The sequence below is a fragment of the Solibacillus isronensis genome (assembly GCF_023715405.1).
Taxonomy (GTDB): domain Bacteria; phylum Bacillota; class Bacilli; order Bacillales_A; family Planococcaceae; genus Solibacillus; species Solibacillus isronensis_B.
The window spans coordinates 115,344-170,617 of record NZ_JAMBOC010000005.1 but is presented as its reverse complement, the minus strand read 5'-3'; the positions used below and the strand labels follow the sequence as shown (position 1 = coordinate 170,617).

The window sequence follows — 55,274 nt, the reverse complement described above, 5'->3', positions numbered from 1 at the left end:
TAAAAGTAGTTTGAAAGCTCATTTGCTTTGCTAGCGATCCAACTTCGTTAGAAGTTGGAATCTATTGTTTGCTTCATTTAAGAAGCTTGTTTCATTAACGTTGCTTGTTCAGTTTTCAAGGTTCATTGCGTTGTCATTGTGACAACTTTTATATCTTAACATTATTTCATGTTGTTTGTCAACACTTTTTAATGAAAAGTTTTTTGCTGTTGAAGCATTTCTTTTTTATGCGACAACTTTTATTATATTACAGCATCCTTAGGCTTAAGTCAACACTTTTTATTATTTATCTTTCAAAAGATGTTATCTTGTAAGGACTTTATATATAATAACATTTGATTTTCTAATCGTCAATAGTTTATTCATTGTTTTTCTGTTTTTATTTTGAGTTTGTTTATCCAGGCAAAACTAATATAAAAAGGGGGGTATTTCTTCTTTTAAAGAAACACCCTTTAACGATTAATTAGTTCAATTTATATCCTTGAGTAATGACACGCGAAATATAGAAACTTCTATTAGAAGAAAGATCCACAATTTCTCCTGTACGTGTTAATTTTACAAGTGGACGTGTAGGTGAATATTTATTGATGAACATTACTTCGCCCAGCTCTAAATTAGATAATTCAATTTTTGTTCCTATTGGTAGATCAACGACAATATTCATTAAAGCTTGAACAACTTTAATATCAAATTTTCCAAACTCCTCTTCCTTAATCATTTCGATTACTTTGAAAGGAGATTGCTTTGAACGATACATACGTTCACTAGTCATCGCATGGAATACATCCGCTACCGCAATTATTTGGGCAAATATTGAAATAGACCCAATACGATCACCTTTTGGATAGCCACTGCCATCCAAACGTTCATGGTGCTGATAAACAGCTACTTTCATAATATCCTTTATAGCCGTTACGTTTTTAATTAGTAAGTAACTATAGTAAGGATGTTTTCTTACTTCTCCAAATTCGGATTCTGTTAAAACGCTTTTCTTATCCCGTATACGTGAAGGAATTCTCGACATTCCACTATCTGCTAACATTCCGGCGATGGCAAGCTGAATTGTATCCCCTCGCTCATATCCCATTTTCTTTGCAATGACTGCTGCAATTAAACCTGTAGCAATACAATGATGGTATAAATAGTCCTTTGCATTTGAATAACTGTTCAGATCAAATATATAAGAGCGATTTTCTAAAACCATATCCATTAACGGAATCATTATGTTTCTTACTTTTGGCAGATCTACTCTTCCGCCAGCTTCCCAATTTAAAAATTCCTTTTTTAATTGTCCGATTCCATCAAGATAGGACTTTTCGAAACTTGTGGGTTGCTGTAACGGTAATGCTACTGAAGTATTATCTAACTTTTCTTCAATTATCTCTGGTTCTTCAACTTCGATTTCATTATGTACTAATACTGTTTTTAAATTAAATAATTCAAACACACGTAAATGCTCTGGTTTTACTTTTGTATTTTTGTAGATAATCGGATATTGTGTATTGGCAAAAATATCTTCAGCAATTACCTTACCTAATCGCAATTCCTCAACTCTTATCAATATTGCTTCCAATTTCACAACCCCTTAAGCTTGTTATCGGTTATTAAGTAAGGATAAATTCTCACCCAATGATTTACTCTTTCTAAATAACTACTAATTTTTTCATATTAACGTTAATTATAACGAATGGAAAATAAATTACAACCAAAAAAAGTAATCTAGATAGTCTAAACTAACTAGATTACTTTTCGAATTACTCTTCTATAGCTGAATTTGACTCTTCTTCAGTTTCAGAATCGATTTCTTCTTCATCCGGAGCGTCATCTTCTTTTTTCACCCGTGCCACAGTTGCTACATATTCGTCATCAGCAAGTCTGATTAAGCGAACACCCTGTGTACTACGGCCGATAACAGATATATCGTTTACGTCCATTCGAATTAACATCCCATTAATCGTAATCAACATAATGTCTTCTGATCCATCTACAGCCTTTACCGCGCACATTTTACCGTTCTTATCAGTAATTTGCATCGTTTTCAGACCTAACCCGCCACGGCTTTGTAAACGGTATTCGGATTCAGATGTACGCTTACCGTAACCATTTTCAGTGACAACTAAAATTTCCTGACCTGGCTCAAGAATTTCCATTCCTACTACAAAGTCACCTTCACGAAGTTTAATACCGCGTACCCCGGCAGCCGAACGACCCATCGAACGAATATCGTCCTCTTTAAATCGTACTAACATACCATCGCTTGTACCGATAATAATTTCCTTTGTGCCATCCGTTAAGTGAACAGAAATTAAATCATCATCTTCACGTAATGTAATGGCGATTAAACCATTCGTACGGATATTTGCAAACTGATCAACAGGTGTACGCTTTGTTACCCCAGTTTTTGTAGTAAAGATAAAGTAAGCATCTTCTTTAAATTCTGTTACGCGAATCATTGCTGTAACATGCTCACCTTTATCAATATTAAGTAAGTTTACAATTGGCAGCCCTTTCGCTTGGCGACCGAACTCCGGAATTTCATATCCTTTTGCACGGAATACTTTCCCTTTTGAAGTGAAGAAAAGAATTGTATCGTGTGTAGACGTGAATAATAAATGTTCTACGAAGTCATCTTCATTCGTTCCCATACCTTGTACACCACGGCCACCGCGTTTTTGCGAGCGGTACGTGTTTGCAGCTAAACGTTTAATATAACCGTTATGTGTTAATGTAAGTACCGAGTTTTCACGAGGAATTAAATCTTCGTCTTCAATCATTTCTAAGCCGCCAGCTGTAATTTCTGTACGGCGGTCATCACTGTAACGCTCTTTAATATCCGTCATTTCTGTGCGGATAATCTCGACTACTTTCGCTTCATCAGCTAAAATCGCTTTTAATTCATCGATTAACTTTAAAAGTTCCTGATACTCAGCCTCAATTTTTTCGCGTTCCAATCCGCTTAAACGCACAAGACGCATGTCTAAAATTGCTTGTGCCTGGCGTTCAGATAAATTAAAGCGCTCCATTAATTGAGGTCTTGCTTCTTCACCGCTGCGAGAAGCTCGGATAATAGAAATAATTTCATCAATATGATCAAGCGCAATACGTAAACCTTCTAAAATATGTGCACGTTCCTCTGCTTTTCGAAGTTCGAATGCAGTACGACGTTTAATAACTACTTTCTGGTGTTCTAAGTAATGATAAAGCACTTCTTTTAGACTTAATACTTTTGGCTGCCCGTCAACTAGCGCAAGCATATTTACACCAAAGCTTGATTGCATCGCTGTTTGCTTGAATAAATTGTTCAATACGACATTTGCATTGGCATCACGGCGTACTTCAATCACTATACGCATACCATTACGGTCTGATTCATCACGTAAATTAGTAATGCCATCGATTTTTTTGTCGCGAACTAACTCAGCAATTTTTTCAATTAGTTTTGCTTTGTTAACCTGATATGGCAATTCGTGTACTAAAATTGTCTCTTTGCCGTTTGAAGCTTGTTCAATTTCTACTTTAGCCCGAATTGTCAGTGAACCACGGCCCGATTCATATGCACGGCGAATACCGCTGCGCCCTAGAATAATTCCCCCTGTAGGGAAGTCAGGACCTGGAATGATTTCCATTAGCTCTTCTGTCGAAATACCTGGATTATCAGCTACTGCCAATACACCGTCAATTACTTCTCCAAGATGATGGGGCGGTATATTTGTAGCCATACCTACTGCGATACCAGAAGCACCATTCACCAATAGATTCGGATAGCGTGCCGGCAATACTAAAGGTTCATTTTCACTGCCATCATAGTTCGGTCCATAATCAATCGTATCTTTGTTAATATCGCGCAACATTTCCATCGCGATTTTAGACATACGTGATTCTGTATAACGCATTGCTGCTGCACCGTCACCATCAACAGAACCAAAGTTACCATGGCCATCGACTAGCATATAACGGTAGCTGAAGTCTTGCGCCATACGCACCATTGCATCATAAATTGATGAGTCACCGTGAGGGTGGAATTTACCCATTACGTCCCCTACAATACGGGCACTCTTTTTATATGGTTTATCTGAAGTATTTCCTAGCTCCTGCATACCATAGAGGATACGACGATGTACTGGTTTAAGCCCATCACGTACGTCTGGTAAGGCACGCGAAACGATAACGCTCATCGCATAGCTTAAGAAAGATGATTTAATTTCTGTTGTAATATTTCTAGATTCAATATGTCCATGCTGAATGTCAGACAAAATAAGGACCTCCTTCCAATTGCACTAACTAATCAATTATGTCCAAGCATAATTGCATCCTTCAGCGGGTGTTTGAAAACCCGCTGAAGGATGTTAAATATCCAAGTCTTGCACGTATACTGCATTTTCTTCGATAAAATCACGACGAGGTGCAACTTCATCACCCATTAAGTGATCGAAAATTTTATCCGCTTCAATTGCATCATCCAATTCTACTCGAATTAAAGTACGGTGCTCTGGATCCATTGTTGTATCCCATAATTGCGTTGCATTCATTTCCCCTAAACCTTTATAACGCTGTACATTAGGCTTCGGTAACTTCGGAAGACGGTTTAAAATATCTTCTAACTCCTGATCCGAGTAGCAGTATTCAACATGCTTCCCTTGTTTCACCTGATAAAGCGGTGGTTTTGCGGCATATACATAGCCTGCTTCGATTAACGGACGCATGAAACGGAAGAAGAATGTCAGCAATAGCACACGAATATGTGCCCCATCGACATCGGCATCCGTCATAATGACGATTTTGTGATAACGTGCTTTCTCTAAATTAAACTCTTCCCCAATACCAGTACCGAATGCTGTAATCATTGCACGGATTTCAGCATTAGATAAAATACGGTCCAAGCGTGCTTTCTCAACGTTAAGGATTTTCCCGCGCAGTGGTAAGATCGCCTGGAAATGACGGTCACGGCCTGATTTAGCAGATCCACCGGCAGAGTCACCCTCTACAATATAAATCTCAGATTCAGCAGGGTTTGTCGAAGAACAGTCTGCTAATTTACCTGGTAAGCTTGAAACTTCCAATGCAGATTTACGACGTGTAAATTCACGAGCCTTTTTCGCTGCTACACGCGCACGTGCCGCCATTGTACCTTTTTCGATAACTTGGCGCGCAACCGTTGGATTTTCAAGTAGGAAACGTTCAAATCCGTCTGAGAATAAAGCATTTGTAATCTGACTTACTTCAGAGTTTCCAAGTTTTGTTTTAGTTTGGCCCTCAAATTGAGGTTCCGGGTGCTTTATTGATACGATTGCGGTTAAACCTTCACGAACATCTTCGCCTGTAAGGTTGGCATCCGATTCTTTAATCAAGTTTGATTTGCGGGCATAGTCGTTAATAACACGTGTTAAGGCCGTTTTAAAGCCTGATTCGTGCGTACCACCTTCATACGTGTTGATGTTGTTGGCAAAGGACATAATATTAGAGCTGAAGCCTGCATTATACTGCATGGCAATTTCAACCGTAATGCCTTCTTTTTCGCCTAACACATCAATCGGTACATGGATAGGGTCTTTATTTTCGTTTATATGCTCAACATATTCACGAATACCACCCTCAAAGTGGAATGTTTCAGAACGTTCCTGTCCTATGCGCTCATCTGCAATCGTAAGGCTGATGCCACGATTTAAGTAAGCTAATTCACGGATACGTGTCGCTAAAATATCGTATTCATAAACTGTTGTTTCTTTAAATATTTCGCTGTCAGCTTTAAATCGAGTTGTTGTACCTGTATGGTCTGTTTCACCAACCACTGTTAACTTTTGAACCGTTTGACCGCGCTCAAAAATAATTTCATGGATTTTACCATCGCGGTGTACTTGAACAATTGTCTGACTTGATAATGCGTTTACTACAGAAGCACCAACACCGTGAAGACCACCTGATACTTTATAGCCTCCGCCGCCAAATTTACCGCCGGCGTGCAGTACTGTCATAATTACTTCAACAGCAGGCATACCCATTTTTTCTTGAATATCTACGGGAATACCACGACCGTTATCTTCTACGCGAATCCAATTGTCTTGTTCAATTGTTACTGTGATTCCTGTACAATAACCTGCTAAAGCTTCATCAATACTATTATCAACAATTTCCCAAACTAAATGGTGCAATCCTTTTGAACTTGTTGAACCAATATACATACCCGGACGTTTTCGAACAGCCTCTAATCCTTCTAATACTTGTATTTGATCCGCATCATAAGATTGCTGGACTTTATTATCTTCTAAAGCCACTATTGTTCACCTACTCTTTCATAACTATCAGTATGCTTCTTTATTACGTATTTCAATGCACTTATGGTTGTTCAATTGTTCCTTGTGTGACGTGGAACAATTTTGCGTGCTGTATTGTGTCATGGTGAATACCTTCTACACTCGTTGTTGTAACGAATGTCTGGACCTCACCTTGAATTGTATTTAATAAATGTGATTGGCGGTAATCATCCAATTCAGATAAAACATCATCCAATAAAAGAATCGGAGTCTCCTTCGTTTCCTGTTTGATAAGTTCAATTTCGGCAAGTTTTAAAGATAATGCCGTTGTGCGTTGCTGCCCTTGTGAGCCGTATACTTGAACATCATAATCATTGACAAAAAACTGCAGATCGTCCCGATGAGGACCTATAAGTGTTACGCCTCTTTCAATTTCACGCTGCTTCACTTCTTCTAGTTTCTTTGTTAAGTAATCCGCCATTTCTTCAGTAGTCCAGCTTGCTTCCATCCCTGTTACAGGACGGTATTTTATGACAAGCTTTTCTAATCCCCGCGAAATGCCAAAGTGAATCGGTTCAGCCCAATCTTGTAAAAGCTCGATAAACTGAAATCTTTTACGGATAATTTGAATTGCCGCCTGCACATATTGTTCTGTATAAATTTCAAACATCACATCAGATGCGAGTGATTGTTTTCCCGCATTCTTTTTTAGTAAATGATTACGTTGTTTCAAAATCTTTTGGAATGTTAGTAAATCATGTAAGTAAACTGGGGAAATTTGTCCGATTTCCATATCGATGAATCTTCGGCGAATTTGGGGGCTGCCCTTTACGATATTCAAATCTTCCGGTGCAAACATTACTACATTCATCTGTCCGATATAATTGCTTAGTTTCATTTGTTCAAGATGATTGATTTTGCCCTTTTTGCCTTTTTTTGAAATCGTCAATTCGATAGGAACGCCACCGTAACGCTTATTTACCACACCTTCTATTTTACCATAATCCGCATCCCAACGTATTAATTCTTTATCGTTCGCGGTACGATGAGATTTGGCCATCGCTAGTACATAGATTGATTCCATTACATTTGTTTTTCCTTGAGCATTTTCCCCAATAAAAACATTAATCTTATCTGAAAAATCCAGTGTTAACGATTCATAGTTACGATAATTTGTTAGCTGCAAGCGCTCGATGTTCATTAATTAATTTTCTCCGTTTTCAATAAATGCATCGACAATTTTGTAACGTCCTACACCAGGAATATTAATTACATCCCCATGACGCAATTTTTTTCCGCGGCGATCTTCCACTTCTCCATTTACGTATACTTCATGTTCACTTAAAAACCACTTTGCCATACCGCCGGAGCTAATTGTATCTGTCATTTTCAGCGCTTGACCAAGCGTAATAAATTCTGTATCAATTACTAATTCATTCAACGTAATTCATCCTCCACTTAAATAAAGTCTTATCATTCTATCATACCTAAAAATCGTACATAAGTAAAAAAGGAAAGGTCTCAATAACAAGTTAAGACCATTCCTTTTAGAATTTTTATTGAATTTTAGTAAGTACGTACCGGTAAAATCAATTGCAGTATTGCATCATCTGCAACAGAACGTAAGATGAACGGGCGCATTGCACCTGTAAATTCAATTACTACATCTTGTCCATCAATCGCTTTTAAGGCTTCCATCATATATTTTGCACTAAATGAAATCTTCAATGTTTCACCTTCCAGACTTTCCACTTGGATCTGCTCTTCGACTTTACCAATCTCAGGTGAATTTGATGAAATTTCGACTGTTTGATTTTCCAGTGTTTCAAAACGAACGACATTATTACGATCTTCACGAGCTAAAAGTGAAGCACGGTCAATTGCCTGCAATAAAGATTTTCCGTTAATCGTAATCATTGTTTTAAACTCTTCCGGAATTAAACGTGATGTATCCGGATAGTTGCCTTCTAAAAGACGAGAGAAGAACAGGACATCATCTGTTTTAAATAATACATGCTGGTTTGTCAGTACGATTTGAACAGGATTATTTGTGTCTTCTAAAATCTTGTTTAATTCATTTAAGCTTTTACCTGGAATTACGACTGAAGTAATATCATTTGGTAAATTTTCAAGATTTACTTTACGACGTGCTAAACGGTGACTATCCGTTGCAACGCATATTAATGCATCGCCTTCAACTTTCCAGTTTACACCTGTCAACACCGGACGGCTTTCCGATGTCGCTACAGCAAATACAGTTTCTCTAATAACTGATTTTAATAAATCTGTTGGAATCGTAAATTGGCGGTCAGCAGCAATTTCAGGTAACTGTGGATATTCCGTTGCATCTAGGCCGATAAGGTGGAACTCTGATTTACCTGAACGGATAATAGTTGCATAGCCGTTTGTAATTTCGATTTCCACTTCATTAGTAGGCAATTTACGGATAATTTCATTGTACATACGAGCTTGTAGCACAATAGAGCCTGTTTGTGTAATATCCATAATCTGTTCGCCATTTTCTTCTACAGGAATGAAAGTCTGGATTGTAATGTCTGCATCACTACCAGTTAACGTCATACCTTCGTTTGTAACATCGATTTTAATCCCCGTTAAAATAGGGATCGTCGTTTTGGAACTTACGGCTTTCATTACATCGTTTAATCCTGCTAAAAGACGATCACGTAAAATAGTAAATTTCATTAGTTTACCTCTCTTATATAATTAATTATTTATTTAAAGATATTAATAGATATAGTAATAGGGCCTGTGAATTTGTGGATAACCCCTAATTTAAACAGGCAGAGCACGCTATCCACATGTTGATAAGCTGTGAATAGGTATGTGTGAAAAACATAAAGTTATACACAGAGATTATTTACCTAACATACTACGTATTTGTTTAATATCCTGCTGAAGCTGCTGATCTGTTTTAAGTAAGGAAGAAATCTTTTCATGGGCATGGATTACTGTTGTATGATCACGGCCTCCAAACTCCTCACCAATTTTAGGTAATGAGTAATCTGTTAGCTCACGCGATAAATACATCGCCACTTGACGAGGATAAGCAATCGATTTTGTCCGGCGCTTAGCCTTAAAATCTTCCAGACGTATACTGTAATGTTCACCAGTTGCAGTTTGAATATCTAAAATCGAAATCATGCGCGGTTTTGAATTTGGCATAATATCTTTTAAAGCTTCTGCAGCAAGTTCAGGCGAAACATCCATATTTACTAAAGATGAATAGGCCACAACCCGTATTAATGCCCCTTCAAGTTCACGAATATTTGTATCAACCTGATTGGCAATATAAAGCATGACTTCATTTGGAATATCGAGTCCATCAGCTTTGGCCTTCTTACGTAAAATAGCAATACGTGTTTCCAAATCTGGTGGTGCAATATCTGTAATTAGTCCCCATTCAAAGCGTGAACGCAAACGGTCCTCTAAAGTAGGGATTTCCTTTGGAGGGCGGTCACTTGAGATGACAATCTGCTTTGATTCTTCATGCAGTGTGTTGAATGTATGGAAGAATTCCTCTTGTGTAGATTCCTTACCAGCCAAAAATTGAATATCGTCAATTAGCAGTACATCAACATTGCGGTATTTATTTCGAAAATCGATTGTTTTATTATCACGGATGGAGTTTATGAACTCATTTGTGAACTTTTCAGATGATAAATAGACGACATTTGCTGTCGGATTATGTTCTTTTACATAATGGCCAATTGCATGCATTAAGTGAGTTTTTCCTAAACCTACCCCCCCATAAATAAAGAACGGGTTGTAAGCTTTTGCGGGTGCTTCTGCTACAGCTAAGCTCGCTGCATGGGCAAAGCGGTTACCGGAACCAATAACGAATGTATCAAATGTGTACTTTGGATTGAGCATACCCGGGGTAATGTCATGGTGTTCACTTGATTTTGCTTGAGTAATTGGGGGCGGTAGTTCAAAGTCGTCTGCCGTCTGATCTTTCTGGACAACAAAATTAATGACTAGATCCTCTCCAGTTAACTCGTTTAATATTCCTGTAATCATATGGATGTAATATTGTTCAAGCCAATCGCGGGCAAAAGAGTTAGGCGCGGAAATCGTCACTTTTGTGCCACTATGCGCAAGAAGTTTTGTTGATTTCAGCCAAGTATCAAAGCTCGGTTTCGAGATTTTCTGTTCAGCTTGGGCAAGGACGGCATTCCATAGGTTTTCTAAATGTTCCAAGCTCTTTCTTCCTTTCATTAATTCATTTCACATTCGATTCGTATATTTAAATGACAAGGCTCATACTAACCAAAATTAGATGAGAGTCTTTTTTATGTGAATTTCCTTACAATGCAAACTTTCTTGCTTACGAAAAAAGAAAGGCTCTGTTAAATGATTAATAGTAAACAGAGCTATAAAATATATATTTTATAATTAAAAAGGAGTTCATACACATAACCACAAGTTGTGGATAAAGGTTGTTCTAGAGTATGGGAAATCTTTGTCCACAGATTATCAACAATTGTGGATAATATATTTCCCAGAAAAGAATTCCACAAAGTAAAACACAGTTATCGTATCAAATAAAGTTAGGTATTTCAATACTTAAACGATCTTATCCACATAATCATATGTTATATACATAACAGTTGTCCACAGGTTTGTTATATGTGAGAAACCTGTAGATAAGCGCTGTGGATAATTTTTAAGAGCAAAAATACTATTCACAGCATAAACGTAAATTAATTTTATAAATTGTGGATAACTGAGAGTGTGGATCAGGAAAGGGATTTATATGAGGTTTATAGAGAAAAAGAGAAAAATTATAATGAGGCATTGACAAACAGGTTTTATTCTTTATATAATATCATGGTCTGTATGTAGAGATAGATATAGTAACGCTCGAATTCAGGAGGTGTATATAAATGAAACGCACGTACCAACCTAAAAAACGTAAGCACTCTAAAGTTCACGGTTTCCGCGCTCGTATGAGCACTAAAAACGGCCGTAACGTATTAGCTCGCCGTCGTAAAAAAGGAAGAAAAGTATTATCAGCATAAGTCCACTGAGCCACATCAGTGGTCTTTTTTTTCTTTTATCGTTGTTGAATGAGCAAAAAAAGTACCAATGATTAGATGGAGCAGGTGAATGGATCATGAATAAACGCCAACGTATAAAGAAAAATGAAGATTTTCAAAAGGTGTTTAAAAAAGGTAAGTCGTTTGCGAATCGCCAATTTGTTGTATATTGCTTGAAAAAGGAAGAACAACAGGCGTTTCGTATTGGCTTATCAGTGAGCAAAAAAGTAGGAAATGCGGTCACTCGGGTTCAAGTGAAACGCTATATTCGCCAAGCTTTTCTGGAATTAAAAGATGAAGTAAAACAAGATATGGACTATGTTATTATCGCCAGAACGCAGGCGGCCACACTGGATTTTCACGAAACCAAAAAAAGCTTGCAGCATGTTTTAAAGGTTGCAAGAGTATATAAAGGATAGTTCCACAATTAATTGTTTATCATTCATTGCTCTATTCTTTGAATTTACAGAACAATTAGTAGTGTACGAACGTCCATAATGGTAAAATATTGTCATAAAAATTGAATAGGTTTGCTTTAGGAGGAAGAAGGTTGAAGAAAAATCTATGGATAATGCTGTCACTTGTTTCAGTAGTATTACTGCTATCAGGCTGTACAGAATTTGACCAACCAATTTCATCTGAAAGTGATGGCTTTTGGAATGAATATATTGTTTGGCCATTAGTATCATTTATCAAGCTTTTTGCTGATATGTTTGAAGGTAATGCGGCGAATTATGCATTTGCAATTATTATCGTAACTGTTATTATTCGTCTAATCATTCTGCCTTTAACTATCAAACAAGTAAAAAGTTCTAAGAAAATGCAGGAAATGCAACCGAAATTAAAAGAGCTGCAAGCAAAATACAGCTCAAAAGACGCGGCAACTCAGCAAAAATACCAGCAGGAAATGATGCAGTTAATGCAGACTTCAGGTGTTAACCCATTAGCTGGATGTTTACCGATTCTTATCCAAATGCCGATCTTAATCGGTTTCTATCATGCGATTAGCCGTATGAATGCAACACCGGATGCATTTGAATTAGGGACATTTTTAGCGGTTCCATTAGCAGAGCCTAGTATTGTATTTGCTGTTATCGCAGGTCTTATCCAGTACGTTGTATTAATGACTGGACCAGCAGTAGATAACCCACAAATGAAAATTATGATGTACATCATGCCATTAATGATCGTTGGTTTCGGTATTATTTTACCTGCCGCGTTATCATTATATTGGGTAGTCGGGAACTTTGTATCTGTATTACAAAACCTTGTTATTTACAAACCTTGGAATAAAAATAAACCGGATGCTACCGATGCTAAAGGAGCGAAATAAGTGAAACAAACTACGCAAATAGGCGCAACAGTAGAAGAAGCGATCTCATTAGCGTTACAAAAGCTTGGCCATACTCGTGAACAAGTTGATGTGGAAGTTTTACAAGAGGGTAAAAAAGGATTTTTAGGTTTTGGGGCACGAAATGCTGAAGTTCGTGTCACTGTAAAGGAAATTGTTCAGCAGCAAGTGGATCAAGAGACGACTTCAGATTCTGCATCTGATGTGGAAGAACTGACAATTGTCGAGGAAACAATCGAGAATGAGCCGGTTTCATCTAATGAAGATCAATCAATTCACCATGAACAACAACAAGTGGATCCTATTGAAGAGGCAAAAGGGTATTTAACGAATATTGCTTTAGGAATGGGAATTACAGATTTAACAATTGACCATGAAACAGATGGCAAACATGTTTCATTTAAGTTATCGAGCGAGAAAGCAGCGTTATTAATTGGAAAGCGTGGCCTTACATTAAATGCGCTTCAACATTTAACTCAGCTCATTCTTAATAAAACAGCCAAATCGTTTATGATTTTACAAATGGATGTGGAAGATTATCGTGAGCGACGTCAAGTAGCGCTTGAACAGCTGGCATTACGCATGGCGGACAAGGCTATTCGAACACGAAAACCCGTATCATTTGAACCGATGGCATCTTATGAACGAAAAATTATTCATAATGCCCTGGCAAATCGTATAGATATCGAAACGCACTCAGAAGGTGTCGAACCAAATCGATATTTAGTCATAGAGCCAGTAAAATAATATACAGACAGTTTTCGACCTATTCTTTTGGATAGGTCGTTTTTTTAATGAAAGATCGAACCAAATCTACATTACTTTAGATTTTAATTAAAATATGTTAGTCTAAATTGTTAGTTAGTATAGCACGGATGTGATTTATCCACATGTGGATAACACTGAAATAGGAGGATATAAATGGAATTCGATACGATTGCTGCGATTTCCACTCCAATGGGAGAAGGAGCTATTGCGATTGTTCGTCTGAGCGGCGATGAGGCGGTAGCGATTGCAGATAAAATATTTAAATCACCAAATCATAAGCGTTTGACGGAAGTTGCGACACATACGATCCATTACGGACATCTGATCGACCCGAAAACGGATGAAGTGGTAGAGGAAGTTATGTTGAGCTTAATGCGCGGACCGAAAACATTTACGCGAGAAGATGTTGTCGAAATCAATTGTCATGGCGGTATTGTGTCTGTTAACCGAGTATTACAGCTTGTCTTACGTTACGGTGCACGTTTAGCAGAGCCTGGGGAATTTACGAAACGTGCATTTTTAAATGGCCGTATCGACTTATCACAGGCAGAAGCGGTAATGGATTTAATACGTGCAAAAACTGACCGCGCGATGAATGTTGCGCTTGGCCAGATGGATGGGAAGCTTTCTCGTCTTATTACTTCTTTACGCCAGGCATTATTAGAGACGTTGGCACAAGTGGAAGTAAACATTGATTATCCGGAATATGACGATGTAGAAGAAATGACGATTCCTGTACTTCTTGAAAAGTGCGGTTGGGTACGAGAGGAAATAATTAAATTACTTCAAACATCATCTCAAGGTAAAATTTTACGTGAAGGTTTATCTACCGTTATTTTAGGACGTCCAAACGTAGGTAAATCATCTCTTTTAAATAGTTTGGTTCAAGAAAATAAAGCGATTGTAACCGACATTGCAGGCACAACTCGTGATATTATTGAAGAATACGTAAATGTACGTGGAGTTCCTTTACGTTTAGTTGATACAGCAGGTATTCGGGAAACAGAAGATATTGTTGAACGAATCGGAGTTGAACGTTCGAGAGAGGCATTAAAAGATGCCGATTTAATATTGCTTGTATTAAATTACGGAGAAGAGCTTACAGAAGAAGATGAACGCCTTTTTGAAACGATTCAGGCGATGGATTATATTGTCGTTGTCAACAAGACAGATATCGAACGCAAAATCGATTTAAACCGTGTTCATGAATTGGCTGGAAAACATCGTGTCGTAACGACTTCGTTATTGAAAGAAGAAGGTGTAATCGAGCTGGAAGAAGCGATTGCAGCATTGTTCTTTGAAGGGCAAGTAGAAGCGAATGATTTAACATATGTATCAAATGCGCGACATATTGCGCTATTGCATCAAGCTCAACAGGTGATTGAGGATGCGCTTGCTGCAGCAGAATCAGGTGTACCTGTCGATATGATTCAAATCGATGTGACACGTACATGGGAAATTCTTGGTGAAATTATTGGAGATACTGTACAGGAAAGCTTAATTAATCAGCTATTCTCGCAGTTCTGTTTAGGGAAATAAATCGGAATAAAAGAGAGGAAGAACAACATGTCAATACAATACGAAGCAGGTAATTTTGACGTAATCGTTGTTGGTGCAGGACATGCAGGTGTGGAATCTGCCTATGCAGCTGCGAAAATGGGTGCTAAAACACTCATGCTTACAATTAACTTAGATATGATTGCGTTTATGCCTTGTAATCCATCAGTCGGCGGACCTGCGAAAGGAATCGTTGTTCGCGAAATTGATGCACTTGGCGGTTTAATGGGACGCATTATCGATAAAACACATATTCAAATGCGCATGTTAAATACCGGGAAAGGTCCAGCAGTACGTGCTTTACGTGCACAAGCGGATAAATTCCAGTATCAGCATGAAATGAAACGGGTTTTGGAAGAAGAAGAAAACCTTCAAATTCATCAGGCAATGGTCGATGAACTAATTGTAGAGGATGGCGAAGTAAAAGGTGTTATTACACAAGTTGGAGCAATTTACCGTGCACCGGCTGTCATCATTACTACAGGTACGTTTTTACGTGGGGAAATTATTTTAGGAAATCTGAAATATTCTTCAGGTCCAAACAACCAGCAGCCATCGATTAAATTAGCGGATAACTTAAAAGAATTAGGGTTTGACTTAATTCGTTTTAAAACAGGAACACCACCACGTGTAAACAACCGTACAATTGATTATTCAAAAACGGAAATTCAACCTGGTGATGATGTACCCCGTGCATTCAGTTTTGAAACAACAGAATATATTATGGATCAGCTTCCTTGCTGGTTAACTTATACAACAGAAGAAACACATCGTACAATTGAGGAAAACCTGCACTTGTCTCCAATGTTTTCAGGGATGATTAAAGGGACAGGTCCACGTTACTGCCCATCAATTGAAGATAAAGTAACGCGCTTTAACGATAAGCCGCGTCACCAGATTTTCCTTGAGCCTGAAGGACGCAATACACGTGAAGTATATGTCCAAGGTTTATCGACAAGCTTACCAGAGCATGTTCAAAAGAAATTAATCGCATCGATTCCTGGTTTAGAGAATGCCGAAATGATGCGTGCAGGCTATGCGATTGAGTACGATTCAGTTATTCCTACACAATTATGGCCAACATTAGAAACGAAAAAAATCCAAGGTCTTTATACAGCAGGTCAAATTAACGGTACTTCAGGCTATGAAGAAGCAGCAGGGCAAGGGTTAATGGCCGGAATGAATGCCGCAGCAAAAGTATTAGGCCGTGAAGAAATTATTTTAGACCGTTCAGATGCCTATATCGGTGTATTAATTGACGACCTAGTTACAAAAGGTACGAATGAACCTTACCGTCTATTAACTTCACGTGCAGAGTACCGTCTTCTATTACGTCATGACAATGCAGATTTACGTTTAACTGAAATCGGTTATAAAGCAGGGATGATTACAGAAGATCGTTACGCGAAGTTCCAAGTGAAAAAAGCACAGATTGAACAGGAAATTGCACGTCTGCGTGAAATTATCATTAAGCCGAATGAGACGACACAAGAAGTCATCCGCAATGCTGGCGGCGCGGAGCTAAAAGATGGTATCCGCGGAGCAGACCTTTTAAAACGTACTGAAATGACGTATGATTTAGTTGCTTCCCTAACTCCATCAGAAGTGGAACTTTCAGGTGATGTAAAAGAGCAGATTGAAATTCAATTAAAATATGAAGGGTATATTCAAAAAGCACTTCAGCAAGTAGAAAAAATGAAGAAGCTTGAGGATAAGAAAATCCCTGAAAATATCGATTATGATGCTATTCCAAGCTTGGCGACAGAAGCACGCATGAAGCTTAAAAGTGTTCAGCCGCTTTCAATTGCTCAAGCATCACGTATTTCAGGTGTAAACCCTGCAGATGTTTCAATTTTACTTGTCTATATTGAGCAAGGTAAAATTGCAAAAGTAACTACGAATTGAATGATGTGAGCGTCTTTATCCAAAAAAGGCGCTCATTCTTTAATATGGAGGAGTCATTTTATGAACGAAAAGCAATTTATCGAAGCATTGAAGGAAAAGGGTATTGAGCTTTCAGAACACCAGATTGCGCAGTTTAAAAAATATTTTGAGCTTTTAGTTGAGTGGAATGAAAAAATGAACTTAACGGCAATTACGGATTTGGAAGGCGTTTATTTAAAGCACTTCTATGATTCAATCAGTGCGTCATTTTATTTTGATTTTACAAAAGTGACAACAGTATGCGATGTTGGTGCAGGTGCAGGATTCCCAAGTATCCCTATTAAAATTTGCTTCCCGCATTTACAAATTACGATTGTCGATTCACTTAATAAACGAATTACATTTTTAAATCATTTAACAAATGAGTTAAACTTGGATCATATGATATTTGTCCATGCCCGTGCTGAAGAGTTTGGTCAAAATACAGCATACCGTGAAAAATTTGATGTTGTCACAGCCCGCGCGGTAGCACGTCTTTCTGTATTATCAGAGCTATGTATTCCATTAGCAAAAGAAGGCGGTTATTTTGTTGCATTAAAAGCTGCAGCAGGTGCAGAAGAATTAAAAGATGCGACGAAAGCCATCTCAACATTAGGCGGAAAATTAATAGAGGAGTTTGCATTCCATTTACCGGTAGAGGAAAGCGAACGTTCACTTTATGTATTTGATAAAGTAAAATCAACACCAAAAAAATACCCGCGTAAACCAGGTGTTCCTAATAAAACACCAATTAAATAAAAAAGTTAACCAAATTTGAATATATCCGTCTTTTGCTGCATATATATTTATATTTATGTTTTTTTAGTGGATAGAAAAATATAAGTTTATTTTGAAATACAAATGGGTAAAGACATTATTTTGTCCTATTTTAGGCGAAATCTGTCTTTCTCGTAAATTACTATTCATTGAACACTGTACATTTTTGAATGAATCAGAAATAATATTGTATATGAGGTAGACAGTTTCCTAAAGGTGGTGCCACACGGATGAAAAGTACTTTTTCACGTTTTTTCGGAGGCGGGAGCAAAGAGCCTGAAGTAGAAAGTGAAGTAGAAGTAATAGAGAATATCTCGATGGCTTCAGAAGAAGTAGTTAAAATTCCAATAGACAAAATCATTCCGAACCGTTATCAGCCACGTACAGTTTTTGATGATGAGAAGATTGAAGAATTAGCAAGAACTATTCATACACATGGCGTCATTCAACCAATTGTGATTCGTCCAATTAATAATGACGCAGATAAATATGAAATAATTGCCGGTGAGCGACGTTATCGAGCGATGAAATCCCTACAATGGACAGAAGTGCCTGCTATTGTACGCAATTTAAATGATCGAGAAACGGCGTCTATTGCCCTGATTGAAAACCTTCAACGTGAGGAATTAACAGCAATTGAAGAAGCGCTTGCTTATCAACAATTATTAGGGTTGCATCAGCTTACACAAGAAGCGCTTGCACAACGTCTTGGTAAAGGCCAATCAACAGTTGCTAATAAATTGCGTTTATTAAAGTTGCCTCAATTTGTTCAGGATGCTATTTTAAATCGTGAAATTTCGGAACGTCATGCCCGGGCTTTAATTGTAATCAAAGATGAGCAATTACAAATGCAGCTCATTGCAGCGACGAAAGAGTTTGATTGGAATGTTAGACAGCTTGAAGAGCAAATTCAAAAAATTCTAAATCCCGATGAGCCAGAGATAAAAAAACGTAAACCAAGCAGAAAAGCGATTAGCAAAGATGTGCGTATTGCCCTTAATACGATTAAGCAGTCGTTATCGATGGTGACGAAAAGTGGAATTAATGTAAAAACGGAGGAAGAGGATACAGACGATTACTACCAAATCACTGTAAAAATTCCGAAGAAAAAATAAATTATTGAACTGCCCGAAAGATAACGACTTTCTAGGCAGTTTTTTTAGTAGATTAGTAGGTTTGGCAAGTTTTTTGAAATATTTTTATCGTTTTCTAACATTTTTTGTTAAGATAAGAGAAACAGTATTATAAAAGGAAGATTTAGTCATCCGGGATTTTTAGACTTTAAAAATATACCTAAATTGAAGTGATGAAAGCAGGTGCGGATATTGGGACGTATTATTGCGATAGCCAATCAAAAAGGTGGCGTTGGAAAAACGACAACCTCTGTTAACTTAAGTGCATGTTTAGCTTTTTTAGGAAAGAAAGTATTAATAATCGATATCGACCCACAAGGTAACGCTTCAAGCGGATTAGGTGTTCGAAAAGGTGATTTAGAAAGCTGTGTATACGACGTACTGATCAATGATGAAGATATTAAAGGTGTCATCCAACAAACGGATGTAGAAAATTTATATATTGTCCCTGCTACAATATCATTGGCAGGTGCTGAAATTGAGCTTGTGTCCACAATTTCCCGTGAAGTTCGACTGAAAAAATCATTGCAGGAGATTAAAAATAATTTTGATTTCATTATTATTGATTGTCCGCCATCACTTGGCTTATTAACAATTAATGCGCTGACTGCCTCCGATGCGCTGATTATCCCGGTCCAATGTGAATATTACGCATTAGAGGGGTTGAGCCAGTTGCTTTCAACAGTCCGCCTTGTCCAAAAACATTTGAACAAGGAGTTAATGATTGATGGCGTGTTGCTAACAATGCTGGATGCCCGTACGAATTTAGGACTTCAAGTGATTGATGAAGTAAAACGCTATTTCCAGGATAAAGTATATCGTTCGATCATTCCGCGTAATGTGCGGTTAAGTGAGGCACCGAGCCATGGTAAACCGGTAATTTTATATGATTCAAAATCACGCGGAGCAGAAATTTACTTAGAGTTTGCAAGGGAAGTGATTAAAAATGGTTAAAGGTTTAGGTAAAGGAATTGATGCGCTTTTTCGTGAAGAGGCCGTACATAAAGAAGACCAGGTACAGCAAATTGCAGTAGGGAAAATTTTAGCAAATCCATTTCAGCCACGTAAAATCTTTGATGAGACTGCAATTGAAGAATTAGCAAGCTCTATTATTGAACATGGTATTATTCAACCGATTGTTGTCCGTAAAAATGCTAGGAAATATGAAATTGTAGCAGGTGAACGCCGTTATCGTGCGGCTGTCAGTGCAGGTTTAACAGAAGTACCTGTCATTGTAAAAGACTTTAATGAGCAGCAAATGATGGAAGTTGCTATTTTGGAAAACTTGCAACGCGAAGATTTAACGCCAATTGAAGAGGCAGAAGCATACAACAGTTTAATTGTGAAACTGAATTTTACACAAGATGATTTAGCGAAACGATTAGGAAAAAGCCGTCCGCATATTGCGAACTTAATCCGTCTGTTGCAGTTACCTGAAGACATTCGAGACCTTGTCAACGAAGGGAAACTGACAATGGGGCATGGCCGTGCATTACTTGGATTAAAAAATAAACGGCGTATACCTGAAGTGGCACAAAAAGTAATAAAGGACCACCTTAATGTTCGCCAATTGGAAAAGTATATTCAAGATTTAAATGAGGCCGTTTCACGTGAAACAAAGCCGACAAAAAAGGATATTCATACACAGGCAACGGAGTCTCAATTACGTGATTATTTTGGAACACAAGTACAAATCAAAAAAGCTAAGAATAAAGGTAAAATTGAAATTGAATTTTATTCAGATGATGATTTGCACCGCATTTTGGAAATATTAAATATGGAACAAGAATAAAAAGTGCTGAGCGAAAAGTTTCAGCACTTTTTTTGTGAACAGTTATAATATAAAAAAATACTACATAATGTTGAATTTGTTAGACGGCAAATAGAAAGAGGGAAATTCATGGTATTACTAGGTTCTCTGTTAAATGCATTATTTATTATAATCGGTGCGTTGGTCGGCCGTATCTTTAAAAATATTCCGGAATCCATGCAGCAAACAGTGTTATCAATTATCGGTTTAGTTGTGGCGCTTTTAGGAATTCAAATGGGATTGGAGAGTACGAATTTCATTCTCCTTATAGTCAGTTTAATCATTGGTGCGGTCATCGGTGAATGGCTCGACCTTGAAGGAAAGTTTAATCGCTTTGGTCAATGGATTGAGTCCATTTTTGGAAAACGTGCACAAAAAGGAACGATTGCAGAGGGGTTTGTTACTGCAACGCTCATTTTTGTTATTGGCTCCATGGGGATTCTCGGTGCTCTTGATAGTGGTTTGCGCAATGATCACAATATTCTTATCACTAAAGGGATTATCGATGGATTTATGTCGATTATATTAAGTTCAACATTAGGAATCGGTGTCTTACTATCGGCGGTTCCTGTACTTTTATATCAAGGCTCGATTGCATTATTTGCAGGTGTTATTAGTACATATATTCCTAGTGAAGCATTGGATCTATTTATCACAGAAATGACAGCGACGGGCGGTATTATGATTATGGCAATCGGTTTGAATATTGCCGGATTAACGAAAATCCGTATAGCCAATCTGCTGCCAGCGATTTTGATGGTCGGGATACTCGTTGCGATTATTTTTCCGTTTCAGTAAATGGCGCTGCCATGCTAAAACAAGTGCCCGAACGATTTTATCACTCATAGAATACGTAACATGCAGTCTCGTATTTTGTAATACTTTAGCTTCCATAAAGCCTCCTACGTTAACAATTCCTTTAACAGAAATGTTACCGATAGGGGGCAACTCTTTTTTTACGGCTTTTCCGGGATAAAGAGGACCCTGTTGGATTAGAATAGAACCAATCGCATTTGATTCACCTAAACAAGCATCAATTGCAATAATAAAAGGTTGCTCTTTTTCATTAATCAACTGCTCGTAACGCTCTACAATATTGAGCGCGTGAAGCGGTGCCTGCAAAGTTCCAACAACCGGAAATGGAAATGAGAAAGTTTGGTGCAGCTGGCTGCCGATAATCGGGCCTAATGCATCTCCTGTAGATCGGTCTGTACCGATACAGCAAAAAATAAGTTCTTCATGATCAAACGGAATCGTTTTTAAAAAGATTTCGCTCAGCTCCCAAACAGCGCTCGTCTGCTCGTAATGGACGCTATAATTTTGAGGACAGGCTTGTTTCATATCATCACTCCTTTAATTTTTAAATTTAAATAGATTACTCGAGAAATAAGCTAAAATACGATATATTTATGCAGTATATTCAATTTTAAAGTTTGTTATACAAGAGGTGGTAAATTTGGAAAAAGATTTGAAATTAGATTTAGAGGAATTTGCTGAAACGGATATTAAAGGGCTCGCACACTATACGACAGAACTTTGGGAATATGTCACAAGTACGGAGTTTTTGGTAAAGATTATTGCAGCCGGCGCGAAGATTCTGGCGATTATCGTTATTTCATATCTTGTCGTTTTTATCGGTAAGAAGATTATTCACCGAGTGTTTATGCTGCGTGTAAGAAATAATGAGCGTCGACAGCTTACAATTGTAAAGCTGCTGCAAAGCGTACTGAGCTATTTAGTGTACTTCTCTGCCATTATGGGAATTTTATCGGCTATGAATATACAAGTTGCCGGGTTACTTGCAGGGGCCGGGATTGCTTCTGTAGCCATTGCCTTTGGTGCGCAAAACTTAGTGAAGGATGTCATTACAGGATTTTTCATTATTTTAGAGGATCAGTTCGGCGTAGGGGATTTTGTGAAAATCAATACGGCTGAAGGTACCGTTATGGAAATTGGTCTTCGTACAACGAAAGTAAAGGGAGTAACAGGTGAGCAGTTTATTATTCCAAACGGCAGTATTGTAGATGTCATCAACTATTCCATCAATAACTCAAAAGCTACGATAAATATGCAAATTTCGCTCGATGCGAATATTGAAAAAGTGCAGATGGTCATACAAAACTATTTGGATACGTTACCGCAAAATTATGAGGAACTAGTTTCTGCTCCTGTCTTTTTAGGTGTCACAAATACGACAAGCACAGAAGCGACAATTGCTATTACAATAGAAACATTACCATTACAGCAATATTCAATATCACGTATTATTCGGAAAGATGTAATCGACATCTTAACACGCAACGGTATTCCTCTTGCTGTACCGAAAATGATGTTTTATGAGCGAAATCAGGGAGGAGAATAATAGATGGAAGCAAAGCAGTACGGTCTTAATGACGTTGTGGAAATGAAAAAACAACATCCTTGTGGCACAAACGAATGGAAAGTAATTCGATTAGGTGCCGATATTCGCATAAAATGTGAGGGTTGCGGACATAGCGTTATGATTCCACGCCGCGAGTTTGAGAAAAAAATGAAGAAAATTTTACGCCAGGCAGAAGAAGTCTAAAAGCAAAATAGACTTTTATGCCCGCAATCAATATAATAGACAAGGTTGTAAAATTTAATGGACAGAAAAATCCATAAAAGAATTAATAATAAATTTAAATGAACTGAACATAGAAAGGTTGTGTCAATATGGCATTAACAGCTGGTATTGTTGGTTTACCGAACGTAGGAAAATCGACTTTATTCAACGCAATTACAAAAGCAGGCGCTCTTGCGGCTAACTATCCGTTCGCAACAATCGAACCGAACGTTGGTAGCGTAACTGTTCCGGATGAGCGTTTAGACAAATTAACAGAATTAGTAGTACCAAAGAAAACAGTTCCGACAACTTTTGAATTCACAGACATCGCAGGTATCGTAAAAGGTGCTTCTACTGGTGAAGGTTTAGGAAACAAATTCCTTGCTCACATTCGTGAAGTAGATGCAATTTGCCAAGTTGTTCGTTGTTTTGAAGATGAAAATATTACACACGTTTCGGGTACAGTAAACCCGATCGATGACATTGAAGTTATTAATTTAGAGTTAATTTTAGCGGATATGGAATCAGTGGATAAACGTATTGCACGTGTAGCAAAAATGGCGAAACAAAAAGATAAAGAAGCTATGGTAGAAGAGCCAATTCTTCAAAAGCTTAAAGAAGTATTAGAAGCTGAAAAACCTGCTCGCGCGGCAGAACTTTCAGATGACGAGAAAAAAGTAATCAAAGGTTTACATCTATTAACGATTAAACCAATGCTTTATGTTGCCAATGTTTCTGAGGATGAGGTAGCGGATCCATCTGAAAACAAGTATGTAAAAATGGTACAAGAATATGCAGCAGCTGAAGGCGCTCAAGTAATTACTGTTTGTGCAAAAATTGAAGAAGAAATTTCTGAGTTGGAAGACGATGAGAAAAAAGAATTTTTAGCTGAATTAGGAATTGCTGAATCAGGTTTAGACCAATTGATTAAAGCTTCATACAGCCTATTAGGTTTAGCTACTTACTTTACAGCTGGTGTACAGGAAGTTCGTGCATGGACATTCCGCAAAGGTATGAAAGCACCACAATGTGCCGGTATTATTCATACTGATTTTGAACGCGGCTTTATCCGTGCTGAAACGGTTGCATTTACGGATTTAGTAGAGTACGGTTCAAAGCCGGCTGCAAAAGAAGCAGGCCGAGTGCGCGCTGAAGGTAAAGAATACGTAGTACAAGACGGCGACGTATTGGAATTCTTATTTAACGTATAATTAGTAGACGCTTTGTGAGTAGAAATCTATCCTCGCAAAGCGTTTATTTATATATGAAATAATCTATTTCATTAATATTAAAAGATGTAGCCAGTTGCATAGAAATAACAACTATGATACAATTCATTGATGTGAGTAATAGAAGTTACTTACTCCTTGCTCCCTATTTAGTAGGAGAGCCCAAGTCCATAAGGAGGTGCAAACACAAATGAGAAAGTACGAATTAATGTACATCATCCGCCCAAACATTGAAGAAGAAGCGAAGAAAGCTTTAGTAGAGCGTTTCCAAGAAATCTTAACTTCAAATGGTGCAGAGATCACAGAAGCAAAAGATTGGGGTAAGCGTCGTTTAGCTTACGAAATCAATGACTTCCGCGAAGGTTTCTACCAAATCGTGAAAGTTAACGCTGGTACTGAAGCTATCAACGAATACACTCGTCTAGCTAACATCAGCGAAGACATCATCCGTCACATCGCAGTACGCGAAGAAGACAAATAATTTTTAAACTTAAATGCTGAAAAAAGGAGGGTGCATTGATGATTAACCGTGTCGTATTAGTCGGAAGACTTACAAAGGATCCAGAGCTTCGTTACACACCGAGTGGAGTTCCAATGGCACGCTTTACGATTGCCGTAAACCGTACATTTTCGAGCCAGTCTGGTGAACGCGAAGCAGATTTCATAGGCTGTATCGCCTGGAGAAAACAAGCTGAAAACTTAGCAAACTTCATGAGAAAAGGGAGTTTGATTGGTGTAGAAGGTCGTATTCAAACAGGTAGCTTTGAAGGACAAGATGGAAAGCGTGTGTATACAACAGATGTCGTTGCTGATTCAGTGCAGTTCTTAGAACCACGTGGAGGAGCTAATGCATCACAAGGTGCACCAAGCCAACAATACGGTGGAGGGCAAAATTATGGTGGTCAGCCATCTTATAATCAGCCTAACCAACAATTTGGAGGCGCGCAATCTCAGGATTCTTACGGTTCTTATCAACAGCCAGCTCAAAATCAGCAAAACTATACACGTGTAGATGAAGATCCATTTGCAAACAGTAAAGGACCGATTGAAGTATCTGAAGACGATTTACCGTTCTAAGAACTTCACATCTATAATTAAAAATTAAAAGGAGGAACACGATAATGGCACCACGTCGCGGAGGCCGCAAACGCCGTAAAGTTTGCTACTTCACTTCAAATAACATTACGCACATCGACTACAAAGATGTAGATCTTTTAAAGAAATTCATCTCTGAGCGCGGTAAAATTTTACCACGTCGCGTAACTGGTACTTCTGCTAAATACCAACGTAAACTTACATCTGCAATCAAAGTTTCACGTATTATGGCATTATTACCATTCGTAGCTGAAGAAAAATAATTTTTTCTTAAAAGTACAGCATAGGCTTAACCGCCTCTGTTGTACTTTTTTTATTGTTTAAAGATTTTTTATAGTTCCATAACAAAAGCTGCCACAAAATTACTTGTGACAGCTTGAGAGGTGCAATAGCCTATTTGCAGGCTGTTGCCTTATTATTTTGTAATTAATTCAAGATTGACTGGAATTACTTCATCAACCGTTTCACCGTTTAAATAAGCAATCGCTGTTTCCATTGCGATCTTTCCAATCTCATCAGGTTTTTGTGCAACCGTTGCAGCTAAACTTCCTGCTTTTACAGCAGCTACCGCATCGTCAGTCGCATCAAAGCCAACTACTACAATCTTCTTACCCGAAGCAGAAATTGCTTCTTGTGCACCTAATGCCATTTCGTCATTGTGCGCAAATACGGCTGTAACATCCGGATTGGACTGCAGAATGTTCTCCATTACTGTTAAGCCCTCTGAACGGTTAAAGTTCGCTGTTTGCTTTGCAACGACGTCTAAGATACCTGTTACAGCTTCATTGAACCCTTGTCCACGGTCACGTGCAGCAGATGAACCTGCGACACCTTCCAATTCGACGACTTTGGCACCTTCACCAACTAACTCTGTAATATATTCTCCTGCCAGCTTTCCGCCAGCTACGTTATCAGAGGCGATATGTGATATGACTTCGCCACCTTCAGAAGAACGGTCTACCGTAATGACGGGAATATTTAAAGCATTAGCAGATTCAACAGCAGTTGCAACAGCAACAGAATCTACCGGGTTAATAATAATCAAATCAACGTTTTGCTGAATTAAATCTTCAATATCGGAGGCTTGCTTCGAAGCATTATCCTGCGCATCTACAATCGTTGTTTTCACACCGAGCTCTTTTGCCTTTGCTTCTGCATTTTCACTTAACGTTACGAAGAATGGATTGTTTAAAGTTGAAATAGATAAACCGATTGTTAATGTATCATTACTGCTTTCTGTTGATGTAGCGGATGTTCCGAAAGAAGGTTCCAAAGAGAAGCCTGGTTTTACCGAACAAGCCGACAGTATCACAGTGGCCAAAAGTGCCATTAATAATATTAATTGTTTTTTCACGCTAATGACCTCCATCTACGCTGTTTTCTTACGGTCAATTAACACCGCGATTAAAATAACAATCCCTTTTACTACTTGCTGGAAGAATGAAGAAACGCCGATTAAGTTCAATCCGTTATTCAACACTCCGATAATTAAGGCACCTACTAATGTACCGAAAATCCAGCCTTTACCGCCTGTTAAACTTGTCCCACCTAAGACAACTGCTGCAATTGCATCCAACTCATAAGATGTACCTGCTGTTGGCTGTGCAGAGTTTAAACGAGATGTTAAAATCAGCGCAGATAAAGCTGCTAACATACCAGTTAATGAGTATACAGCAATTTTTACACGATCCACATTGATTCCTGATAATTTAGAAGCCGCTTCATTGCCGCCTACTGCATAAACACGGCGACCGAATGTTGTTTTATGCATAATTACATATAACGCAATGAAAGCTAGAATCATTGTACATACTGGAACTGGAATACCGAAGAAGTATCCTTTACCTAACATCTGGAATGTAATTTCATTTCCTAAGTCAGAAACAGGGCGACCATCCGTATACACTAACGTTAATCCACGGTAAATTGTCATTGTTGCCAATGTTGCGATGAATGGTGCTACTTTTCCTTTTGCAATGATGACACCATTTACAGCACCAAGAACAGCACCTAATAATAAGGCCGCTAGAATGGTTAATACAGGATCTATTCCTGAAGCGAGCATTGTGGCAGCTACGGCACCTGTAAGGGCCAATGTCGAGCCAACCGATAAGTCGATGCCGCCAGTTAAAATAACAAAAGTCATACCAAATGCGATAAGTGCACTAATCGATACTTGACGTAAAATATTTAAAACATTATCTGTTGTCATAAAGCTTGGATTTAAAATCGTAATGACAATTACAATTAAAAATAATCCTAAAAGAGGACCTAGCTTTCCTAACATTTCTTTTGAGCTAGTTTTTAACAACTTCTTCTCCTCCTGTTGCGTAATGCATAATAGTTTCTTGTGTTAAGTCAACATTGTCTAAAATAGCTGTTTGACGTCCTTCGTGCATGATCATTACACGGTCCGCCATACCTAACACTTCCGTTAGCTCTGAGGAAATCATTAAAATGGCTACACCTTCCTCGGCTAACTGATTCATAATCGAGTAGATTTCTTTTTTTGCACCAATATCAACACCGCGAGTAGGTTCGTCCAATATTAAAATATCCGGTTTTGTACTTAACCACTTTGCGATAACTACTTTTTGCTGATTACCGCCGCTTAATGAGCCAACAGCCTGTGTCGCATCACTGCAGCGAATATTTAGCTGCTCAATATATTTCGCAGCATGTGATTGCTCTTGTTGTGGTTGAATAAAGCCGCTTTTTGCAATTGTTTTCAAATTTGTTAAAAACATATTTTCCTTAATCGAAAAATCCAGTACAAGACCTTCTGTTTTACGGTCTTCCGTCACAAATCCAATCCCGTATTTCATTGCTTGAATCGGGTTTTTGATCGTCACTTTTTCCCCGTGGATGTAAATATCGCCTCTAGACTTTTTAAGGTTACCGAAAATAGCCTGTGCAACTTCTGTACGGCCTGCCCCCATTAAACCGGCAAATGCTAATATTTCGCCTTTACGAATCTGAAAGTTAATATCTTTGCATACCGCAGGACATGTTAACCCTTTTACTTCTAGAGCAACGTCTCCTATTTCTGCATTGCGGCTTGGATAACGTTCACCAAGCTCACGTCCGACCATCATTTTAACGATTTCATCAAAAGTTGTTTTTGGAATTTCCCGAACACCAACATACTCACCATCACGTAAAATCGTAATACGATCACAAATTGCAAAAATCTCTTCCATACGATGGGAAATATAAACAAACGAAATCCCTTTTGCTTTCAGTTCTCTAATCGTTTCAAATAGTGTTTCAATCTCACGATCTGTAAGGGCAGCTGTCGGTTCATCCATTACGATATACTTTGCTTCTGAATTAATCGCTTTGGCTATTTCAATTAGCTGTTGCTTTCCGACTGAAAGCGAACCGGCAGGCTGACGTACATCAATATGCAAACCGAGTTTTGCCAACAGTGTCTTTGCATCTTTATTCATTTCACGTGTACGCAGGAATCCCGTACGACCAATTGTTTTTTCTTTTCCTAAAAACAGGTTTTCCGCTACAGATAAATGCGGCAGAATATTTAATTCTTGGTGAATTACGTGAATGCCTAAGTTTTCGGCGTCTTTTGCTGAAGTAAATGTATACGACTGACCATCAACTAGCACATCACCGTTATCACGCGAGTAGATACCGGCCAAAATTTTCATCATCGTTGATTTACCAGCACCATTTTCACCCATTAAGGCGTGGATTTCCCCGTCTAACAGAGTGAACTCAACATTGTTTAATACGACGTTGCCATTGAATGCTTTTCTTATGCCCTTCATTTCAATCATGTTCCGTCACCTACCTTAGAAAATTACGCCGCTTTGTAGCATGATATTGGCGTATGGTGTTATTTCACCTGTACGAATAATGACCTTTGCTTCGCTCGACATCTTCTTGAATTGTTCGTGGGATATATATGTAACCGGTTCCACTTTTTGCAATATAGAAGAATGAATAGTTTCGTTAGCAGTTTTTATTTCTTCAGCTAAGTAACTATGTTCTACTTTTAAATCTTCTAGAACAACTTCTAAAATCGTCATAAATCCTGGTTCCCCCAGTTTGTATGCTAAATCGATACATGTAACGCCGCCCGGAACCGGTAAGCCGCAATCGGCAATAACAATTTTGTCTGTATGACCTAAACGTGCAAATATACCGGCTAATTCGCGATTTAAAATGCCCTGTTTTTTCATTTTGCGCCTTCCTTTCGAGCAATTACTTCCTCTAATTTTGGCATACCACCTTGGGCTCCAAATTTTTCAACGGATAATGACGCCGCTATATTCGCAAAAAATACGGCTTCTTCAATAGACTGACCGTTTGTAATAGCATGTGCGAATGCACCGTTAAATGTATCACCGGCACCTGTTGTATCAACAGCCGTTGTTTTATATCCTTTTATATGCACATGTTTTGTTCCATCGAAGTAACGCGCACCATCTTCACCTAATGTCACTATTAACTGATTTGGGTATTTTTCTAATGCTGCTTCAACATCGTTCCCGAAAAGTAAGGCACATTCAGTTTCGTTTGGTGTTAAGTATTTAATATACGGCATCCACTCAATGTCGAAGTTTGCTGCCGGAGCAGGGTTGAAGAGTACCGGTACTTGAAGCTCTTTACATAACTTTAAGCTGTACTCAATCGTTTCTACTGGAATTTCAAGCTGCATGATCACTAACTGACTATTTTCAATGACAGTTTTTGCTGAAGCAATCTCTTCTGGTGTTACTTTAGAGTTGGCACCTGGTACAACGACAATACGGTTGTCCGATTCGTGGAGTAAAATATTAGCAATGCCAGTAGCACCATTTGTATTTATTACTAAGCTTGTATCTATATTTTCTTCATTCAGATTCGCACGCAGTTCCGTACCGAAGCTGTCTGTGCCGACAGCACCTAACATTTTAACTTGGCTGCCTAAGCGTGCAGCAGCTACTGCCTGATTCGCACCTTTGCCGCCTGGAACCGTTGTAAATAAGCTTCCTAAAACAGTTTCCCCTTTTTTGGGGAATACATCCATTTGAACGACTAAGTCCATATTGATGCTTCCTATTACCGTAATCATTTTGCAGCTTCCTTTCTTGTCGTCCCTCGAACAATTAGTTGTGGATCTATATTTAATAACGTTTGTATTATTTCTTTGCCTTCAATCTGTTCAATTAACATTGTTGCGGCTGCAGCACCCATTTTGTACAGATCCTGGCCGACTGTTGTTAATGGAGGGGATACCATTTCACCGAGTGCAATTCCATCAAAGCCTACAATTTGCAGTTCTTCGGGTACGCGCTTACCAAGCTTATGCGCAATATGAAGTGCAGCAATGGCTAATGTATCACTGCTTGCAAATATACCGTCAATCTGAGGATTTACAGCTAAAGTTTGTTCAATCGCTTCAGCAGCAACTTTAAAATCAAATGATGTTGTTATAACAATTGGCTCTAGTCCTCGTTTGTCCGTTGCTTCGAGAAATCCTGTAAGGCGATCATCCGCAGTTTTTAAACCTTGCGGACCACGTATACATAGTAAATTTCCTGCTCCATTCGTAAGTAAGTACTCCGCCCCAATCCTGGCACCTTTTTCGTTATCGGTTGCTACAGTTGGAACAGTTGCATCGATTATTCGGTCAAGTGCAACGATTGGTGTATTGATGGACATATAAACAGAAGGATCCAGTAAGCTTGTTGCTACTATTAAGCCGGCAACATATGTTTGTGACAGGCGCTCTAAATATAACAACTCTTTTTCCATCTGGTCGTCAGAATTACAAAGAACAACTGTATAACCATAAGACAATGCCATGTCTTCCACTGCACGCGCCAGTTCAGGGAAATATGGGTTTTTTATATCCGGAACAATGAGACCAATAATATTGGATTGTTTTTTACTTAATGAACGTGCAACACTGCTTGGCTTATAATCCAGCTCAAGAATTGCCTGTTCAATACGTTCTGATGACTTTTTACTGACATAACCATTTTGGTTTAAGTAGCGTGATACTGTTGCCACAGAAAGATTTGCAACCTTTGCTACATCTTTAATGTTAACCATCTATCCGCCCCCTAAACAAAATGTGTTACCGGTTACATAATATATGCTATACAATACAAATTGTCAACGAAATAAAGGACATAAAAGACAGAAAAACGGCTTTTAATACGTAGAATATAGTTATTCAAACAAAAATTACTCCATATTAAGTTATACTAAAAAAATCATAATGACATACTATTCATAGCTTGTGCATTCTATGCAGTGGATTTCCACCCTATATATTGGTCATATACCAGTATTTACATGCACTTATATGCTTTAGATGTAAGCAGATTTTTATGTAGAGGAGAAGTTAAAGGGAATGTAATAATGGATTGGTTTAATTCATTCTTCTTGTCGTAACGGTTATTTTGTTTGACCATGCAAAAATGGTACAATAGGAAGGTGAGAAAAGTTGAAAGCAGACTGGTCGAAAAGCCGACCAAATGTAAGAGCAAAGTTTGAATAGTCCTTGCATTATAGTCTAGCGAACAACAGATAAGGAAGGTTCTCCATGCAAAATAATCAATCAAGAAAGCTGGCACATGGTGCAATGATGATTGCGCTTTTCACTGTGCTGATGGCAATCGTATTTTATATTCCACTGGCGAATATTATCGCGGCGATTATTGCTCCATTACCGATGATTTGGTATAGCGCAAACTATAATCGGAAGTCATCGCTTTTAGTCGCAGTGATTGCTGTATTTATTACTTTTTTTATTGGTGGACTGCTATTACTACCCGCTTCATTAATCTTTGCAGCAGCAGGTGTAGCAATAGGGGATGCTATTTATCATAAAAAGAGTAAAGTATTTATGTTTATCTCAACGAGTATTGTCCTGCTGATCACATTTGCGATTCAGTATTTAATTTCATTGCGTTTGTTTGAAGTAGATTTTATTCGGGATTCTCTTGCGCTCATGAAGACGAGCTATATGGAATCGATTAAAATGACGGAGAGTCTGACTGGACAACCTGTGCCCAAAGAAACAATGGATTTGGCGAATACAATGTTAAATACGTTGGAAATGACAATGCCGGCTTCCATTACATTTGCCATGTTATTTTTAACATTTATTATTATTACCGTTAATTTGCCGATTTTAAAGCGTTTAAAAGTAGACGTACCAAAGTTTGCGAAGTTTAGTGAATTACGTTTACCACGATCAGTGTTATGGTATTACTTAATCGCTTTATCAGTGAATTTATTCGTTCGTCCAGAAGCCGGTTCTTCATTGGCTATTATTATGCTAAATATTTCAATGGTATTATGGGTATTATTAACAATACAAGGTATCTCATTTATACATTTTGTCATTGATGCATTTGGTTATCCGAAGTTTATAAAAGTTTTAAGTACAATTTTAGCAATACCTCTCTATTCGTTTGTTATTTTAGTAGGTATTGTTGATTTAGGCTTTAATGCACGTAGTTACATTCGAGAAAAGAGTCAGAAATGAGGAGCTGATGGAATGGGGATTTTTCGTAAAAGACCAATTCGATATCCACTATTAGTATTGTTTTTACTTGGTGCAGTAGCAGCTATCCTTATTATGATGTGGAATGTATGGGTGGGAATAGCCTTTATAGCTATTTATTCAGTAGCAGCTTACTACACGGTAAAAGTTGAATTATTAACATATGTAGAAACCGAAAAGCATATTCAATCACTTTCCTACCGGATGGAGGATGTCGGAAAAGAGGCATTTCTGGAAATGCCATTCGGAATTCTGTTAATGAATGATGAAATGACGGTGGAATGGGCCAACCCGTTTATGCTTCGCGTCCTGCAGCAAGAATCGCTGGTCGGATATGAACTTGAAATGATTTCAGAAGAGCTGCCTCTACTAGTTAATCAAGACCAAAAAAATGAAACGGTCATTGCTATCAATGATCGGAAATATCATATTTATTATAAAGAAGAAGAGAAACTTTTCTATTTCTTTGATATTACAAAACAAGTACAGATTGAAAAGCAATATATGGCGGATCGTACTGTACTCGCTATACTATTTATCGATAACTATGATGAGCTTACATCTGGCATGGATGACCAGGCACGAAGCGTCACCAATACGATGATGACATCAATTATAAATGAATGGGCAGCACATTATGATATCTTTGTGAAAAGAATCGCATCGGATCGTTACATGGCTGTGTTAAATGAATCGATTTTATCGGAGCTTGAGCAGAAACGTTTTTCAATTTTAGATGTCATCCGGGAACGAACGTTGATGCAGAAAAATTTATCATTAACATTAAGTATTGGCATTGGAGCAGGCTCTCAATCTCTTGTAGAGCTTGGGCAATTAGCGCAGTCGGGACTTGATCTAGTTCTGGGGCGTGGTGGTGACCAAGTTGCCATTAAGCAGTCCAATGGTAAAATTCGCTTTTATGGCGGTAAAACAAACCCTGTTGAAAAACGTACAAGAGTACGTGCCCGTGTAATCTCTCATGCACTAAGTGATTTAATTCAAGATAGTGACCGCGTTTTCGTAATGGGCCATAAAAATCCGGACATGGACTCAATAGGAGCATCTGTCGGTGTACGTAAAATGGTTGCGATGAATGGAATTGAAGGGTTTGTCGTAGTCAATTTTGATGAAGTACGCGGAAGTGTAGACCGGTTAATGACCGAGTTAGAGCAAAAAACCGATTTTTACGATCGCTTTATTACTCCGGATGAAGCTTTATCAAAAATAACGCCAAAATCACTTGTAGTTATTGTCGATACTCATAAGCCAAGTATGGTAATTGATAGTCGAATATTAAGTAGAACAGATAAGGTTGTTGTTATCGACCATCACCGTCGTGGAGAAGAGTTTATCAATAATCCGACATTAGTATATATGGAGCCATATGCATCCTCTACAGCAGAACTCGTTACGGAGCTGCTAGAATACCAGCCTCAAAATGAAAAGTTATTGCCGCTTGAAGCGACAGCATTATTGTCCGGTATTATTGTGGATACAAAAAGCTTTACATTAAGAACAGGTGCGCGTACATTTGAAGCCGCTTCATATTTACGTACATTTGGTGCTGATACCGTACTGATACAACGTCTGTTAAAAGAAGATGTAGAAACATATGTCGCACGTTCAAAAATTATTCAAACTGTAGAATTCCCGTTTGCAGGAATTGCGGTTGCAAAAGGTGAAGATTCAAAAGTATACGATTCAGTATTAATCGCACAAACTGCAGACATTTTACTAACAATGAAAGATGTCGGTGCCTCGTTTGTCATTGCCCATCGCAATGATGGACTGATCGGCATTAGTGCACGTTCATTAGGAGAAGTAAATGTCCAGCTTGTCATGGAAAAGCTTGGCGGTGGAGGCCATTTAACAAATGCCGCTACCCAAATGGAAGCACAATCCATTGATGAGGTTAAAAAATATTTATATGAAGCAATTAATGAAGTAGTCGAAGGGAGTAAAGAATCATGAAAGTAGTATTTTTAAAAGACGTAAAAGGTAAAGGTAAAAAAGGTGAAATTAAAGAAGTAGCAGAAGGTTATGCACGTAACTTTTTACTTAAAAACGGTTATGCAAAAGAAGCTAATAACCAGGCAATTAGCGAACTGCAAGGTCAAAAGCGTTTAGAAGAGAAAAATGCGGCGGCAGAGTTGCAGGCAGCAAAAGATTTAAAAGAGCAATTAGAAGCAATTACAGTAGAAGTAAAAGCGAAATCAGGTGAAGGTGGTCGCCTATTTGGTTCAGTATCTACAAAGCAAATTGCAGATGCATTACAAAAGAAACATGGTTTTAAAGTAGATAAACGCAAAATGGATTGTAATGACGGACTTCGTTCATTAGGTTATGCCAATGTACCAGTGAAGTTACATCAAGATGTAAAGGCTACTTTAAAGGTACATGTAATTGAAGAATAAGGAGCGACAACAATGAACGAATCCATGATGGACCGTGTTCCCCCACATAATAGTGAAGCGGAACAATCGGTCATTGGAGCCGTTTTCCTTGAACCACAAGCTCTAATAACAGCATCTGAAATTGTTATAGCAGATGATTTTTATCATATTGCACATCAAAAGATTTTCCAAACGATGCTGAACTTGAGCGATCAGGGAAAAGCAATTGATCTTGTCACTGTAACGGAAGAATTATCAGCAAAAAAAGAGCTAGAGGATATCGGCGGGTTAAGCTATATTACGGAATTATCGAGTGCTGTTCCGACAGCTGCCAATATCGCACATTACGCAAAGATTGTAGAAGAAAAGGCGATTTTACGTCGCCTTATTCGCGTTGCATCTAAAATTGCGGATGACGGATATACGCGTGAAGATGAAGTAGAGGTTCTTTTAGCAGAAGCTGAAAAGAAAATGCTTGAAGTTTCGAACCGTAAAAATGCTGGCGACTTTAAGCACGTAAAAGATGTACTCGTTCAAACATTTGATAATATTGAACAGCTCCAGTCACGTGAGGGGGATGTGACAGGTATTCCTACCGGTTTCCGTGATTTGGACAAGATGACGGCCGGTTTCCAACGCAACGATTTAATTATTGTGGCAGCCCGTCCATCGGTTGGTAAAACAGCCTTTGCCTTAAACGTAGCCCAAAGTGTTGCTGTAAAGGCCCGTGAAAATGTAGCAATTTTCTCTCTTGAAATGGGAGCAGACCAGCTTGTCATGCGTATGTTATGTGCAGAAGGTAATATCGATGCACAACGCTTGCGTACAGGCGCTTTAGAAACAGAGGACTGGAGCAAGCTGACAATGGCTATGGGAAGTTTATCAAATTCCGGTATTTACATCGATGACTCTCCGGGTGTGCGCATGACAGATATACGTGCCAAATGCCGACGATTAGCTAAGGAAAACGGTTTAGGAATGATTATGATCGATTACTTGCAGCTTATTTTAGGTAGCGGTAAACCAGGAGAGAACCGTCAGCAGGAAGTATCGGAAATTTCCCGTTCATTAAAAGGTTTAGCGCGTGAATTAAAGGTACCTATAATTGCCCTATCACAGCTGTCGCGTGGTGTAGAGCAACGTCAAGATAAAAGACCGATGATGAGTGACTTGCGTGAATCTGGTTCGATTGAGCAAGATGCCGATATCGTAGCCTTCTTATACCGTGATGATTACTACGATAAAGAATCGGAAAGTAAGGATATTATCGAAATCATTATTGCAAAACAACGTAACGGTCCAACAGGCACGGTAAGCTTGGCATTCCGTAAAGAGTACAATAAGTTCTTGAATTTAGAATTTACTCCTCCTCCACGAGAAGAATAACCCTTAAACACGAACGTTTCACATTCGTTGAATGTGTACGTTCGTGTTTTTTGTTGACATTTAGGATTTGAACTTGTTAAAATGTTCATGTTTCATCATTAAGGAATTAAAAGGTAAATTCTTATGAAAAAGAATGAAATACTTAATATATAATTTTCATTAGGTGAATCATTCGTCGGAGGTGCACATAGATGACAGCTGTAGTTGTAGTAGGTACGCAATGGGGAGACGAAGGAAAAGGTAAAATTACAGATTTCCTTTCAAAAAGAGCAGATGCAATCGCACGTTATGCTGGTGGAGATAACGCGGGTCACACAATTAAAATTGGTGGAGAAACATATAAATTGCATTTAATCCCTTCAGGAATTTTTTATCCGGATAAACTTTCTGTTATTGGAAATGGTGTTGTTCTTAATCCAAAGTCAATTGTAACGGAATTAAAAGGACTGCAAGCTAGAGGAATTGATACATCGAATTTAAGAATTTCCAATCGTGCACATGTTATTTTGCCATATCACATTTATCAGGATATTGTAGAGGAACAGGCACGTGGTGATGAAAAAATAGGAACGACAGCAAAGGGAATTGGTCCATGCTACCAAGATAAAGTTGCACGAATTGGGATTCGTGTAGCAGATCTATTAGATAAAGAAACATTTGAAAAAAAATTACGCGCAAATTTAACATTAAAAAATCGCTTATTTACTAAGTTTTATGAAGTAGAAGGCTTACAATTTGATGATATATTCGAGGAATACTACGCTTACGGTCAAGAAATTGCCCAATATGTAACAGATACATCGAAAGTGCTGAACGATGTTATTGATGAAGGCGGTAAAGTGCTGTTTGAAGGGGCACAGGGGATTATGCTTGATGTCGATCAAGGGACTTATCCATATGTAACTTCTTCAAATCCAGTGGCAGGCGGTATCGCAATTGGATCAGGTGTTGGTCCAACTGCAGTAGAACGCGTTGTTGGTGTTTGTAAGGCATATACGTCCCGTGTTGGAGATGGTCCATTTCCATCTGAACTTCATGATGAAATTGGCCAGCAAATTCGGGAAGTTGGCCGTGAATATGGGACAACAACAGGCCGTCCGCGTCGTGTTGGATGGTTTGACTCGGTTGTAGTTCGTCATTCACGCCGAGTTTCGGGAATAACGGACTTAGCATTAAATTCAATTGATGTATTATCAGGTCTTGAAACAGTTAAAATTTGTACAGCGTATGAATATAACGGGGAACAGATTACAGAATATCCAGCAAACTTGGAAATCATTGAACAGTGTAAACCTGTCTATGAAGAACTACCAGGTTGGTCAGAAGATGTGACGAACGTTCGGACATTTGATGAGCTTCCTGAGAATGCGAAAAATTATGTACAGCGCATTGTTGAGCTTACAGGTATTTCATTGATGACTTTCTCAGTTGGCCCTTCACGTGAGCAAACAAATATCGTAAATGAAATTTGGAAATAATTCATTAAAGTATAGAAGCGTATTAAAAGTCTAGCCGGCTTTTAATACGTTTTTTTTGTTACTAAGAAAAACTATAAATGGATATAAGGAGGGTTAGTGGACTATTTTACCTACTAAAAATGTAACATCCTTTTAGAAAATAATACAATTACATTACAAAAAGACTGGAGCGGTTCATTTGAAATGAGAAATATGATACATTAGCAAAGTGTGTTTTTACAATCGCTAGTTAATGAAAATACATCTTTTTATAGTACAGATCTAGTCGAAAGGAGCTTTATCATGAGTTCAAAAGGAAACAAGTTAGACTTAAAAAAATCTAATCTAAGTCTAATGAATCGTCATAATAGAAAATTTAAAGTGGCTACCTTATTTGCCTTACTTGTTTCTACAGTGACATTCAATATAGGTTTCGCGAATGAAACAGATAAAGAAAAATTCGCTAAAGTTTTCCACGTTTATGTAGCTGATACATACGTAGGTTCTGTTGCAGATGAAGCAACAGTAAATGAGATTGTCGAGCAAAAAGAGCAAGAGGCAAGCGAACAATATGAAGACTTAACTATTGACGCAGGCGCTGATATCTCACTTATACCAGAGCAAGTATTTACAGTCGAAGCTAATGAAGAGCAGACATTAAAAAACCTTCAAGAGGCAATAACTGTTCAGGCAAAAGCCCATTCCCTAAAAGTGGGGGAAACAGTCGTTGCATCAGTGAAGGATAAAGAAGAGTTTGAAGCTGTAATTGACGGATTAAAGCTTCAATTTGTGACACAAAACGATTTAAAAGAATTGCAAAACAATGCTAATAAAGATTATATACCCAAATTACAAAAGGATGAAACACGCCTGGTCGATCTTGCATTATCTACTCCGATTACAGGTGATGAAGTGTTAGCAGAGCCGGCAAATATTGTTTCTTCCAAACAAGCGGTACAACTTTTACAAACAGGTGCATTGGAGCAAGAAGTATATACTGTAAAAGCAGGAGATGTGTTAGGTTCAATTGCAAAAGCACATGATTTGACAACTGCTGAGTTATTAAAAATCAACCCTACACTTAAAGCAGACACTGTCCTTCAAATTGGCGAACAAGTCAATGTAACTGTACAAAAGCCATTTGTTACAGTAAAGGCAGTTTATGAAAAGAAAAAAGTAGAGGAAATCGACTTTGCGAAAATCGTCAAAGAAGATGCAACGATGCTTAAAGGTAAAAAAGTAGTTAAGCAGGAAGGCGAAAAGGGCAAAAAAGAAGTTTCCTACTTAATCACTGAAGAGAATGGTGTCCGAACAGAAAGAATACAATCAGAGACAAATGTAGTAGCAGAGCCTGAAAACCGTATTGTCGTTGTCGGAACTAAAGTGATTCCTTCTGTTGGAACAGGTACTTTTGCTTGGCCGGCAGTTGGTGGATATATCTCAAGTAATATGGGAGAGCGTTGGGGACGTTATCACTACGGTATTGATATTGCCCGCCCATCAAACTATACAATAAAAGCCTCAGATAATGGTGTTGTCAAAACGGCAGGCAAGCATTCAACATACGGAAATTATGTAGTGATTAACCATAAAAACGGTTTTGAAACATTGTATGCCCATTTATCTCGCATTGATGTAAAAGTGGGACAAGTAGTCGAACAAGGTTCCGCTTTAGGACAAATGGGTTCAACGGGGCGTTCAACAGGCACACACTTACATTTCGAAGTTCATAAAAACGGTAAAGAAGTAAATCCGTTATCATATTTAGATTAACTTTTAGCAGTCCAAGGCAGAATTGGACTGCTTTTTCTATAATATGGTCTTCAAGTTATTAGAGTGGATAAAATTCAAAAACTATTCTTAAATGGGTGGAATATTTCCCGGAAAATAATCATAGCAGTATGGCTGTATAATGCACCAAACGGCAAAGCATGATAGAGTAGTTATAGTAAAAATAAAGATAACCTTTCATAATTATATAGAGAATTTATGAGAAAAGAGGAATTAGATGATGGATAAAACGATATTAGTTGTAGACGATGAGAAACCAATTGCAGACATTCTGCAGTTTAATTTAATAAAAGAAGGTTATCGCGTCATTTGTGCATATGATGGGGACGAAGCGCTTCAAAGAGTAGAAGAAGAACAGCCTGATTTAATGTTGCTGGATATTATGCTACCTAAACGTGACGGCATGGAAGTATGTCGTGAAGTGCGTAAAAAATATGATTTCCCAATTATTATGCTTACGGCAAAAGGTTCGGAAATCGATAAAGTGCTGGGGCTGGAAATGGGTGCTGACGACTATGTAACAAAGCCGTTCAGTACACGTGAATTAATTGCCCGTGTAAAAGCGAATATGCGCCGATTAAATGTGCCTGCTCAAATAGAAGAAGCACAAGCGGAAACGAATGATATTGTAGTGGGCTCTTTAACGATTCAGCCAGATGCCTATTTAGTATTAAAGCGTGACGAGTCAATTGAATTAACACACCGTGAATTTGAATTACTGCATTATTTAGCAAAACATATTGGTCAAGTTATGACACGTGAGCATTTGCTGCAAACAGTATGGGGGTATGATTATTTCGGTGATGTACGAACAGTGGACGTAACAATCCGCCGTTTACGTGAAAAAATTGAAGATAATCCAAGTCATCCTTTATGGATTGTTACGAGACGAGGAGTCGGCTATTACTTACGAAACCCTGAACAGGAGTAAAATACATGCAAAAAGTGAACTTTTTTAAGTCCATCCATGTAAAGCTTGTACTGATTTATGTCCTATTAATTATTATTGCTCTTCAAATTATAGGCATTTATTTCTCAAAGCAGCTGGAGACGAGTTTAAAAACGAATTTCCAGGATTCGATTCGCCAAAGAATAGAGCTTGTGCATTATAGTGTTCGTGAAGAAATGTTAAAAGTGCGCGATGAAAATACGCCTCCTACGATAGAGGATAGTTTAAAGTCCATTTTGCAGGGTTTTTCTACAGAAGATATTAACAAAATCAATGTAGTGGACCGTCAATACCGTATATTGGCTACTTCCGATAATGACCAGGCAATTGTTGGTCAACGGATAAATGAAGAAATTATCCAACAGGCCGCGTCTTCCGAAACACTGTTGGATAAGGTTTCAATGGATCGGGATACAGGAGATCGCATGTGGATACTGGCTGTCCCTATTATGGATAATGTAGGGCCCAAGGGGGAATTGAAGGGTGTCATTTACGTTCAATCGAATATTGAAAAGGTATATGAGCAATTAAATGAAATTAATCGTATTTTTGCAGCAGGTATTGCAGTTTCGCTTGCTATTACGATTATATTAGGAATTTTAGTTGCGAGAACCATCACTCGCCCTATTTCCGATATGCGAAAACAGGCGCAGGCAATGTCAAAAGGGAATTATGCAAGGAAAGTGCGTGTATACGGAACAGATGAAATTGGACAGTTAGCCATTGCCTTCAATCATTTGACCAATCGCCTTCAGGAAGCACAATCCACGACAGAGGCTGAACGCCGGAAACTGGCAAGCGTACTTAGTAATATGACAGATGGTGTAATTGCAACAGACCGTAAAGGGAAAATTATTTTGATTAATGATCCGGCATTGGAATTGCTTCATGATTCACGTGAAACAACTTTAAACCGCCCGATTGCATCGGTATTGCGTTTAGACCAGGAATATAGTTTTGAAGACTTGATTCATATGAAAGATCCTGTGAATCTTGATTTTAGTATGAATGATGCGCCATATGTGTTACGAGCAAACTTTTCTGTAATTCAAAAGGAAACAGGTTTTGTTAATGGTCTGATTACAGTATTGCATGATATTACCGAACAGGAAAAAATCGATATGGAACGTCGTGAATTTGTTGCGAATGTTTCCCATGAATTGCGTACGCCGTTAACGACGATGCGCAGCTATTTAGAAGCCCTTGCAGAAGGTGCGTGGAAAGATGAAAATATAGCGCCAACATTTTTAAACGTCACACAAACTGAAACAGAGCGTATGATCCGCCTTGTTAATGATTTGCTGCAGTTATCAAAAATGGACAGCCAGGAGTATGAACTGAACTTGGAGTTTGTTGAATTTAATAAGTTTTTCACGCAAATTATCGACCGATTTGAAATGTCGAAGTCACAAAATGTAGAGTTTATCCGATTGCTTCCGGAAAAAAGTTATTTTGTTGATATTGATACCGATAAGCTGACACAGGTAATCGATAATATTATTTCAAATGCATTGAAGTATTCTCCGGATGGCGGCAATATTCGTTTTGGTTTTACCGTTCATGATAATATGATTCGCGTTATGATTTCAGATGATGGCATGGGAATTCCGAAAGAAAATGTGACGCGAATTTTTGATCGTTTCTATCGTGTAGACCGAGCAAGAGCAAGGTCGATGGGTGGAACAGGTTTAGGTCTTGCAATCGCTCGTGAAATGATTGAAGCACACGGCGGGAAAATTTGGGCAGAAAGTGAGGAAGGCCAGGGTACTACGATATTCTTCACATTGCCATATGAATTGGATGAAGCGGGTGATTGGGAATGAAATATGTTGAACAGATAAAATCTCTTTTATTAGCATTCCTCGTTTTACTCAGCATTGTGTTCACACTTCTTATTTGGAATTACAAACCGGAATATGAAACGATAAAGGAGACCCAGATTGAGGAAGTACTTGTCGGCAAACCTAAGGATTTACAGGAAGTAATAAAACCGTACAGATTGTTGTATCGCCAAAATGACCAATTTTACGGTACAGTCTCTTCAACACCTTTAAAAGGTTTATATAAACACTTACGTTTATGGCAAGTTTACGAGATGGAATTAATTAAAAGTGACCTTTCAGACAGTAAAATGAATGAAATGGTGCGTACGAATAATCGTATAACAATGTTTTATAATGAAGAAATTCCTTTGCGCGTTTTCTCTAATCTATTGTCATATAATGAAAATGAAATACCGGATGCAAGCTTTACACGTCTTATTATAGACTGGTCAAATGTTGAAAATAGTGATCAGATACAGTTGCTCTTCCTAAACACAGAAAAACGTTTATATTATAGAGCGTATGCAAGCGTACCGGATAAGGATTATTTCATGGAGAAGGTAATTGAACCAGCCAATGATTATAGCCAATACGTTGAAGTTGAACGGGATGCTTTACGCTCTTTATATGTGGCCAAAGATCCTATACAGTTAGCGAGGGACAGATATTTAGCTGTAGATATTAAACCTGATCTATTTAAAAAGATTCTGTTCACCGATTTAAAAATCGTACAAAGGAATATTGAAAGTTCTCAATCAGAACGGTTTACTGATGGAACATCGTTAATGACAGTTGATAGCCAAAATCGGATAATAAATTATGTATACCCGACTGCAGAAAGTAATACACCGCTTCCTTCGACAAGATTATTGAAGGACAGTTATAATTTTATAAATGACCATGGTGGATTTACAATGGATTACCGCTTGTCCTATATGGACATTGGAAGGCATAGTACAGAGTATCAGCTATTTGTACAGGGTCTTCCTGTATACAGTAATGATACGATGACTCGTCTCGTAACTACTTGGGGTGAAGACCGTATTTTCCGTTACCGCCGCCCTTATTATTTAATGGATACTCATATTGATGGGGTACAGAGAGATCTGGAATCAGGGGAACAAATAGCTGAGTCACTCCGTACAAATGATAAAAAATTATTTAATGAAACAGAGGAAATCGTTGTTGGGTATGAATTAACGCTTGAAGAATCGGATCAGGATACGGATTTAGTCCTCGTATTGGAGCCAAAATGGTTTGCCGTAACAAACAATGAATGGACACGCCTTTCACCCGAGGAAACAGGGGGTGATGAATTTGGATTGGAGTAAAACGAAAACTATTTTTATATGGGTTTTTCTAGTATTGAATATCTTTTTATATACGCAGTATTTAGAGAGCTATAAAGAAGGAGAGAAAATAGAAGTTTTAGGGGAAACGGTGGAAATCGAAGCCCGTTTGAAGGAAGATAATATAACGTATATTGCCCTTCCGAACAATAAGGAAAGTGCGGCATATTATTCCGGACAAATTAAAAATTTCTCTCCATCTGAAGTGCCATACTTTCCGAATCAAAGTGCAAAGATCGAAAATAACAATAAGCTGATTGTGACGATGGACAAGCCTGTAAAGCTACAGAAAAGCGATACTCGAGATTCATATACTGAATTTGTCCACAACAATGTATATGAAGGTAATTCCTATGTGCTTTGGAATATCGATGAAGAGAAAAGAGAAGCGACATTTTTCCAGAAGGTGAATGATGTAACACTGTATTATAATGTGCGTGGTTATGTAAAACTTTATTGGGATGATGACAACCGCATTGTTTCCTATGAGCAAACAATGCTGGAAAAGCATGAAAAGTTAGATAAACAGCAAAATCTATTAACTGCAAGACAAGTATTGCAGATTCTATATGGAAAGAATTTATTAAAACCGAATTCTCAGATTACGGAAATGAATCTAGGCTACTCTACAATTGTTCAATTAACGCAAACACAAGTATTTGCACCGACATGGGAAGTGCGGGTAAAACTGGCTGATGACACAGAAGAAATACATTTTGTGAATGCGGTACAAGGACGAATTGTGGAGATCCAAAATGACTTATCCGAAATTGTTGAGCAGACAGAGGATTTGGAAGAGTAGGGAGTTTTAACAATGCGATTTAGCGTTTTAGCAAGTGGCAGTACAGGAAACGCAGTCTACGTAGAAAATGATGAACACTCATTTTTGATTGATGCAGGCTTAAGCGGAAAGAAAATGGAGCAACTGTTTGCTAATATAGATCGTGATATGAAAAGTTTATCAGGTATTTTAGTAACACATGAGCATAGTGACCATATAAAAGGGCTCGGTGTCATTGCACGTAAATATAATATTCCTGTATTTGCAAATGCAAAAACATGGACAGCGATGGACGGGCTAGTAGGAACAATCCCAACCGATTTATGTTTTGATTTTGATATGGAAACAGTAAAAACATTCGGCGGGCTGGATATTCAATCATTTGCCGTGTCTCACGATGCTGCTGAACCGATGTTCTATACATTCTATGAGAACGGGCGAAAGCTAGTTGTCATTACAGATACAGGCTATGTCAGTGACCGGATGAAAGGATATATCTCAGCAGCAGATGCCTACGTATTTGAAAGTAACCACGATGTGAGTATGCTTCAAATGGGCAAATATCCTTGGAGTATTAAACGCCGTATATTATCGGATGTAGGACATGTTTCAAATGAGGATGCTGCAGTAGCAATGGCTGATGTTGTAGCAGAAAAACCGACGCAAATTTATTTGGCGCATTTAAGTAAAGACAACAATATGAAAGATCTGGCGCGGATGAGCGTAGAACAGACATTACAGTCATGCGGTATTATTGCAGGGGAATATTTGCATCTGCATGATACCGATGCCAATGAGCCGACAAAGCTTGTGACAGTTTAATTTAGCAAGGCATAATTGAAGTAAATATGGGTAAAAGATAGGTGTGTTAAAAGTTTCTACTTTTAGCATACCTTTTTTATTTTATGAACAATTTTTTAATTAGGTTTTATGTGATTTTCATCTAATTTTAATGTTAAGTGTGTATGCTAACAGTAAGAGGAATAAAGAAAGGATGAGCGATATGGGATACTATCCTGAAGACGATAAAAAAGAAACTCAAAATGATCGTATTGCTGAGCTTGAGGCTCGTTTAAAAAGAGAAGAAGAAGAAAAAAAACAGCGGCAAAATAGAAAAGAAAAAAAAGGCGGCAGTAAAGGCGGGTACTTTTTATCTGGCTTGAGTGGTGTTGTCGTTGGTGCTTTATTATTATGGCTCCTGCTCCCCTCGTTGGCAAATCAGCTACCAGGTGGTAATGAAGTTAACTCGGTTACAAATGATTCCCCAAACTCAACGATTAGCCAAACTGCAACAGAGGTGACAACTGATGTAACAAATGCGGTTGAAAAAGTATCGAGTGCCGTTGTTGGGATTACAAATATCCAAAATGTAGCACCAAACTTTTGGAATCAAAGTACGGGAGAAGCTCAAGCGGTAGGTAGCGGTTCAGGCGTTGTATATAAAAAAGAAGGGAACTTTGCCTTTATCGTAACGAACCACCATGTTGTGGATGGTGCAGAACAAATTGAAGTAACTTTAGATGATGGCGAGAAAGTAAAAGCAGAGCTTATCGGTTCTGATATTTGGACAGACTTGGCAATACTTTCAATACCAAGTGAAGGAATCGATACAGTAGCTAACTTTGGAAATTCGGATGTATTAAAACAAGGTGAAACGGTAATTGCCATCGGAAATCCATTAGGATTAGATTTTTATGGTTCGGTAACAACAGGTGTAATTTCGGGGAAAGACCGCTCTGTACCTGTCGACTTAAATGAAGATGGTGCAGAAGACTGGTCAACAGAAGTATTACAGACTGATGCAGCAATCAACTCAGGGAACTCAGGCGGAGCTTTAGTGAATATTGCAGGTGAATTAATCGGTATAAATTCGATGAAAATTGCCCAGTCTTCAGTTGAGGGCTTAGGATTTGCGATTCCGATCAATTCAGCAATTCCAATTATTGAACAACTCGAAAAGCATGGGGAAGTACAACGCCCAACTATGGGAATTTCCTTAGTCGATTTAACGGAAGTACCGGCTTATTATCAACAGCAAACATTAAAATTACCTGAAGAAGTAACGAATGGTGTTGTCATTTCTCAAGTTGTAAGAGGTTCAGCTGCAGATAAAGCAGGTTTACAGCAGTACGATGTCATTGTAGAAATGGATGGCGAAAAAATCGAAAATGCAATTGAGCTTCGTAAACATTTATATAATCAAAAATCTATTGGCGATACATTAAAAATTAAAGTATATCGCAACGGTAAAATAGTAGAGGCTAATTTAGAGTTAGTGGAAAATGCACAATTGTAAATGTGGATAACTTAATAAAAGAATGAAATTGTACACAACGGGTAGAGAAGAAAAAGGCTTGTCTTTTCTACTCGTTTTTTGTCTGTTACAATGGGTTGTGGATAACATTTCAAAAATTGTGAATAAGTTTGTGGAAATTTCAGAAAAGAAAGAAGGTTTAAAAATGAAGACGTACAGCTGTGAAACCCATATAGATCATGCGTTAGATATGCACGTGGCAGAAACAGAAAATTTCCCGATGATGGATTTGTTATCGGAAGAGGAAAAGTTATCAACAACTTGTTCTTACTGTGAACAGTCCGCAACATATGTTGTATCAAGTAAATAACTTTACACAATATATAGTTTTTATTTGTGGATATGTGCATAACTTTTGTGGATAACTTGTTTGTAAATGGAACGTAAAGGTGGATAAGTTGTGAATATTACTATCATCTCGGTTGGTAAGTTGAAAGAAAAGTATTTAAAAATGGGTATTGAGGAATATGTAAAGCGATTAGGCGGCTATGCGAAAATCGATTTAGTAGAAGTACCGGATGAGAAAGCACCTGAGCAGTTAAGTGAAGCTGATATGGAAATCGTCAAACGTAAAGAAGGTGACCGTATCCTTGCGAAAATCAATGACGGTACATATGTCATCGCATTGGCACTTGACGGTAAAATGAAAACGAGTGAAGAAATGGCCGCAGATTTAGAGGCGCTAATGACTTACGGGAAAAGCAAAGTCGCGTTTGTTATAGGCGGATCATTAGGATTGCATGCGGATGTACTTAATCGCGCGGATGAAAAACTGTGCTTCGGAAAAATGACGCTGCCTCACCAGTTGATGAAACTAGTGCTAGTAGAGCAGATTTACCGCAGTTTTAGAATTATTAAGGGTGAACCGTATCATAAGTAAGTGCGGTTTTTAATAAACCATCGATTACAGTAGTTTTACTGTAGTTGATGGTTTGTTTTTGTTTGTCTAAGAGTAATAATTTGCAGATGAATAGGGAGTAGCATGACTTAATATAAACTCTTTTTATGTAGATCTAAAATATACAAAAGCTAAGACCGATTTTCTTTTATAGAAGATCGGCCTTTACAAATTGTTTACGGATTTTTTCCTATACTTTATTCTTTGTTCAACTCGAAATGTAATTCAGGATATTTTACATTGATAAATGAATTTATAGAAATATATATTCAGTGAGTGTAGTTGGTAGATGAAAAAATCACAATTTAGCCTGAGTTATATGTATTAGTAAGAGTAGATTGCATTATAGCAAAAAAGTATAATTGAATAATAAGGAAATTATATATAAAAAGAAGGACTACATGATGAAAATTACAATCTACTTAATAAAGTTATCAGGAGATTTATGAAATGTTTTTATTTATATTCGGTTTAGTAACGGGATTAATAATTTATTGGATTTATACAAAATATTATCAATCAAAGTTTCAAAATGAAAACATTTCCTTAAAGTTAGTGGAAAGGTCGCATGATATTATTTATTACTATGAAGTAAAACCTGTCTATAGACATAGGTATACAAGTCCTTCTGTAGATTTATTTTTAGGGGAAGGTACGTTAGAGGCTCTCTATAGAGATTCGAATACCCCTTTTGAAATGATTCACCCAGAGGACAAAACAATTATGGAGAACAAGATTTCAGGTCAAATTAATTATAACGAGGGTATTATCCAGCGTTTAAAAGGTACGGATGGAATTTATAGATGGTTTGAGGAATATACAACGCCGATTTACGAGAACGGAGAAATCGTTGCAATTCAAGGTATTATGCGAAATATTGATGAAAAAATAAAGTTAGAGCAAGAATTACAATATCGAAGTACCCATGATGCATTAACGGATATTTATAATCGTGGTTATTTTGAACAAATGATTAATTATTATAATAAAGAAAAGAATGTAGCGTTGGGTATAATTTTATGCGATCTCGATCAATTAAAATATGTAAATGATACATATGGACATAAAAAAGGTGATCAATATATAGAAGCCGCAGCGAAATTACTAAAAAGCACATTTTCCGGTAACGTAATTGTTTCACGTGTAGGAGGAGATGAATTTGCTGTAATTATACCAAATACAACGATGAATCAGATTGAAATGCTTTGTAATCTGCTCCGTGAAAAAACCAATCATCATCCTGTATTAAGTAATGATATCAACCTTCAAATGTCCATTGGTATGGCTTTTAGTGAGCAATCGGCTGGTAAAACAGAAAGTCTCTACATTGAAGCAGATAAAAAGATGTATGAAGAAAAGAAACAAAAACGAAAACCGATATCTATGCTCCATTAGAGCATTTTTATCTATTTATTATAATTGATATAAGAAATACCGTAAAAAATAACCATCACCTGAAGTTTGAAGGAGTATATGAAGCATTAAATAAATCAAAGCTTCAATAATCTACATCCCGTAAGAAAATCAGTAGGTGTAGCTTATTAAAGCTTTTTTTATGAGATGACATTAGGAATTTTACACGTAATTGTAAATGTTTGCTTCTCTGCTATAAATTCTAAATATCCGTTATGCTGCTCTATAATTTGCCGAATAATTGAAGTACCTAAACCATTATGATTTGGTTTTGTTGTAACACCAGTCTTGGCAAACAGTTGGTCAGCAATTTCCTTCGGCAAGGGAATTGTATTGTTTGAACAAGTTAATAGATATAGACCGCTTTTTTTACGAAGGCTTAATTCAATAAAAGCTTGTTTGTTATACTTCGTTTGCCATTCAATGCTTGCATCAATCGCATTTTCTAATATATTCCCTATTAGCTGAACGATTTCATCAGATGGAAGGGATAAATTTGATACAGGTGTTTCAAACAAATAATTAATTGCAATATTGTGGCTTCGTGCCTTTTCGTAATTCGTATATAATACGGCTGCTACTGCCCCCTGCTCTCCCTTTAACGACAAGTTCGTCTGTTCATATCGCTTTACTAACCCTTGCATATAGATTTTAGCTTCATTAACCTTATCTTTTTCCAGTAAATAAGCAATTGCTGATACATGCTTTAAGTAATCGTGACGTTCTTTACGTACCTCTTGAAATGTACGATTAAATTCTACTAGCTTTTCATTTACTTCTAACTGTACTGTTGAAGTCTTAAATAGCGCTTTCTGCTTTTGTGAACTATAAATAACCACAAGCAATGCGCCAAAAAGTAAGTGTAGATTTTGTACACTCTTCCCATTTAATACATAGACACCATACATACATAAATGAATTATTACACTCCAATCAATCTTTAACGTAATTCTTTTCATAGCTACTAATGTTAAAATGATGCTTATTGGAATGCTTATGTATAAGGAAAGATAGCCTACTGTTGCGAGGGCAAAATGGGTACAACAAATGATGAAAAAATATAGTTTATGCTTCATATAGCCACCTCAAAAGTAGTTTTTTTGTATAATATCTAGGTTTTCCTTTGTAATAACTGCTTTTTCTTCAATTCCTTCAAAGGACACTAAATAGGAATTCTTTGCGTATAACGAAAAATTTAATATGTATTGAATATTGATAATAAATGAGCGGTGAGCTCTTATAAACAAACGGTCCCTTAACTCTCCCTCTAATTCATTTAAGGTTTGATAGGTTTTTACAGGACCATTTTTTGTATAGATCGTTGTAGCACGACCTGAACGTTCAATAAATATAATGTCCTTTTTTTGTACGATATGAATATCAGATTTTTGCTTAATAAAAATCCGGCCCGATAACTCGGCTTTTTGTTGCTTTGCTAACAATCTTTCAACAGAAGATACAAGTCTTTCTTTTGTATAGGGCTTCATTATGTAATCATGTACGTTCAATTCAAAAGCATGAACAGCGTACCCGCTATTGCCTGTTACAAAGATAACCATAATTTGTAAGGCATGTGTATAAATAATATCAGCTAATTCGTAACCCGATAATTCTGGCATTTCAATATCCGCAATCAGTAAATCAATCGATTGCTTTTTTATTTCCTCATAGGCTTGCTGTGCACTTGTAGTAGCAAATACAATATTAATTTCTTCGATTGGCTCTATAATTGCCTTTAGTTTATCTAAATCAATCGCTCGGTCATCTACTAATCCTACTCTCATGTTATACACCTCGTAATAAATATACACTATACGTAATATTTTGACAGTTCTACAATTCATTCTCCCTTTTCACGACATAATAAGGCATTTTTGCGACAACATCGCAGACACCTCTTGTATTTATTTGTACGATAAAAACATCAAATAAACGAGGTGACGGAAATGATTGAAATTAAAGGAGTAACAAAACAATTTCAAAATAAGAAACAATATATAACTGCCTTAAAGCAAGTTTCCCTAGAAGTTCATGAGGGTGAGGTACTTGGGCTCCTAGGTGAAAACGGTGCTGGGAAAACAACCTTACTACGAACAATCGCTACACTAATTGAACCGTCTTCAGGTAGCGTTGAAGTAGCAGGTTTTCATACCGTAAAGCAATCTGATGAAGTGAAAAAAAGAATCGGCGTACTGTTTGGTAGTGAGACAGGACTTTATGAGCGACTGACAACACGTGAAAACTTAGAGTATTTTGGTTCACTTTATGGCTTAGGTAAGCATGAAACAAAAGTGCGTATTGAAAAATTAGCGAAAATGTTTGGCATGCGAGACTATTTAGATCGAAAAATTGATGGGTTTTCAAAAGGGATGCGTCAAAAAGTGGCCATTGCAAGAACATTATTACATGATCCAGATATTGTACTCTTTGATGAACCAACGACAGGACTGGATATTACATCATCCAATACTTTCCGTCAGCTTGTGCATCAACTGAAACGTGAAGGGAAAACCATTATTTTCTCTAGTCATATTGTAGAGGAAGTAACGATGCTATGTGATCGTGTAGCAATGATTCATAAAGGTGAGCTTGTCTATGATGGCACTCTTGAACAGCTTTATGCTGAAGAAGGCTCAAGCGATTTAAACTATATTTTCATGAGTAAATTAGTACGTGGAGGAAATGAAGATGCTTAATATATTCAAAAAAGAGTTAAAGGATACATTTCGAGATCAGCGCACATTAATTTTAACTGTATTTTTACCATTAGTTTTAATGTCAGCATTAGTATTCTTCTATGAAAAAATGATGGCGCCTGACGAGGATATTCAGCTTCATGTCGTGACAGAAAAAGAGCAGTTAGAGTTTGTAAAAGGTTTACTAGATGGAAAAGGAAATTTAGAGCTTCGTGCTGTAGATGATGTTGAAGTTACTATTAAAGAAGGTGAAGCAGTAGCCGGACTTGTTCTTACTGGAGACTTTGAACAGCAAATCGCTGCTGGAAATGCGCCAACAGTTCAAATATTAGGCGATGCATATAGTGAAAATAGCTATATTGCCATGTCAGCAATCGAAATGGCATTAACACAATACAGTCAGGCAATTGTTTCTGAACGTTTAGGACAACAAAATGTAGAAACGTCGATTATAACACCTTTTACAGTTAATAAAGTACAAGTAATCGAAGGTGATCAATCTGTACAAATGATGAGCTTCCTTATTCCAATGATGCTAGTTATTGCAGTAGGTGTAGGTATTTCATCTTCAGCAGCAGATTTTATTGCAGGTGAAAAAGAACGCCGTACGATGGAAGCTTTATTAATGACACCTGTAAATCGCATTTCATTTTTATTAGGCAAATGGTTAACACTCGTTATTCTCGCTACGGTTACAGGCATTTTAACGTTAGGCATCGTATTTATTGAAATCTACTTCTTTACAGAACAGTTAAAAGCCGGCTTGACAATGGACGGAAATGTTTGGTTAATTGGCACGGTCGCTCTTTTAATTATCATTAGTTTCGCTGCATTAATGGCTTCAGCGTTATTGCTGACAAGTATTTTTGGTAAGACGGTAAAAGAAGCACAAAGCTACGGAACACCCATAATTATGGTTGGAATTTTACCGGCCTTATTCATCACAAGTGTCGGGCTAAATGAATTAATTACTGCATATTTTTTAGTTCCAATCTTAAATGTGTTTGCTATTTTTAAAGAATTATTTGTTGGAGTCATTGATATCGAGCATGTATTCCTTACACTTGGAGTTAACATAGTGTTAGCGTTAGTAATTCTAGCAGCAGGACGTATTTTATTTGCGAAAGATAAATGGGTGTTGTAATAAAATAAATAATAGCAAATCCCTTGTGGCTGCATGCAAGGGATTTATTTTTATTTACTACAGCGCATCTACTTTTTGTTTTAGAAGATCTGATTGAAATTTAAACCGCACTTAACCATATTACGTAGATCCGCATCATAAGTAAGTGCGGTTTATAAATTTTGTGAAAGAAGGTTTTCTTTAGTTGGAGGCAGTTTCACGAAAGATGCAACTGCAGATCCAATGTAATTTTTATTTATGCTTCTCGTAAGATAGGAAGGGTGCAGCAGCGGAACGAGCCGCCGGATTTAATAATTTCTGTAATATCCACTTCAATTACCTGAAAGCCCCGATTTCGAAGCTGTTTGTTGACATTAATATTAACTGGCAGACTTAATATCCGCTTGTTGCCAATACTCAATACATTTGTACCTAATTGAAATTGCTCTTCTTCAGAAACCTCAATTAAATCATAACGTGCTGCAAAAAAATTAATTTCTTTTTGTGTTAAAGCATTTTTATAAATAAGGGCTACTTCAGGGGAAACGATATTAAATATACAATCTAAATGCAAGTATTTTTCTTTAAATGGAATAGGAATGATCTTAAAATTATTTAATAGACGCTGTAATTGTTCAACAGCTTTTTCGTCCGTCCGATTACTGAGTCCCACGTAGATGGTATTCTGATCGATTACAACATCCCCGCCTTCAATTCGTTCCTCGATTAAATTATAATAGGAGATTTCTTCGTCCTCCAGCCACTGCTTTAAAATGTTTTCCTCTCCTGAGCGAACTTCTGTCGCCATTTTAGCAACAAAAATTGTTTGTCCTAGTGTAAAACCAACATCCCTTGTAAAGACCTGTTCAGGATATTTTTTATGAAAAGGTAATAAAATAACATCGACGTTATTTTCCTGTAGAATTCTAACAAATTCAGCATGCTGCTCGAGTGCGCGTTCAATATGGATGCCTTCCTTCTTAAAATGCTCCTGTGTTTCATTAATTATCTCACGAATCGCCATATATTGAGGTTGACAAAGAAGTACTTTTTTTAAAACATCGTACTCACTCATGCAAAAGGTCTTGAGATTTATGTTTGGGCGTTCTGTCACTTTTAGGTACTCCTATCATCGCTTTTTGAACTAGTTTTTCCGAAACGGTCATTATTATTACAAACGGACATACTGAAATTAAAGACAATAGCATTTCTATTATTATATATTTATAGTCACATATTCCTAAATGAACATGAAATTAGAAATACATATATATATAATTCGCATCAAAGATGTCTTAATAGAAAGAAAAGGGACAACCTTTACAATTCGTTGCCGCAATCTTAAATAGATGCAGTTTTTGTAACTTTGTTTCGGTACGGATCTTTCTAAATAATACCCTTCAAAGTGTATGGTATTTTCGAGCCTGTAAACATAAGATGTTTTAATTATTCATGTTCGCAAGGGGGAAAATATTTGGGATTGCAGAAAGAGGAGAACATAGAAGGAACAAAACCTAATTTCCTTATCTTTATAGTGGATGAACAACGATTTCCGACAGTTTACGAAAATAAGGAACTAAAGAAATGGCGTAAAGAAAATTTAAAGACACAGGAATTATTACGGGAAAATGGAATGGAATTTTTAAACCATTACGTTGGAAGCACTGCATGCTCACCGAGTAGAGCAACACTGTATACGGGACAATACCCATCATTACATGGGCTAACTAAAACAACTGGGGCTGCTGCGTCTTCATTTGAACCGGACGTATTCTGGCTAGATTCTAATACAGTTCCTACTTTTGGGGACTATTTTCGTGCGGCAGGCTACCGTACATTTTGGAAGG

The 55,274-nt window shown here is 37.6% G+C and carries 52 protein-coding genes (1 of these 52 only partly in view); 35 read left to right on the top strand and 17 right to left on the bottom strand.

The window, feature by feature from the left end; genetic code table 11:
• Window positions 1-463 precede the first annotated feature (463 nt).
• From M3166_RS16765 to dnaA, 7 genes are all read right to left on the bottom strand, one after another.
• Window positions 464-1,579: an HD-GYP domain-containing protein gene (locus tag M3166_RS16765; protein ID WP_251691059.1), complete on the bottom strand. Its 1,116-nt coding sequence runs from the start codon at window positions 1,577-1,579 to the stop codon at window positions 464-466.
• Between the two features lie 175 nt (window positions 1,580-1,754).
• Window positions 1,755-4,253 (bottom strand): DNA gyrase subunit A, encoded by a 2,499-nt coding sequence (gene gyrA / locus M3166_RS16760; RefSeq protein ID WP_251691057.1) that lies wholly within the window; start codon window positions 4,251-4,253, stop codon window positions 1,755-1,757.
• Window positions 4,254-4,346: 93 nt separating this feature from the next.
• Window positions 4,347-6,272 (bottom strand): DNA topoisomerase (ATP-hydrolyzing) subunit B, encoded by a 1,926-nt coding sequence (gene gyrB / locus M3166_RS16755; protein ID WP_251691055.1) that lies wholly within the window; start codon window positions 6,270-6,272, stop codon window positions 4,347-4,349.
• 61 nt (window positions 6,273-6,333) lie between these two features.
• Entirely contained in the window at window positions 6,334-7,452 is a 1,119-nt protein-coding gene (recF, locus tag M3166_RS16750) for a DNA replication/repair protein RecF (RefSeq protein WP_251691053.1), read from the bottom strand.
• Between the two features lie 3 nt (window positions 7,453-7,455).
• Window positions 7,456-7,692, bottom strand: coding sequence for a S4 domain-containing protein YaaA (gene yaaA, locus M3166_RS16745; RefSeq protein WP_285848958.1), 237 nt, complete (start codon window positions 7,690-7,692; stop codon window positions 7,456-7,458).
• 125 nt (window positions 7,693-7,817) lie between these two features.
• Window positions 7,818-8,954 carry a DNA polymerase III subunit beta gene (gene dnaN / locus M3166_RS16740; RefSeq protein ID WP_251691051.1) on the bottom strand — a complete coding sequence of 379 codons (1,137 nt, stop codon included), beginning with the start codon at window positions 8,952-8,954 and terminating at the stop codon, window positions 7,818-7,820.
• A 171-nt stretch (window positions 8,955-9,125) separates the two neighbouring features.
• On the bottom strand, window positions 9,126-10,469 hold the full coding sequence (gene dnaA, locus M3166_RS16735; RefSeq protein WP_008408391.1) for a chromosomal replication initiator protein DnaA: 1,344 nt from the start codon (window positions 10,467-10,469) through the stop codon (window positions 9,126-9,128).
• A 686-nt stretch (window positions 10,470-11,155) separates the two neighbouring features.
• On the opposite strand from dnaA, the gene rpmH reads away from it, so the two are divergent.
• From rpmH to M3166_RS16680, 11 genes are all read left to right on the top strand, one after another.
• Window positions 11,156-11,290, top strand: a complete 135-nt coding sequence (rpmH, locus tag M3166_RS16730) for a 50S ribosomal protein L34 (RefSeq protein WP_008408389.1) — start codon at window positions 11,156-11,158, stop codon at window positions 11,288-11,290.
• 95 nt (window positions 11,291-11,385) lie between these two features.
• Complete coding sequence (gene rnpA, locus M3166_RS16725; protein WP_008408387.1) at window positions 11,386-11,727, top strand: ribonuclease P protein component; 342 nt, start codon at window positions 11,386-11,388, stop codon at window positions 11,725-11,727.
• Between the two features lie 131 nt (window positions 11,728-11,858).
• Complete coding sequence (gene yidC / locus M3166_RS16720) at window positions 11,859-12,641, top strand: membrane protein insertase YidC (protein WP_087617927.1); 783 nt, start codon at window positions 11,859-11,861, stop codon at window positions 12,639-12,641.
• On the top strand, window positions 12,642-13,406 hold the full coding sequence (gene jag, locus M3166_RS16715; protein WP_251691049.1) for an RNA-binding cell elongation regulator Jag/EloR: 765 nt from the start codon (window positions 12,642-12,644) through the stop codon (window positions 13,404-13,406). It abuts the gene before it with no gap.
• A 174-nt stretch (window positions 13,407-13,580) separates the two neighbouring features.
• On the top strand, window positions 13,581-14,966 hold the full coding sequence (mnmE, locus tag M3166_RS16710; RefSeq protein WP_008408382.1) for a tRNA uridine-5-carboxymethylaminomethyl(34) synthesis GTPase MnmE: 1,386 nt from the start codon (window positions 13,581-13,583) through the stop codon (window positions 14,964-14,966).
• Between the two features lie 27 nt (window positions 14,967-14,993).
• Entirely contained in the window at window positions 14,994-16,889 is a 1,896-nt protein-coding gene (gene mnmG, locus M3166_RS16705; RefSeq protein ID WP_285848957.1) for a tRNA uridine-5-carboxymethylaminomethyl(34) synthesis enzyme MnmG, read from the top strand.
• A gap of 60 nt (window positions 16,890-16,949) precedes the next feature.
• Window positions 16,950-17,666, top strand: a complete 717-nt coding sequence (gene rsmG, locus M3166_RS16700; protein ID WP_251691047.1) for a 16S rRNA (guanine(527)-N(7))-methyltransferase RsmG — start codon at window positions 16,950-16,952, stop codon at window positions 17,664-17,666.
• 248 nt (window positions 17,667-17,914) lie between these two features.
• On the top strand, window positions 17,915-18,799 hold the full coding sequence (noc, locus tag M3166_RS16695; protein WP_251691045.1) for a nucleoid occlusion protein: 885 nt from the start codon (window positions 17,915-17,917) through the stop codon (window positions 18,797-18,799).
• 210 nt (window positions 18,800-19,009) lie between these two features.
• A complete protein-coding gene (locus tag M3166_RS16690) occupies window positions 19,010-19,771 on the top strand; it encodes a ParA family protein (protein WP_079523590.1) in 762 nt (253 codons plus the stop codon).
• Window positions 19,764-20,609, top strand: coding sequence for a ParB/RepB/Spo0J family partition protein (locus M3166_RS16685; RefSeq protein WP_251691043.1), 846 nt, complete (start codon window positions 19,764-19,766; stop codon window positions 20,607-20,609). The genes M3166_RS16690 and M3166_RS16685 overlap by 8 nt, the downstream gene beginning before the upstream one ends.
• A 108-nt stretch (window positions 20,610-20,717) precedes the next feature.
• Window positions 20,718-21,425, top strand: a complete 708-nt coding sequence (locus M3166_RS16680) for a DUF554 domain-containing protein (protein WP_251691041.1) — start codon at window positions 20,718-20,720, stop codon at window positions 21,423-21,425.
• Here the strand turns inward: M3166_RS16680 and yyaC are convergent.
• Complete coding sequence (gene yyaC, locus M3166_RS16675; protein WP_251691038.1) at window positions 21,342-21,968, bottom strand: spore protease YyaC; 627 nt, start codon at window positions 21,966-21,968, stop codon at window positions 21,342-21,344. The genes M3166_RS16680 and yyaC overlap by 84 nt on opposite strands.
• A 115-nt stretch (window positions 21,969-22,083) precedes the next feature.
• On the opposite strand from yyaC, the gene M3166_RS16670 reads away from it, so the two are divergent.
• The 6 genes from M3166_RS16670 to rpsR all read left to right on the top strand — a co-directional run bounded on the left by M3166_RS16670 (window position 22,084) and on the right by rpsR (window position 25,798).
• Window positions 22,084-22,989, top strand: a complete 906-nt coding sequence (locus M3166_RS16670) for a mechanosensitive ion channel family protein (RefSeq protein ID WP_251691036.1) — start codon at window positions 22,084-22,086, stop codon at window positions 22,987-22,989.
• A gap of 3 nt (window positions 22,990-22,992) precedes the next feature.
• Entirely contained in the window at window positions 22,993-23,193 is a 201-nt protein-coding gene (locus M3166_RS16665) for a DUF951 domain-containing protein (RefSeq protein WP_079523585.1), read from the top strand.
• A 128-nt stretch (window positions 23,194-23,321) separates the two neighbouring features.
• The gene (gene ychF, locus M3166_RS16660) at window positions 23,322-24,422 is read left to right on the top strand and encodes a redox-regulated ATPase YchF (RefSeq protein ID WP_251691034.1); all 1,101 of its coding nucleotides are present in this window, start codon (window positions 23,322-23,324) and stop codon (window positions 24,420-24,422) included.
• Between the two features lie 208 nt (window positions 24,423-24,630).
• Complete coding sequence (rpsF, locus tag M3166_RS16655) at window positions 24,631-24,921, top strand: 30S ribosomal protein S6 (RefSeq protein WP_008408357.1); 291 nt, start codon at window positions 24,631-24,633, stop codon at window positions 24,919-24,921.
• Window positions 24,922-24,959: 38 nt separating this feature from the next.
• Window positions 24,960-25,517, top strand: a complete 558-nt coding sequence (gene ssb, locus M3166_RS16650) for a single-stranded DNA-binding protein (RefSeq protein WP_008408356.1) — start codon at window positions 24,960-24,962, stop codon at window positions 25,515-25,517.
• 41 nt (window positions 25,518-25,558) lie between these two features.
• Entirely contained in the window at window positions 25,559-25,798 is a 240-nt protein-coding gene (rpsR, locus tag M3166_RS16645; protein WP_172954456.1) for a 30S ribosomal protein S18, read from the top strand.
• A gap of 152 nt (window positions 25,799-25,950) precedes the next feature.
• Here rpsR and rbsB read toward each other — a convergent pair whose 3' ends face one another.
• Genes rbsB through M3166_RS16615 form a run of 6 tightly spaced genes read right to left on the bottom strand, consistent with a single transcriptional unit; the run spans window position 25,951 to window position 31,592 of the window.
• Window positions 25,951-26,889, bottom strand: a complete 939-nt coding sequence (gene rbsB, locus M3166_RS16640; protein WP_251691032.1) for a ribose ABC transporter substrate-binding protein RbsB — start codon at window positions 26,887-26,889, stop codon at window positions 25,951-25,953.
• A 15-nt stretch (window positions 26,890-26,904) separates the two neighbouring features.
• Window positions 26,905-27,846, bottom strand: a complete 942-nt coding sequence (gene rbsC, locus M3166_RS16635; protein ID WP_285848955.1) for a ribose ABC transporter permease — start codon at window positions 27,844-27,846, stop codon at window positions 26,905-26,907.
• Window positions 27,833-29,329 (bottom strand): sugar ABC transporter ATP-binding protein, encoded by a 1,497-nt coding sequence (locus M3166_RS16630; RefSeq protein ID WP_251691030.1) that lies wholly within the window; start codon window positions 29,327-29,329, stop codon window positions 27,833-27,835. The genes rbsC and M3166_RS16630 overlap by 14 nt, the downstream gene beginning before the upstream one ends.
• Before the next feature lie 15 nt (window positions 29,330-29,344).
• On the bottom strand, window positions 29,345-29,734 hold the full coding sequence (gene rbsD / locus M3166_RS16625; RefSeq protein ID WP_251691028.1) for a D-ribose pyranase: 390 nt from the start codon (window positions 29,732-29,734) through the stop codon (window positions 29,345-29,347).
• Entirely contained in the window at window positions 29,731-30,609 is an 879-nt protein-coding gene (gene rbsK / locus M3166_RS16620) for a ribokinase (protein ID WP_251691026.1), read from the bottom strand. Before rbsK ends, rbsD begins: the two co-directional genes overlap by 4 nt.
• Window positions 30,606-31,592 carry a LacI family DNA-binding transcriptional regulator gene (locus M3166_RS16615; RefSeq protein WP_251691024.1) on the bottom strand — a complete coding sequence of 329 codons (987 nt, stop codon included), beginning with the start codon at window positions 31,590-31,592 and terminating at the stop codon, window positions 30,606-30,608. Before M3166_RS16615 ends, rbsK begins: the two co-directional genes overlap by 4 nt.
• A gap of 496 nt (window positions 31,593-32,088) precedes the next feature.
• On the opposite strand from M3166_RS16615, the gene M3166_RS16610 reads away from it, so the two are divergent.
• The 15 genes from M3166_RS16610 to M3166_RS16540 all read left to right on the top strand — a co-directional run bounded on the left by M3166_RS16610 (window position 32,089) and on the right by M3166_RS16540 (window position 49,590).
• Window positions 32,089-33,036, top strand: coding sequence for a YybS family protein (locus M3166_RS16610; protein ID WP_251691021.1), 948 nt, complete (start codon window positions 32,089-32,091; stop codon window positions 33,034-33,036).
• A gap of 12 nt (window positions 33,037-33,048) precedes the next feature.
• Complete coding sequence (locus M3166_RS16605; protein ID WP_251691020.1) at window positions 33,049-35,025, top strand: DHH family phosphoesterase; 1,977 nt, start codon at window positions 33,049-33,051, stop codon at window positions 35,023-35,025.
• The gene (rplI, locus tag M3166_RS16600; RefSeq protein ID WP_251691018.1) at window positions 35,022-35,468 is read left to right on the top strand and encodes a 50S ribosomal protein L9; all 447 of its coding nucleotides are present in this window, start codon (window positions 35,022-35,024) and stop codon (window positions 35,466-35,468) included. The genes M3166_RS16605 and rplI overlap by 4 nt, the downstream gene beginning before the upstream one ends.
• 12 nt (window positions 35,469-35,480) lie before the next feature.
• Entirely contained in the window at window positions 35,481-36,833 is a 1,353-nt protein-coding gene (dnaB, locus tag M3166_RS16595) for a replicative DNA helicase (RefSeq protein ID WP_251691016.1), read from the top strand.
• Window positions 36,834-37,024: 191 nt separating this feature from the next.
• Window positions 37,025-38,311: an adenylosuccinate synthase gene (locus M3166_RS16590; RefSeq protein WP_251691014.1), complete on the top strand. Its 1,287-nt coding sequence runs from the start codon at window positions 37,025-37,027 to the stop codon at window positions 38,309-38,311.
• A gap of 282 nt (window positions 38,312-38,593) precedes the next feature.
• Window positions 38,594-40,063 (top strand): M23 family metallopeptidase, encoded by a 1,470-nt coding sequence (locus M3166_RS16585; protein WP_251691012.1) that lies wholly within the window; start codon window positions 38,594-38,596, stop codon window positions 40,061-40,063.
• Window positions 40,064-40,301: 238 nt separating this feature from the next.
• Complete coding sequence (gene yycF, locus M3166_RS16580) at window positions 40,302-41,012, top strand: response regulator YycF (RefSeq protein ID WP_008408338.1); 711 nt, start codon at window positions 40,302-40,304, stop codon at window positions 41,010-41,012.
• A 5-nt stretch (window positions 41,013-41,017) separates the two neighbouring features.
• The gene (walK, locus tag M3166_RS16575; RefSeq protein ID WP_251691010.1) at window positions 41,018-42,853 is read left to right on the top strand and encodes a cell wall metabolism sensor histidine kinase WalK; all 1,836 of its coding nucleotides are present in this window, start codon (window positions 41,018-41,020) and stop codon (window positions 42,851-42,853) included.
• Entirely contained in the window at window positions 42,850-44,184 is a 1,335-nt protein-coding gene (locus M3166_RS16570; RefSeq protein WP_251691008.1) for a YycH family regulatory protein, read from the top strand. Before walK ends, M3166_RS16570 begins: the two co-directional genes overlap by 4 nt.
• Window positions 44,171-45,004, top strand: a complete 834-nt coding sequence (locus tag M3166_RS16565; RefSeq protein WP_251691006.1) for a two-component system regulatory protein YycI — start codon at window positions 44,171-44,173, stop codon at window positions 45,002-45,004. The genes M3166_RS16570 and M3166_RS16565 overlap by 14 nt, the downstream gene beginning before the upstream one ends.
• Window positions 45,005-45,016: 12 nt before the next feature.
• Window positions 45,017-45,805 (top strand): MBL fold metallo-hydrolase, encoded by a 789-nt coding sequence (locus tag M3166_RS16560; protein ID WP_251691005.1) that lies wholly within the window; start codon window positions 45,017-45,019, stop codon window positions 45,803-45,805.
• 181 nt (window positions 45,806-45,986) lie between these two features.
• Window positions 45,987-47,279, top strand: coding sequence for a S1C family serine protease (locus M3166_RS16555; protein ID WP_251691004.1), 1,293 nt, complete (start codon window positions 45,987-45,989; stop codon window positions 47,277-47,279).
• A 163-nt stretch (window positions 47,280-47,442) separates the two neighbouring features.
• On the top strand, window positions 47,443-47,607 hold the full coding sequence (locus M3166_RS16550; RefSeq protein WP_079523607.1) for a CxxH/CxxC protein: 165 nt from the start codon (window positions 47,443-47,445) through the stop codon (window positions 47,605-47,607).
• Between the two features lie 90 nt (window positions 47,608-47,697).
• Window positions 47,698-48,177: a 23S rRNA (pseudouridine(1915)-N(3))-methyltransferase RlmH gene (rlmH, locus tag M3166_RS16545; protein WP_251691003.1), complete on the top strand. Its 480-nt coding sequence runs from the start codon at window positions 47,698-47,700 to the stop codon at window positions 48,175-48,177.
• Window positions 48,178-48,645: 468 nt separating this feature from the next.
• Complete coding sequence (locus tag M3166_RS16540; protein ID WP_251691002.1) at window positions 48,646-49,590, top strand: sensor domain-containing diguanylate cyclase; 945 nt, start codon at window positions 48,646-48,648, stop codon at window positions 49,588-49,590.
• A gap of 158 nt (window positions 49,591-49,748) precedes the next feature.
• Here M3166_RS16540 and M3166_RS16535 read toward each other — a convergent pair whose 3' ends face one another.
• Together M3166_RS16535 and M3166_RS16530 are read right to left on the bottom strand one after the other, a co-directional pair.
• Window positions 49,749-50,684, bottom strand: a complete 936-nt coding sequence (locus M3166_RS16535) for a sensor histidine kinase (RefSeq protein WP_251691001.1) — start codon at window positions 50,682-50,684, stop codon at window positions 49,749-49,751.
• Window positions 50,685-50,693: 9 nt separating this feature from the next.
• Window positions 50,694-51,392, bottom strand: a complete 699-nt coding sequence (locus M3166_RS16530) for a LytR/AlgR family response regulator transcription factor (protein ID WP_076259527.1) — start codon at window positions 51,390-51,392, stop codon at window positions 50,694-50,696.
• Between the two features lie 162 nt (window positions 51,393-51,554).
• Between M3166_RS16530 and M3166_RS16525 the strand changes: the two genes are divergently transcribed.
• Together M3166_RS16525 and M3166_RS16520 are read left to right on the top strand one after the other, a co-directional pair.
• Complete coding sequence (locus M3166_RS16525) at window positions 51,555-52,304, top strand: ABC transporter ATP-binding protein (RefSeq protein WP_251690999.1); 750 nt, start codon at window positions 51,555-51,557, stop codon at window positions 52,302-52,304.
• Window positions 52,297-53,448: an ABC transporter permease gene (locus M3166_RS16520; protein WP_251690997.1), complete on the top strand. Its 1,152-nt coding sequence runs from the start codon at window positions 52,297-52,299 to the stop codon at window positions 53,446-53,448. The genes M3166_RS16525 and M3166_RS16520 overlap by 8 nt, the downstream gene beginning before the upstream one ends.
• 235 nt (window positions 53,449-53,683) lie before the next feature.
• Here the strand turns inward: M3166_RS16520 and M3166_RS16515 are convergent, their stop codons facing one another.
• Window positions 53,684-54,502, bottom strand: a complete 819-nt coding sequence (locus tag M3166_RS16515) for a dimethylarginine dimethylaminohydrolase family protein (RefSeq protein WP_251691066.1) — start codon at window positions 54,500-54,502, stop codon at window positions 53,684-53,686.
• A 399-nt stretch (window positions 54,503-54,901) separates the two neighbouring features.
• Between M3166_RS16515 and M3166_RS16510 the strand changes: the two genes are divergently transcribed.
• Window positions 54,902-55,274: the beginning of a sulfatase-like hydrolase/transferase gene (locus M3166_RS16510; RefSeq protein ID WP_251690995.1), read on the top strand. The gene runs 1,424 nt beyond the window's last position; only the first 373 of its 1,797 coding nucleotides appear in the window; the start codon lies at window positions 54,902-54,904; its stop codon lies beyond the right edge, outside the window.

Coding starts and splice junctions, on each gene's coding strand:
- recF (WP_251691053.1), bottom strand. CDS start 7,452: ATGAACATCGAGCGCTTGCAGCTAACAAATTATCGTAACTATGAATCG.
- dnaN (WP_251691051.1), bottom strand. CDS start 8,954: ATGAAATTTACTATTTTACGTGATCGTCTTTTAGCAGGATTAAACGAT.
- rpmH (WP_008408389.1), top strand. CDS start 11,156: ATGAAACGCACGTACCAACCTAAAAAACGTAAGCACTCTAAAGTTCAC.
- rnpA (WP_008408387.1), top strand. CDS start 11,386: ATGAATAAACGCCAACGTATAAAGAAAAATGAAGATTTTCAAAAGGTG.
- mnmE (WP_008408382.1), top strand. CDS start 13,581: ATGGAATTCGATACGATTGCTGCGATTTCCACTCCAATGGGAGAAGGA.
- mnmG (WP_285848957.1), top strand. CDS start 14,994: ATGTCAATACAATACGAAGCAGGTAATTTTGACGTAATCGTTGTTGGT.
- rsmG (WP_251691047.1), top strand. CDS start 16,950: ATGAACGAAAAGCAATTTATCGAAGCATTGAAGGAAAAGGGTATTGAG.
- noc (WP_251691045.1), top strand. CDS start 17,915: ATGAAAAGTACTTTTTCACGTTTTTTCGGAGGCGGGAGCAAAGAGCCT.
- M3166_RS16685 (WP_251691043.1), top strand. CDS start 19,764: ATGGTTAAAGGTTTAGGTAAAGGAATTGATGCGCTTTTTCGTGAAGAG.
- M3166_RS16680 (WP_251691041.1), top strand. CDS start 20,718: ATGGTATTACTAGGTTCTCTGTTAAATGCATTATTTATTATAATCGGT.
- yyaC (WP_251691038.1), bottom strand. CDS start 21,968: ATGAAACAAGCCTGTCCTCAAAATTATAGCGTCCATTACGAGCAGACG.
- M3166_RS16665 (WP_079523585.1), top strand. CDS start 22,993: ATGGAAGCAAAGCAGTACGGTCTTAATGACGTTGTGGAAATGAAAAAA.
- ychF (WP_251691034.1), top strand. CDS start 23,322: ATGGCATTAACAGCTGGTATTGTTGGTTTACCGAACGTAGGAAAATCG.
- rpsF (WP_008408357.1), top strand. CDS start 24,631: ATGAGAAAGTACGAATTAATGTACATCATCCGCCCAAACATTGAAGAA.
- ssb (WP_008408356.1), top strand. CDS start 24,960: ATGATTAACCGTGTCGTATTAGTCGGAAGACTTACAAAGGATCCAGAG.
- M3166_RS16630 (WP_251691030.1), bottom strand. CDS start 29,329: ATGATTGAAATGAAGGGCATAAGAAAAGCATTCAATGGCAACGTCGTA.
- rbsD (WP_251691028.1), bottom strand. CDS start 29,734: ATGAAAAAACAGGGCATTTTAAATCGCGAATTAGCCGGTATATTTGCA.
- rbsK (WP_251691026.1), bottom strand. CDS start 30,609: ATGATTACGGTAATAGGAAGCATCAATATGGACTTAGTCGTTCAAATG.
- M3166_RS16615 (WP_251691024.1), bottom strand. CDS start 31,592: ATGGTTAACATTAAAGATGTAGCAAAGGTTGCAAATCTTTCTGTGGCA.
- M3166_RS16610 (WP_251691021.1), top strand. CDS start 32,089: ATGCAAAATAATCAATCAAGAAAGCTGGCACATGGTGCAATGATGATT.
- M3166_RS16605 (WP_251691020.1), top strand. CDS start 33,049: ATGGGGATTTTTCGTAAAAGACCAATTCGATATCCACTATTAGTATTG.
- rplI (WP_251691018.1), top strand. CDS start 35,022: ATGAAAGTAGTATTTTTAAAAGACGTAAAAGGTAAAGGTAAAAAAGGT.
- dnaB (WP_251691016.1), top strand. CDS start 35,481: ATGAACGAATCCATGATGGACCGTGTTCCCCCACATAATAGTGAAGCG.
- M3166_RS16590 (WP_251691014.1), top strand. CDS start 37,025: ATGACAGCTGTAGTTGTAGTAGGTACGCAATGGGGAGACGAAGGAAAA.
- M3166_RS16585 (WP_251691012.1), top strand. CDS start 38,594: ATGAGTTCAAAAGGAAACAAGTTAGACTTAAAAAAATCTAATCTAAGT.
- yycF (WP_008408338.1), top strand. CDS start 40,302: ATGGATAAAACGATATTAGTTGTAGACGATGAGAAACCAATTGCAGAC.
- walK (WP_251691010.1), top strand. CDS start 41,018: ATGCAAAAAGTGAACTTTTTTAAGTCCATCCATGTAAAGCTTGTACTG.
- M3166_RS16570 (WP_251691008.1), top strand. CDS start 42,850: ATGAAATATGTTGAACAGATAAAATCTCTTTTATTAGCATTCCTCGTT.
- M3166_RS16560 (WP_251691005.1), top strand. CDS start 45,017: ATGCGATTTAGCGTTTTAGCAAGTGGCAGTACAGGAAACGCAGTCTAC.
- M3166_RS16555 (WP_251691004.1), top strand. CDS start 45,987: ATGGGATACTATCCTGAAGACGATAAAAAAGAAACTCAAAATGATCGT.
- M3166_RS16550 (WP_079523607.1), top strand. CDS start 47,443: ATGAAGACGTACAGCTGTGAAACCCATATAGATCATGCGTTAGATATG.
- M3166_RS16540 (WP_251691002.1), top strand. CDS start 48,646: ATGTTTTTATTTATATTCGGTTTAGTAACGGGATTAATAATTTATTGG.
- M3166_RS16535 (WP_251691001.1), bottom strand. CDS start 50,684: ATGAAGCATAAACTATATTTTTTCATCATTTGTTGTACCCATTTTGCC.
- M3166_RS16530 (WP_076259527.1), bottom strand. CDS start 51,392: ATGAGAGTAGGATTAGTAGATGACCGAGCGATTGATTTAGATAAACTA.
- M3166_RS16525 (WP_251690999.1), top strand. CDS start 51,555: ATGATTGAAATTAAAGGAGTAACAAAACAATTTCAAAATAAGAAACAA.
- M3166_RS16520 (WP_251690997.1), top strand. CDS start 52,297: ATGCTTAATATATTCAAAAAAGAGTTAAAGGATACATTTCGAGATCAG.
- M3166_RS16515 (WP_251691066.1), bottom strand. CDS start 54,502: ATGAGTGAGTACGATGTTTTAAAAAAAGTACTTCTTTGTCAACCTCAA.